The sequence below is a fragment of the Dactylosporangium sp. NPDC049525 genome, from assembly GCF_040676755.1.
Lineage (GTDB): Bacteria > Actinomycetota > Actinomycetes > Mycobacteriales > Micromonosporaceae > Dactylosporangium.
Window position 1 is genome coordinate 77,692 of sequence record NZ_JBFAPO010000014.1, and the last position, 57,671, is coordinate 135,362.

Annotated in this window: 33 protein-coding genes and 1 CRISPR repeat array (2 of these 34 only partly in view); of the genes, 20 read left to right on the forward strand and 13 right to left on the reverse strand. The window is 67.5% G+C overall.

Going from position 1 to position 57,671, the window contains the following annotated elements; genetic code table 11:
* The 4 genes from AB0K00_RS21660 to AB0K00_RS21675 form a co-directional block, all read right to left on the reverse strand.
* Positions 1–1,607 carry the 5' portion of a bacterial transcriptional activator domain-containing protein gene (locus tag AB0K00_RS21660; protein WP_363523261.1) on the reverse strand. It extends 862 nt beyond the left edge of the window, so the window shows 1,607 of its 2,469 coding nt (coding positions 1–1,607); its start codon is at positions 1,605–1,607; its stop codon lies off the left edge, out of view.
* 2,044 nt (positions 1,608–3,651) lie between these two features.
* A complete protein-coding gene (locus AB0K00_RS21665; RefSeq protein ID WP_363523263.1) occupies positions 3,652–3,891 on the reverse strand; it encodes a CPCC family cysteine-rich protein in 240 nt (79 codons plus the stop codon).
* 311 nt (positions 3,892–4,202) lie between these two features.
* On the reverse strand, positions 4,203–4,406 hold the full coding sequence (locus AB0K00_RS21670; RefSeq protein ID WP_363523265.1) for a hypothetical protein: 204 nt from the start codon (positions 4,404–4,406) through the stop codon (positions 4,203–4,205).
* Between the two features lie 753 nt (positions 4,407–5,159).
* The gene (locus tag AB0K00_RS21675; protein WP_363523267.1) at positions 5,160–5,420 is read right to left on the reverse strand and encodes a hypothetical protein; all 261 of its coding nucleotides are present in this window, start codon (positions 5,418–5,420) and stop codon (positions 5,160–5,162) included.
* A 1,419-nt stretch (positions 5,421–6,839) separates the two neighbouring features.
* Here AB0K00_RS21675 and AB0K00_RS21680 point away from each other — a divergent pair.
* From AB0K00_RS21680 to AB0K00_RS21695, 4 genes are all read left to right on the forward strand, one after another.
* Positions 6,840–11,489: an FG-GAP-like repeat-containing protein gene (locus AB0K00_RS21680; protein ID WP_363523268.1), complete on the forward strand. Its 4,650-nt coding sequence runs from the start codon at positions 6,840–6,842 to the stop codon at positions 11,487–11,489.
* 224 nt (positions 11,490–11,713) lie between these two features.
* Positions 11,714–18,562 carry a polymorphic toxin-type HINT domain-containing protein gene (locus AB0K00_RS21685; RefSeq protein ID WP_363523270.1) on the forward strand — a complete coding sequence of 2,283 codons (6,849 nt, stop codon included), beginning with the start codon at positions 11,714–11,716 and terminating at the stop codon, positions 18,560–18,562.
* Complete coding sequence (locus AB0K00_RS21690) at positions 18,550–19,224, forward strand: hypothetical protein (protein ID WP_363523272.1); 675 nt, start codon at positions 18,550–18,552, stop codon at positions 19,222–19,224. The genes AB0K00_RS21685 and AB0K00_RS21690 overlap by 13 nt, the downstream gene beginning before the upstream one ends.
* An 84-nt stretch (positions 19,225–19,308) precedes the next feature.
* Positions 19,309–19,929, forward strand: a complete 621-nt coding sequence (locus AB0K00_RS21695; protein ID WP_363523274.1) for a hypothetical protein — start codon at positions 19,309–19,311, stop codon at positions 19,927–19,929.
* A 712-nt stretch (positions 19,930–20,641) separates the two neighbouring features.
* Here AB0K00_RS21695 and AB0K00_RS21700 read toward each other — a convergent pair.
* Entirely contained in the window at positions 20,642–21,910 is a 1,269-nt protein-coding gene (locus AB0K00_RS21700; RefSeq protein WP_363523275.1) for a hypothetical protein, read from the reverse strand.
* 106 nt (positions 21,911–22,016) lie between these two features.
* On the opposite strand from AB0K00_RS21700, the gene AB0K00_RS21705 reads away from it, so the two are divergent.
* From AB0K00_RS21705 to AB0K00_RS21720, 4 genes are all read left to right on the forward strand, one after another.
* Entirely contained in the window at positions 22,017–22,538 is a 522-nt protein-coding gene (locus AB0K00_RS21705) for a hypothetical protein (protein ID WP_363523277.1), read from the forward strand.
* Positions 22,539–23,306: 768 nt separating this feature from the next.
* Positions 23,307–23,435 (forward strand): hypothetical protein, encoded by a 129-nt coding sequence (locus tag AB0K00_RS21710; protein ID WP_363523279.1) that lies wholly within the window; start codon positions 23,307–23,309, stop codon positions 23,433–23,435.
* 110 nt (positions 23,436–23,545) lie between these two features.
* The gene (locus AB0K00_RS21715) at positions 23,546–24,865 is read left to right on the forward strand and encodes a hypothetical protein (protein WP_363523281.1); all 1,320 of its coding nucleotides are present in this window, start codon (positions 23,546–23,548) and stop codon (positions 24,863–24,865) included.
* A 59-nt stretch (positions 24,866–24,924) separates the two neighbouring features.
* Complete coding sequence (locus AB0K00_RS21720) at positions 24,925–28,734, forward strand: hypothetical protein (protein ID WP_363523283.1); 3,810 nt, start codon at positions 24,925–24,927, stop codon at positions 28,732–28,734.
* A gap of 247 nt (positions 28,735–28,981) precedes the next feature.
* Here AB0K00_RS21720 and AB0K00_RS21725 read toward each other — a convergent pair whose 3' ends face one another.
* Complete coding sequence (locus AB0K00_RS21725) at positions 28,982–30,178, reverse strand: hypothetical protein (protein WP_363523285.1); 1,197 nt, start codon at positions 30,176–30,178, stop codon at positions 28,982–28,984.
* A 1,219-nt stretch (positions 30,179–31,397) separates the two neighbouring features.
* Between AB0K00_RS21725 and AB0K00_RS21730 the strand changes: the two genes are divergently transcribed.
* A complete protein-coding gene (locus tag AB0K00_RS21730) occupies positions 31,398–31,805 on the forward strand; it encodes a hypothetical protein (RefSeq protein WP_363523286.1) in 408 nt (135 codons plus the stop codon).
* 176 nt (positions 31,806–31,981) lie between these two features.
* Here the strand turns inward: AB0K00_RS21730 and cas2 are convergent, their stop codons facing one another.
* The 3 genes from cas2 to cas6 are packed head-to-tail and all read right to left on the reverse strand — an operon-like array spanning position 31,982 to position 34,705.
* A complete protein-coding gene (cas2, locus tag AB0K00_RS21735; RefSeq protein WP_363523288.1) occupies positions 31,982–32,281 on the reverse strand; it encodes a CRISPR-associated endonuclease Cas2 in 300 nt (99 codons plus the stop codon).
* Positions 32,278–34,131: a CRISPR-associated endonuclease Cas1 gene (gene cas1, locus AB0K00_RS21740; protein WP_363523290.1), complete on the reverse strand. Its 1,854-nt coding sequence runs from the start codon at positions 34,129–34,131 to the stop codon at positions 32,278–32,280. The genes cas2 and cas1 overlap by 4 nt, the downstream gene beginning before the upstream one ends.
* Positions 34,124–34,705, reverse strand: a complete 582-nt coding sequence (gene cas6 / locus AB0K00_RS21745; protein ID WP_363523292.1) for a CRISPR system precrRNA processing endoribonuclease RAMP protein Cas6 — start codon at positions 34,703–34,705, stop codon at positions 34,124–34,126. The genes cas1 and cas6 overlap by 8 nt, the downstream gene beginning before the upstream one ends.
* 512 nt (positions 34,706–35,217) lie before the next feature.
* Between cas6 and AB0K00_RS21750 the strand changes: the two genes are divergently transcribed.
* Genes AB0K00_RS21750 through cmr1 form a run of 8 tightly spaced genes read left to right on the forward strand, consistent with a single transcriptional unit; the run spans position 35,218 to position 44,057 of the window.
* Positions 35,218–37,053, forward strand: coding sequence for a type III-B CRISPR-associated protein Cas10/Cmr2 (locus AB0K00_RS21750; protein ID WP_363523294.1), 1,836 nt, complete (start codon positions 35,218–35,220; stop codon positions 37,051–37,053).
* On the forward strand, positions 37,050–38,165 hold the full coding sequence (locus AB0K00_RS21755) for a type III-B CRISPR module-associated Cmr3 family protein (protein WP_363523296.1): 1,116 nt from the start codon (positions 37,050–37,052) through the stop codon (positions 38,163–38,165). Before AB0K00_RS21750 ends, AB0K00_RS21755 begins: the two co-directional genes overlap by 4 nt.
* Positions 38,159–39,049: a type III-B CRISPR module RAMP protein Cmr4 gene (gene cmr4, locus AB0K00_RS21760; protein ID WP_363523298.1), complete on the forward strand. Its 891-nt coding sequence runs from the start codon at positions 38,159–38,161 to the stop codon at positions 39,047–39,049. Before AB0K00_RS21755 ends, cmr4 begins: the two co-directional genes overlap by 7 nt.
* A complete protein-coding gene (locus AB0K00_RS21765) occupies positions 39,046–39,543 on the forward strand; it encodes a type III-B CRISPR module-associated protein Cmr5 (protein WP_363523300.1) in 498 nt (165 codons plus the stop codon). The genes cmr4 and AB0K00_RS21765 overlap by 4 nt, the downstream gene beginning before the upstream one ends.
* Positions 39,536–40,339: a type III-B CRISPR module RAMP protein Cmr6 gene (gene cmr6, locus AB0K00_RS21770; protein ID WP_363523302.1), complete on the forward strand. Its 804-nt coding sequence runs from the start codon at positions 39,536–39,538 to the stop codon at positions 40,337–40,339. Before AB0K00_RS21765 ends, cmr6 begins: the two co-directional genes overlap by 8 nt.
* Positions 40,336–41,253: a hypothetical protein gene (locus AB0K00_RS21775; RefSeq protein ID WP_363523304.1), complete on the forward strand. Its 918-nt coding sequence runs from the start codon at positions 40,336–40,338 to the stop codon at positions 41,251–41,253. The genes cmr6 and AB0K00_RS21775 overlap by 4 nt, the downstream gene beginning before the upstream one ends.
* Before the next feature lies 1 nt (position 41,254).
* Positions 41,255–42,670, forward strand: a complete 1,416-nt coding sequence (locus tag AB0K00_RS21780; RefSeq protein WP_363523306.1) for a hypothetical protein — start codon at positions 41,255–41,257, stop codon at positions 42,668–42,670.
* A gap of 4 nt (positions 42,671–42,674) precedes the next feature.
* A complete protein-coding gene (gene cmr1 / locus AB0K00_RS21785) occupies positions 42,675–44,057 on the forward strand; it encodes a type III-B CRISPR module RAMP protein Cmr1 (protein WP_363523308.1) in 1,383 nt (460 codons plus the stop codon).
* Positions 44,058–44,788: 731 nt separating this feature from the next.
* Positions 44,789–45,261: a CRISPR direct-repeat array (repeat unit 36 nt; unit sequence GTTTCTATGCCCTGCGGGCTTTCAGTTCATCTGAAC).
* A 728-nt stretch (positions 45,262–45,989) separates the two neighbouring features.
* On the opposite strand, the gene AB0K00_RS21790 is transcribed toward cmr1, so the two are convergent.
* The 4 genes from AB0K00_RS21790 to AB0K00_RS21805 form a co-directional block, all read right to left on the reverse strand.
* Complete coding sequence (locus AB0K00_RS21790) at positions 45,990–47,174, reverse strand: hypothetical protein (protein WP_363523309.1); 1,185 nt, start codon at positions 47,172–47,174, stop codon at positions 45,990–45,992.
* 71 nt (positions 47,175–47,245) lie between these two features.
* Positions 47,246–48,196, reverse strand: coding sequence for a DNA methyltransferase (locus AB0K00_RS21795; protein ID WP_363523310.1), 951 nt, complete (start codon positions 48,194–48,196; stop codon positions 47,246–47,248).
* A gap of 392 nt (positions 48,197–48,588) precedes the next feature.
* Positions 48,589–49,860 carry an XRE family transcriptional regulator gene (locus AB0K00_RS21800; protein WP_363523311.1) on the reverse strand — a complete coding sequence of 424 codons (1,272 nt, stop codon included), beginning with the start codon at positions 49,858–49,860 and terminating at the stop codon, positions 48,589–48,591.
* Complete coding sequence (locus tag AB0K00_RS21805; RefSeq protein WP_363523312.1) at positions 49,847–50,638, reverse strand: hypothetical protein; 792 nt, start codon at positions 50,636–50,638, stop codon at positions 49,847–49,849. Before AB0K00_RS21805 ends, AB0K00_RS21800 begins: the two co-directional genes overlap by 14 nt.
* 246 nt (positions 50,639–50,884) lie before the next feature.
* Between AB0K00_RS21805 and AB0K00_RS21810 the strand changes: the two genes are divergently transcribed.
* The 3 genes in view from AB0K00_RS21810 to AB0K00_RS21820 are tightly spaced (at most 2 nt apart) and all read left to right on the forward strand, a layout consistent with a single transcriptional unit that may run on beyond the window.
* On the forward strand, positions 50,885–52,012 hold the full coding sequence (locus AB0K00_RS21810; RefSeq protein ID WP_363523313.1) for a hypothetical protein: 1,128 nt from the start codon (positions 50,885–50,887) through the stop codon (positions 52,010–52,012).
* Entirely contained in the window at positions 52,009–55,221 is a 3,213-nt protein-coding gene (locus AB0K00_RS21815; RefSeq protein WP_363523314.1) for a hypothetical protein, read from the forward strand. The genes AB0K00_RS21810 and AB0K00_RS21815 overlap by 4 nt, the downstream gene beginning before the upstream one ends.
* A 2-nt stretch (positions 55,222–55,223) precedes the next feature.
* Positions 55,224–57,671, forward strand: partial view of an RNaseH domain-containing protein gene (locus AB0K00_RS21820; RefSeq protein WP_363523315.1) — the 5' portion only. It continues 9 nt past the right edge of the window; 2,448 of the gene's 2,457 nt are visible here — the first part of the coding sequence; its start codon is at positions 55,224–55,226; its stop codon lies beyond the right edge, outside the window.

A 57,671-nucleotide genomic window follows, 5' to 3' on the forward strand; every position in this document is an offset into this window, starting at 1 on the left:
TGCGGCGCGTCAGGAGTTCCGCGTACCGGGCGGGCGCTCGAGGTGCCTGCTGACCAGGTACCGGGCACGGTGTGGTGCGTGTGTTGTCGTTCGGAGGGCTGCGTGGGACCCGCGACCGCAGCGTCGAGGTGCTCGACGACGGCCGTCACGATGCCGAGAGCGCCGGCCAACGTACGCGCGGTGGGTAGATTCAGCACGGGCAACCGGCCGACGACCGGCGCGGGCCCAGCCACCGCGTGCAATCGGCCGTCGCCGGCCACATGCCACGTGTGCACGCCCGCAGCGGCGCCAACCACCACCGTTCGGACCGTGACACCGTCACCCGCTGCCAGGTGCCTCGGCAAGACCGGCACGCTCGTCGTTGCCGCGTCGGCAAGGACAACGATCGTGGCCGCGTCCGACCCGCCTGATGCTGACGAGACCGGCCACCACGCGTGGTCGGCGACGACCCGGATTCGTCCCGAGGTGCCGGCCACGGCGTCAGCGCCGAGCAGTGGACTCCACAGGCCCTCCGACACCAGCACCTTCGCACTGGCCGCCTGCCCGATGGTGACGGCCAGCAGGAGCCCTCGGGCAGCGTCAACAGCACCCGGCCCGACCAGCGCGACGCCTGCGGCCGGAAGCACCGCCTCGACAGGCCACACCATCGCCGCGTCCGGTACCGGTCCGTCGACGTCCTCGTCGTCAGAGGCCATCGCAGCGCAGTCTGCGTCAGCCTCCACCGCCGCGCGCGTCAGCCGGGCGAAGCGGTCCACCACGGCGGGCAACGGCGCCAGATCCTCGTCATCGCGACGCCAACCGCCAGGAGACTGTGGCAGGTACTGGCGACGCCGTTGCGCCCACATGAGCGTCGCCGCCGCGGTGATGGCGGCGGTGACCGGCACGGGCAGCCATCCGCCCGGGACCTCCACACCCATGACCGTCAGCACAGAGCGAGACCCGAGGCGCTCGCCGGCAACCGGGACCCAGCCTCGTGCGTCACGGATGTCCTGCGCGGCCGGCGGCGTCGCCGCAACGCTCGACGTGCGCGCATGATGGTCCGCCGGACCTCCGGCCCCACCACCCCGAGCCGCGTCGACCGCCAGCACGACCCCACTGACCAGGGCGGTGACCGCGGCATGCAACGGCACCGGCAGCCGAGGCACCCGTCCGACGTGCCGGGCCGCGTCAACGGCGTCGAGCACGACCATCCCCAGCAGCGCCAGCCACAGCAGCCATCCCGCGCCGACGCCCGCCATCACGGCGCCGCCGTCGGACAGCGGATCCGCGACGAGCTGCCGCCAGTCCCACTGTGCCGTGCGCTGAACCACGACCAGCCCCGCCGGCAACCCAGCGAGCACGAGCAGCAACACGAGCCCGGACGCGATGTTGCGGAACAGCCGGGTGATCACCAGCCGCCGCCCGTACCGCCATGCGGTGAACTCGCGTCCGAATCCGACCTGCCGTGCGCCCAATGAGGTTGGCCCGCGTTGCTCGTGGGCGATTGCTCGGGCGTCGACGGCGGTGTGAGCAGCTTCGGCCGCAGCAGCAGCCACGCCGTGCGCGCCGCCCACCAACCAGCGACCGCGAGGCAGAACCCGACAGCGACCGTACCGGTGACCCGCCACACCAACGTACCGGCGACCAACAGCGCCAACGGCACCGCCAACAACAGGCGGTGCACGACCCGGCGGACGACGAGCAGGCCCACCGCCGCGCCGATGCACGCCCCGCCCAGCCGCCCGACCGGGCCGATGATCTCACCGCCGGTCGTCGGGAACTGCTGCTCCAACGGCCAGGCGAGCAGATTCAACATCCACGGGCTGCCACGCTCATCAAACGACACCAGGAACGCGCCAGCTCCGGCCAGCATCGTCACCGACGGCGGAAACCGCAGCCACGTCAACCACGACCCGTCCGGCGGCTCCGGACGACGCCACACCACCACCGCCAGGATCAACACGGCCACCGCAGCCGGGAGGACTGGGAACACCGACCACCGCAGCAACGGCCACAGATCCACATCGAACGAACCCGCCGCGACCATCGCGAACACCGCCGCCACCAGCAGCCCACCCACCGCACCACCCACCAACGCCAACGCCACCAGCCGATGCCGCACCCACCCGACCAGGGACGCACCACCTCCGTCCGCTCCTGCGCCACCACGCAACGCGGTCGTCACCACCAACCCGCCCACCACCGCGATCATCCCGAGCTGCGCCGCCACCGCGAGCCCTCCCCACGCAGCCAGCACCATCCCCCTGTCGAACACCTTCTCCCGCAGCCCATACCGCTCACCGCCAGCAACGAATTGCCAAAACAACGCCACCGACCACACCACCGGCACCATCGCCGCCATCAAGTCCAACCAACCAACCTCTGGCCCCGCATCCACCGCAGGCGCGGGCATCGGCGCCTGCACCGCCCCCAGCACCACCGCCAGCTCGGCCTCCGCCACCACCGCCGGCACCACGCCCGTCGCCCGCACCAACTCCTCAGCAACCCGCGGGCTGTCCGCTGCCGAGCCGACCGCACACACCAACCCGAGCGAACCCGGAGCCAACTCGGCACCGGCGACAGCACGAACAGCTACCTCACCCACCGACACCGCCGCTGCAGCACCACCACGACCGCCGAAGACGTCTGCCCTAGGACCAGCTACGCCAGCCGCAACCGTCACGGCATCCACACTGGACAGTCCCTCGAACCCGGCCTCGGTCCGGCGCAGCACCGTCGCGGTGCAGCCGTCCTGCCCGACCTGACACACCAGGACCGCGCCACCCGCTGGCAACTGGACACCACCAGCGAGCAGGTGCCACCCCACCGCCACCGCCGCGGTCATCACCTTCCCCACACCCAGCCCAGCGCGCTGACACGTGTCACGCAACGCCGCCGCACGCCGGGAACCCCACCCAGCAGGAACCGCAAGCGTCACCACATCGACACCGCCACCAACCGCCTCGCGAGCCGCCGACGCAACCTGGCCGAACAACACCACAGCCGCAGCATCATCCGACGGTGACTGGACGCCCCCACTGCCGCGCCCCGGACCATCAGCAGCAGCCCCACGTACCCGCGTCCGCGCCGACGCGACCAAGCTGACATCGACCAGCGCACTGGTGTCGAGCCAGCCGACCCCAGCCAACGGAAGCACCATCGCAGTGCCATCCGGCCAAGCAACCGCAGCCCGCAACCGAGACGGCCCGAAGTCCAGCCCCAGCCGGACCACTCCACCGATCGACACATTGGAATTCTTAGCTGCAATAGTCGACCGGGGGTGACCTGAACATCACGTAACGCCAAAGATGAGTAGCGTCGGCTCGGTCTTTGAGTACTGCCGTCGCGGTCAAAACCACCGGGGTCGCTTCGCTACGTTCGGGGCCATACCCGAATGGAGGGCAACCTCCGGTAGTGCAGTCCGGGACGTCCAGCTGTTTCCGTTACTCGCCTCTCGCCCCTGCGGCAACGCCGTGGGGCAGTTCCCCAAGCCGGGCCCTGGAGCGTGCTCTGGCCGCACCGCGGTCACTCACACCAGAGACCATCAGCGTCCGCTGGGCGAGGCCGCCGTCTGTGGCCTCCCCAGCCGCGCATCCTGCCCCGTCGCGCGGTCAGCGCCGCCGGCCCGGCCCCGGCCCGCCAGTGATCACCGTCATGGCTTGGAGTGCCGCGCTACGGTCGTTCGTCGTCGCGGGGTGGGCGCACCAGATGCTGGTAGCGAGGCGTGCTGGCGTTGTAGATGCTGAAGTTGAGCCGGGCATCGGCGAGGCTCAGGTCGCCGTTGGGGCTGTTGGCCATGGTGTCGGCAGGTGCTTCGCCGCGGCCGTCGTCGGTCCAGTAGCAGACCGGACAGGTACTGCAGCCGGTCCGGAATCCGCAGCACGCGCACCGGGGCAAGGTTGGTTGACCCACGCCGGCAAGCCTTCCACATTCCCTACGGCACCGACAGCAGCGCCAAGACGGCTCGGGGCCGATCCGCTCGCCGATTCAGGCTGCCCTCATCACGGGACGACCACAGTGATGCACGGCTACAGCTGCCAGACCGACGCGCGCATCGCCGTCACCGCGATCTACGCACTCAGCCACCACTTGCCACCGTTGCCGACCTGGGATCCGCACCCGCGTGAGCAGGCACGGTGGCGGGTGAGGGTCTACGTCCCTGAACCGGCGGGCATCTCGCGCAGCTGACCTCCCGAGCGGGGGCACGGCTACAAGCTGGGATCTCAGACGACGCCCTCGTCGAAGGCTTCCAGTTCCAGCGCCCGCTGTGCCGCCGCCCGCGCCATGCCGCCCAGGCGCGCGTACTCGGCGTTGTACGCCGTCCGCCAGGTCGTGTCGGCCCGCACTACCCGGTACAGCACCTGCCCACCGTCGACCTCGAACGACAGGTCACTTACTACGGGAACAACTGCCGCGCTCCACTCCATATGTGAATGGTGACCGCCTCACGCAAGCCCTATCGGGGTACGCCGCGCCTGCCTCGGCATGGTTTGAGAGCAATCCCGTGCGTCCTCAGCGGCCGATCATTCGCCCGCTCAGAGTCAAAACCGTGCACGGCTAGCAGTCTGCGCCGCCGCACAGATCGCGACGTACGGAGCGTGACGATTACTGGCGACGCCGCGCAGGGCCACATCGTGCGCGGCCGCCCTTGCCGAACACGACCGGCGGCTAGATGCGCGCAGCTGATCAAGCGGTCGGGGCCAGCTGCCCGCCCCGGCTCGAACCGTCCGCTGCGCTGCCAGCAAATTAGGTGACGTCGGAATTGGAACCGCCCGACTGGCTGCCGCGGTCATTCGGACGTCCGGCCGGGCATCACCTGACTGGCGTCTGGAACGCGACGGTATTCACGACGGAGTCAAGACGTGTTCTGGCCTCGGGCACAACCCGGTCGTCGGGGTCTGGATCGAATCTGTGACGCAGGGCCGCGAGTACATCGATCTGCTCCTGCGGATGTACGTGCCACCGCGATCGATGCCGGCCCCGCCTTCGGACGGAGCGGGCAGCAGCCGCAGGTCGCCGCCCCGGTCGGCAAGCCGGGCGCGCAGCTGCTCCAGCAAATCCGTTCATCGGCCATCGGCTCCGCCGATATCGATGGACGCATCGACAGCGCTCCGTCGCCCGCAATCAGCACGGCTGTTCCGAATCGGCGACCGCCACATTGGACTGACGGCGATGTCAGCTCAGGTCAGCCAGCGTTCCAGTTCTTGAGCTCGGTCCTCGGTTTGCTTCGCGATTGCTTCCATGACCTCGGCGGCAATATCATCGAGTTCCTCAGGCGAATACTCGCCGATGCGGAGCTTACGTTGAACCCACGCTCGGACAGCGCTCTCGGCAGTGAGGCCGGAACCACTCGTAGCCGCACCTATTGCGGAAGCAACGGCAGGTGCGGTCTTTCCTCCGAACCGTTGGAGAGCCAAGCGGAAGAGGTCGCCCATTGCCATCGGCAGGTATTATTCGGTGAATCGCTCGACCTCGCGAGCGTTTTCGCGAACACGTTACATATGGCCGTTATCGCACATCGGCTCCATCCAGCCGCACCGCGCCACGGGCACGCACCGGCAACCGCGCCCGGATCGACTTGACCACGGCGCGGAGCCGGGCGGCGACCGCCGCCGTGACCGCTTCAGGCACTCGGCTCCGCTCGGCCGACGCCTGCGCTGCCGCTCGGTCGGCGATACCGTCGATCGGGGTGAGTCACCTGGGGGCACGCCCGGATCGGGACGTCTCACGGCGGACGGCCGACGTCCCTGATGGCGTAGACGGATATCCGTGCTCGACGACGCGGTAGGTGTGCTCGACGGTGGGTGCCCTGCGGACCGTGATCCGAGTGCCGTTGCGCCCGCCCGGGAAGGACCTGAGCACCCGGCGACCTCTGTCGACCGGCCTGTCGTCACTCGCCTCGCTGTTCCGTCTGGACCGCGATGGGCTGTGGTTCGGCTGGTCGGCTTGAGCCGTGCCTGGAACGCGCCTCCCCATGAAGGGCCGATGGACGGGGATGCGAGCGGAGTTGCCCACCCAATATCCCATGCCGTGAGTGGCGGGAAGTTCAGGCCGTATTTGTCGAGGTCCTCCATACGCCGTCGGAGCCGCCGGTAGTGGAGTTCGTGTCGGGCCGCGGCGGGTGTTGAGCCAGCCGTCGTGGGGTGAAGCTGGTGCGCCCCACTTCATCCGTTCCGATAGGTGATGCAACATTGCATGCTGACCACGGAAAGCGAACGCTCAATTAAGGAACACTGCCATACGTCTGATGTGGTGATCGTCGATGCTATAGAAGTCCCCTGTGGTACGCGGAGCGTCCATTGGGCTGGTCCCGAGTGAACAGACCTATTTGAATACGCTGGCAGCGGTCGGGTAAAAGGTGTCGCCGGACACGCAGTTTCCTTCGTTCATTGGAGCGGTGGGATGTGATGCGGCGTGCGTCACTGCTCGGCGTTGTCGAACCCGGGCACCGCTGCAGAGGAACGGGCCTCACGCGGAATATTCATCTTTGCAAGACGGATCTTTGCCTCCATCACCCCAGCCATACAATGGCAATGGTCTAGTTTTACTGTATGGTGGTATTGAGACCTGTATCACATGGGGCATCGAGAATGTCCGTTCGGGCATGAACCGGACAACCCGGCAATCAGCAGCACTTGACGATCTTCCATTCGTAAATGAAGCTCTCTTCGTCGCGGGGGCGAGACGGACTCGCATTTGGCGCAGAGGCGGCTCGCATGCGGTGGTTTTCTGTCGGTAGTACGCGTCGGTTGTCCGTATTGGCGGTGGTGACGCTCCTGTGTGCCGGCATGTCGGCCGGCCGCGCGTCGGCCGCTCCACCTCCTGAGGTTCCGGACTCGGCACCGACTACGCCGACCGCCGTGACGCAGGAGCAGGCGTTGGCGAAGGCGCGGGCGACCGGCAAGGCGGTGCCCGTCGACGGCGCGACTACCCCGACGTCGACGGTGTCTGCGAACCCGGATGGTTCCCTCACGCTGACGTCGTCGGCGGCACCGGTCCGCAAGCGCGTCGGTCAGGAGTGGCTCGCCCTCGATCCGGTCCTTCGGCTGACGTCCGACGGCACGATCGTGCCGGGTGTGACCACCAGCTCAGTCGTACTGTCCGATGGCGGGACCGGTCCGCTTGCGGTCCTGGACAATGGCGGCCGGCGCATGAGCTTGCAAGCGCCGATGACACTGCCCCGGCCGACCCTGTCCGGTGCGACGGCAACGTACACCGATGTGCTGCCGGGCGTAGACCTGCAGGTCACTGTGGACGAGCAGGGCGGCTTCGGTCAGGTGTTCGTCGTGCGGAACGCGGCCGCAGCCGCAGCACTGGCGACGGTGCGGATCGGGCTGCAGACCGCTGGGCTCACCGTTCGTGCCGACACGGCGGGGAACCTGTCTGCAGTGGATCGCAGCGGCAATGCGGCCTTCACCGCGCCGACCCCGATGATGTGGGACTCAGCTGTCGCGAAGTCGGCGGCAAGCGGTGCGGCACCATCCGGCTCGGCCACCGCCCAGCCCGGGGTCTCAACGAGTGTGACCGCTGCTGCCAGTGCCTCACCGAGCGCGAGTGCCCAGCCCAAGACCCCGCCGAGCGCTCAGGCTACGGCACAGGCCAGCGCTCAGCCCGTTCCGCAGGACCAGGGCGGCGTCGATCCGTCAACGCGCCGCCCGGCGGTTTCCAACTCGCGCGGTCCTGGTAAGGCGGCGCGGATCGTGGCGCTCGGCGTGAAGGTCAGTGCCGCTGACATTGTCCTCACGCCGGACCCGGCGGTTCTCGCTGCGGCAGATCTCGTGTACCCGCTGTACTACGACCCGGTTTGGACGCCGGTCAATGTGTCAAAGTCGGCGTGGGCGACGGTCCCGAAGCAGTTCCATGGCTCGAACTACTACAACAAGACGCCTGACCCGACCGGTCACATGCAGGTCGGCAACTCCGGCAGCGGTGGCATCTGGTCCCACACGCTGATCAACTTCGGTATCCCGTCAGTGTTGAGCGGGGCGACGATCGCCAGTGCGAGCCTGACGATGACCGAGGTGTACTCGTTCTCCTGCGCCGCCAGCGAGATCGACGTGTTCGCCCCGGCGACGACGTTGACGAGCGCGAACGCGACCTGGGACTCGTGGTCGTCGGTGAACCTGGGCTCGAAGGTCGACGGCCCGGTCACCGCGCACGGCTACAGCAGCGGCTGCCCCGCGGCCAGCGTCGGATTCAACGTGCTGCCGGCGGTCAACAGTGCCGTGGCCGCGCACAAGGGCACGCAGACGTTCGTGTTCACCGCGGTCGACGAGGCCTCGAACACCAACGGGTACAAGGAGTTCGACGCGGGAACACCGCAGCTGAACATCACCTACAACCATCCGCCGGCCACACCGTCGGGTCTGACCACATCGCCGAGCACCGACTGCACCGCGACGACACCCACCGCTGTCGGTGACGGCAACGTCAGCCTCTACGCGCCCGTGTCGGACCCGAACGGCGGCACGCTCGGCGTCGCGTTCCAACTGTGGAAGGCCTCAACGCCCGGAACGTTTCTGGCATCGTCGGACCCGAACGTCCTGACGTATCCGTCTGGTAGCACGGCAGTGCTGGTGGTGCCGGAGACGGTACTCAAGGCGGCGGCCGGCACCCCCACGACAGCGACAACGTTCGCCTGGCACGTGCAGACCACCGACGGCATCGTCTCCAGCAGTTGGTCGGCGACATGCTCGTTCGTGTTCGACCCGACGCGTCCCGGAGCGCCGGTGCTGACGATGACCGGCAGCAGCACGATCGGCCAGCCAACCTCCATCGACATCACCGGCGACGCGGGTAGTTCGACCCCCGCCACCTACACGTACCAGATCAACGGGCTGCCACCGGTCACCGTCACGGCCACGAACGGCAACGCGACGGTCTCGGTGACGCCGACCCGGTTCACCAACACCGTCGCCGTCACGGCAGCCTCGGCCGGCGGGAACTTTGGTGATACCGCGACACTGACGTTCAACGCCGCCCCAGCGGCGACCCAGTCCGACCACGACTTCGACGGTGACGGCAACGCCGACCTCACGTCAGTCGGTGTCGGCGGCACGGGTCTGCCCGCAGGACTGTGGCTTGCCCGAGGCTCGTCGAGCAGCCCTCTACAGACGATCGCCGCCGACATCGGCGTCAACGGCACCGCGCCGTTTGCCGGTGCCGGCCCCGCCGCCTACAACGGCACTCAGGTCGTCTCGGGCCGGTTCACCGGCAGCGGCCTGCAGGACGTCTTCGTCTACTACCCGACCGGCGCCAACGCCGGCAACGCCGTCATCATCAACGGCAACGGCGACGGCAGCACCCTGCAGCCGGCGTACGCGGCGACCGTTGTATACGCAGGCGCGATCACCGACATGGCGGGCGGGTACCCGACGCAGTTGGTCAATGCCGGGAATGCCGCCGGGCACAACCTCGCCTACCCGGACCTGCTCGGGGTCAGCAGCGACGGCAGCAGTCTGAACTACTTTCCCAACACGAACTTCACCGGCGGGTACTTCATGACGTACGGGCTGAGCACCCTGACGCCGACCGGGGGTACGGACTGGGGGAACTGGACCCTGGCGACCAGCCAGACCGCGAGCGGTACGACGAATATGTTCCTGTGGAACAAGACCACTGGTGGGTTGTACTTCTGGACCGGAGTGACCGCTGACCCGGACACGGGGACACTGAGCTACACCGCGCACACCATTGCGGCGAGTGGCTGGAACACCGGGGCTGTGCTGTCACTGCAGGCGATGGATGTCAATCACGACGGCATCACCGATCTGCGCACCGTGGCGGGCATGACCGCGAAGACGTACGTCACGAGCAACGTCACCGGCACCAACGCGACGCTCACCGCGCAGAGCCCGCAGACGCTGTCCACTGCCACCCACCAGTGGACCCTCGCGACCGGCACGACCGGCGCCGCGACGACCGCACCGGACGCGATCGGCACCGCGACGCTGACCGGCGCAGGTGCCGCGGCCTGGCATACCGGGGACCTGTTCAGCCCCGACGTCATGCTCAACGTCGACGCCAACGGCGCACCGATCACCTCACCGAACGGTGCGCTGGTCTCCAACGGCCGGCTCATCGACACCACCGCGTCCTTCTCGATCTCCGCCTGGGCAAAGCCCGTCGCTGCCGGCGGCGTGGTGCTCTCCGAGGACGGCGCGCACACGTCGAGGTTCTTCCTGCGCCTGGAACCGACCGACAAAACGTGGCGGTTCGAGATGGCGACCGCGGACACCACCGGCTGGTCCTTCGACCAGGCCCGCGCCGTGCAACCGGCACAACTGGGCGTGTGGACGCACCTGGAGGCGGGTTTCGACGCCGCCACCGGCATCATGGCGCTGTACGTCAACGGCACCCTCGCCGCCACCGCCCACCACTACCCGATGGTCACCTGGCCCGTTACCGGCAACCTCGTCATCGGCGCCCAGCTCAACAGCGACACCAGGACCGGGTGGTATGCCGGCCAGATCGCCGACGTCCAGACATTCGCCGACAACCACCTCGTCAGCGGCGCGATGACCCCCCGCCCGGCGTTGCCGCCCGCCGCCGGCAACATCGTCGACCTCGACGGCGACCTGCTCCCCGACCTGCTGTACCTCGACAACTCCGGCGGCAGCATGTACATCAGCCTCGGCAGCACCAGCGGCGGAACGCTCAGCCGGCAGGTGTCCACCGGGGTGTCGTCCGGCTGGGGCACGGTCAGCCTCTTCACCCTCGCCGACTGGGACGGCGACGGGAAGGTCGACGTGCTGGGCAAGAACGGCGCCAACGACCTGCTGGTCTGGCGCAACACCAGCACTCCCGGGAGCTTCTCCCTCGCCGCGTACGTCGTGCTCGGCAACGACTGGTCCGCGGTGACACGTCTGGTCACCGGCGACTTCAACGGCGACAAGAAGATCGACATCGCCGGCTGGAGCACCGACGGCTACACCCTGTACATCATCCCGAATACCAGCAGCATCGGCAGCCCGAGCCGCGGCACCCGGGTCGCCGCCGACGTCGGCTGGACCACCATCACCAGCACCTGGGCCGCGGAACTCGACAACGACGGCATCACCGACCTCATCGGCCGCAACGCGACCGAAGGCTTCGCCTACCGGGTCACTTACACCGGCGGTACCTACCACATCGCCCCACGCGTGTCCCTGGGCACCGAGTGGGGCGGCTACGGCCGCATCATCACTGGCGACTTCAACGGTGACGGCCGCATCGACGTAGCTGCGTTCTCCACCCCCAACAACGACCAGCTCACCCTCATCCCGAATACCACCGTCGAGCATGTCCTGAGCCGTGGACCGTCCTACGACGTCGGCACCGGGTGGGCATCCGTCACCGCCGTCTTCACCAGCGACTACGACCTCGACGGCTACACCGACCTCATCGGCCGCGCCGGCGACATGCTCTACGCCTGGCGCAACGTCTCCGTCGGCAACGGCTTCCAGGTCGCCCCGCTCACCTCCCTCACCGGCGGCTGGACACCAGTCGGCGTCTTCGCCCAACGGCGCTGAAGTTCGATATGTCGCTCTTCTTGCAGTACGCCCGCTCTCGGCACTCGGACTTTGGACGGACGGTAGGTATGAGGACCCCTGATGGACGCCAGCGAGGCCGTAACCGGGCGGCTGTTGTCGCTGCGGTCCTGGTTGCATCGTTCCTGCAGCCCGTGCCAACGCCGGCCTGGGCGCTGCCGCCCCGACAAGCGCCAGCCATTCCCGCCGGTCCGGCGGTGCACAACGTGACCAAAGCTCCGACCAGTTTCGCGCCGCCCAAGGACACCTCCACGCCCTTCCACGCCACGGCCACCGCCTGGCCCGCCGTCGCCACGGCGGACGTTGCGATGACAGTGCCGGCAGGCGGTGCCAAACAGGTCCAGGCGGTGCAGGCCGGAGCCCTCCCGGTCACGGTCGCACCGGTCGTAGCGTCCGACGGTACTTACGCCGGGCCGCGCCAGGTGCAGGTCCGCGTCCACGACCAGCACGCGGCCGGTGCTGCCGGGGTCAACGGGGTGCTGCTGTCACTGACGCCGCAGCAGAACGGTCGAGGCGACGTCCGGGTCAGTCTCGACTACACCTCGTTCGCCCAGGCATACGGCGGCAACTACGGCAGCCGGCTACGACTGGTGCAACTGCCGGCATGTGCACTCACCTCGCCTCAGCTGGCGGAGTGCCGTGCAGCCACACCGTTGCGCTCGTCGAACGAACCGACGGCGAAACGGCTGGCCGCAACCGTGACGCTGACTGGCACATCTGCGACGCCCATGTCGCCGAGCCTGATGTCCGCCTCCGCCGCGGAGGGTATGCAGCCGATGGTGTTGGCGGCGTCAGCGAGCAGCGACCCAGGCCAGGAGGGCGGTGCGGCGGGCAACTACGCCGCGACCGGGTTGAAGCCGTCCGGCAGCTGGACCGCGGGGTCGAGCACGGGCGCGTTCACCTACAGCAACCCGATCGTCGTGCCGCCAGCAGTGTCCAAGCTGGTGCCGAGCCTAGCGCTGTCGTACAACTCCAGCGCCGTCGACGGACAGACGTCGGCGACGGGAGCGCAGTCCTCCTGGGTCGGTGACGGCTGGTCCACGCCCGACTCTTACATCGAGCAGACGTTCGTCTCCTGCGCCGACAAGCCGGAGGGTTCCCCACCGCCGGTCGTCACGTCGGACACGTGCTATGCAGGGCCGATCCTGACGATGTCGCTGGGCGGCTCCTCGAGCTCGCTGATCTGGGACGCCGCCAAGTCGGTGTGGAAGCCGCAGGACGACAACGGCGAGGTCATCACCCAGGTGACCAACTCGAACAACGGCACCGGCACCTACAACACCGACTACTGGACCGTCACCACCCGCGACGGCACGCAGTACTCCTTCGGCCGCAACCACCTCCCGGGCTGGGTGAGCGGCAAGGCCGCGACGAACTCCGTGGACTACGAACCGGTCTACTCCGCGCACCCGAAGGACGCCACGCACCTGGACCCGTGCTACAACGCGACCTATTCGCTGTCGGTGTGCACGATGGCGTACAAGTGGCATCTCGACTACGTCGTGGATGTGCACGGCAACGCCATGTCGTACTTCTACAAGCAGGACACCAACTACTACGGCCGGTACAACGGTACGACGAACACCGTCTACGTCCGCGACAGCTACCTGGATCACATCGACTACGGCTTCACCGACGGCAACGCCTATGCCACACCGCCGAACATGGTGATATTCAACCCCGGGCCGCGTTGCCTTTCCGGCAGTTGCGCGCTCACCACCGCCAACGCGGTGAACTGGCCCGACGTGCCGGTCGACCTGATCTGCGCCAGCGGCAGCTCCTGCGCCGCCAGGTCGCCGTCGATGTTCTCGACCTTGCGGCTGACCTCGATCGTCACCCAGCAGTACGTTGCCGCCAGCACGCAGTACAAACCGGTGGACACCTACGCACTCAGCCAGACGCTGCCCGCGCCGCACGACCTGACCTCGCCAGCGCTGTGGCTATCGTCGGTCACCCGGACCGGCTCGGCCCCCAACGCCTCGCCGAGCACCGCGATCACCCTGCCCGCGGTCACGTTCACTCCGACGCAGTCGATGCCGAACCGGGTCAGCTCCGCGGACTTCCCCGAGCTCGACCGGTTCCGGATCAGCAGCGTCACCACCGAGACCGGTGCGGTGATCACCGCCTCCTACACCCTGGTTAACCCGTGCACGGCCCCGGTGACCATCGACCCGGCCACCAACACCTCCTCGTGCTACCCGGTGTACTGGACGCCGCAGGGGTACGCCGATCCGTACCGGGACTGGTTCAACAAGTACGTCGTCGACAAGGTCACGGTCACCGACCCGACTGGCGGGGCGCCAGCGACCACCACGAGCTACCAGTTCTCCGGTGGGGCCGGGTGGCACTACGACGACAACGAGGTCGTGCAGCAGAAGTACCGCACCTACGGCCAGTTCCGTGGCTACGGCTCCGTCAAGACCTTCGTCGGCGACCTCACCAACGATCCGCGTACGCAGACGGAGAACACTTACTACCGCGGCATGTCGAACAACAACAACACCACGGCGGTGACCCTGACCGACTCCGCCGGTGGCCAGCACGACGATGCCAACGCCCTGGCCGGCAACGTCCTGGAGACCACCAGCTACCTCGGTGAGAACGGTGGCGTCGACTCCTCCACCATCACCTCGTACTGGATCTCCGCGGCGACCGCCACCCGCAGCCGCACCGGGCTGCAACCGCTGACCGCCAACTGGGTCGCACCCGTGGAGACGTTCACCCGGCAGGCACTGACGTCGACCGGCAGCACCGTCTGGCGATACACCGAGGAAGACACCACCTACGACGCGACCATCACGGACGCGAACTTCGGCCTCCCTACCGCGAGCTACAGCCACACGGTCCCGGCCGATGCGGCGTACGACAACTGCACCACCACTACCTACGCGGCAGCGAACACCACCAAGAACCTCGTGGGTCTGACTGCGCGCGTCGAGACCGACAGCGTCGCCTGCAATCACTTCACCCAGGGCACCCCGGCGTCGGTGCCTGCCTCCGTCAACGCCCTCACCGCGCCCGCGTCGGTGAGCCGACCGGCTCAGGTCGTCAGCGACACCCAGACGTTCTTCGACGACCAGACCAACTACACCACCACGTTCCCGCAGGCCGGCGTGCCCACCAAGGGCGACGTCACTATGGTGCGGCAGGCGATCGACGCCACCAACTACCAGACGAGGGCCCGGGGCGCGTTCGACAACTACGGCCGGCCGCTCACCGCCTGGGACGCCAACGACAACAAGACCACGACCACATACACGATGTCGGCCGGTCTGATGGTGGGCTCGACGACCACCAACGCCCTCAACCAGGCCGTCACGTCCACCTTCGACCCGGCCCGCGGTGCGACGCTGACCGTCACCGACCCGAACGCGGTGGTGACCACCCAGACCTTCGACGCGCTCGGCCGGGCCAGCGCCGTATGGACCAACTCCCGCTCCACCAGCCTGCCGGCGAACTACACCTTCAGCTACGTGGTGTCCAACACCGGCACCACCGCGGCCACGACCAACCAACTCCTCGAAGGCGGCGGCAGCGGCTATCTGCCGTCCGTGGTCATCTACGACGCGCAGTTGCGTACGCGCCAGACCCAGACCAGCGCCGCGTTCGGCACCGGCCGCGTCATCACCGACACCTTCTACGACTCCCGCGGCTGGACCCGGGCGACCTACAACAACTGGTGGGACCCGGCGAACATCCCCGGCACCGCCATCGCCTCGGCCACCGACCTGAACGTCATGGTCACCGACCAGGACCAGTACACCTATGACGGGCTGGGCCGGGTCGTCGTCGGCACCAAGCTCAACAAGGGCGTCGTCGTCTCCAGCACCACTACGGTCCGCAACGGCGACCAGACCACCGTCATCCCACCCACCGGCGGCGTCGTCCAGCGGACCATCACCGACAAGGCCGGCCGCAACGTCGAGATCGACCAGTACGCCGCCGCGCCGACCCTGCACACCCCGGCTAACCCGTTCACCGGCATCTGGACGGTCACCGGCGGCACTACCAACGCGGTCACGTACGGCTATGACAACCGCAACCACCAGAACAGCACCAAGGACGCTGCGGGCAACACGTGGACGTCGACCTTCAACCTCCTCGGCCAGCGCGTCAGCAGCACCGACCCCGACGCCGGGTCGCAGAGCATGGCGTACGACAAGAACAGCAACCTGACGCAGATCACCGACGGACGCACGAAGACGATCTCGTACACCTACGACGCGCTCAACCGGAAGACCTTCCAGTACAACGCGCCGTCCGCCGGCCAGACCGCAGCGAACAAGACGGCTGCCTGGTACTACGACAACTCCAACAGTGTCGCCGGTGTCACGCACGCGATCGGCAAGCTCACGACGTCCATCGGCTACGTGAACGGCGTCGCGTACATCACCTCGCAGGAGAAGGACTTCAACGTCTTCGGCGAGTCGACGGGTCTCACCGTCTCCGTCTCCAGCAGCGAAGGCGTGCTCGGCGGCGACTACGTCTACGGCCACGTCTACACGACCAACCTCGGCCTGCCGCTCAAGGACATCTACCCGGGGCGCAACGGTCTGCCCGCCGAGACCGTGCTGCACACCTACACCGCCGGAGGTCTGCCGAACGGGCTCGGCGGGCTGACCGGTTACGCCGTCAGCACCACGTACGACGCGTGGGGCCGGCCCACCCAGGGAGTCCTCGGCGCCAGCCCGAACCTGTCGTACCTCACCAACACCTACGACGAGCACTCCGGCAGGATCACCAACCAGCTGATCAGCAGGCAGGCCGGTACACCGGCCAACATCGACAACGAGGCCTACACCTACGACCTGGCCGGCAACCTCACCAGGCAGGCCAGCACCCGGCTCGGCGCCAGCACGCCCACGGAAACCCAGTGCTTCACCTACGACAACCTCGACCGGCTTACGAACGCGTGGACCGCCACTGACAACTGCGCCACCACGCCGACCCCGACGGACCGCAGCATGGTCGGCGACAGTCTCGGCACGTCCAGCAGCTACTGGACCGCCTGGACCGTCGACACCATCGGCCGTCGCGCCCACCAGACGCAGTACGGCGCCGTGGCAGCCGGTGACATCGACACGGACTACACCTACGTCGCCAGCCAGCCGCACACGCTGAGGGGTACCACGACCACCGGCGCCACGACCGGGAGCACCTCCTACGGTTACGACCTGGCCGGTAATACCGTCGCCCGCAACGCCGCCCAGGGAAACCAGACCCTGATCTGGAACGACGCCGGAAAACTGACCGACGTCACCGGCGGGACCGCCGGGGCGAGCAAGTATGTGTACGGCCCGGACGGCGACCTGCTCCTGCAAAAGGACCCCGGCTCGACCGTCCTGTACCTGCCGGGGCAGCAGCTGACCCTGGACACCGCGACGGGCATCGTCAGTGGCACCCGCTACTATGCGCTCCCCGGCGGTGGTACGGCGGTCCGCACCGGCACCACCAGCACCGCGGTCACGTTCCAGTTCAGCGACATGCACGGCACCCCGACCGTCTACCTCAACTACACCGCGCAGACCCCATCCTGGCGTCAGAGCACGCCGTACGGCGGCCCACGCGGCACGGCCGCCGCAGCACCCGACAACCACGGCTTCCTCAACCGGCCGACCGACGTGTCCACCGGATTGATCGCTGTCGGGGCACGTCACTACGACCCCGTCATCGGGAGCTTCGTGAGCGTCGACGAGGCGCTGGACACCTCCGATCCGCAACAGCTCGGCGGGTATGCGTACGCCTCGAACAACCCGATCACGCACAGCGACCCGACCGGTCTGTGGACCGACCACGCGGCCGAGGACAGTCCCGCCTACCACCCGAACTGCAACGACAACCCGAAGCACAAGTCGTGCTACGTCGGCTGGTACACCGCGACGACCGTGACCGGGTGCGGAAAGTCCGTCAGCTGCAAGCCGAAGGCCAAAACGCACATCTGCCTCGTCGGATTCCCGTGCAGTGCCGACAACAAGTCACCGCTGCACAACCCCGCGGGCGGGCTCTGCTGCCATCCAGCCGCATCGACCATCGACTGCTCCGCGGACAAGCTCGCCTGCGCGATCGACGCGGGCATGCAGTTCCTGGTGCTGTTCGAGGTCGTCATCTTCGTCCCGATCGACATCGCCCTGCTCATCGCCCCACCGGCCGAGGCGGCTGCGGACTACGCCGAGGTCGCGGTCATCGCAGGGGAGGAGGAGGCAGCCGCAGCGGCCCGCGCCCGGGCTCGGGCCGCCGCGGCGGCAAGGGCCTCGAGGTGCTCGTCGTTCACACCCGACACGCCCGTGCTGATGGCGGACGGCACATCGAAGCCCATTGTGGAGATCGCCGTCGGTGACGTCGTCGCCGCTGGGGAGCCGAGCACCGGCGAGCACCCGTCCCGCAGCGTCACCCAGCTGCACGAGAACCGGGACACCGACCTCGCGGACCTGACCGTCCTCGACTCCGGCGGTGTAGTCGCCGTCGTGCACACCACGCAGAACCACCCGTTCTGGAGCGACACGCGGCACGACTGGGTGGACGCGGGCGAACTACAGCCGGGTGAGGCGCTGCTCACAGATGACGATGCCGCCGAGCTCGTCGTCGCGGTCGCCAATTTCACGGGCACCGCCACGATGTACAACCTCACAGTCGACATCAGCCACACCTATTACGTCCTGGCCGGATCCGCGTTCGTGCTGGTGCACAACGCGCCCATCGGCAAATGCCCGGTAGACCCTACAATCGACCACGGCATGCTGGCTAAGATGCAGATGATCGACGATAAGCTGGCTGAAGGTTACGTCGACATCATCGAGGAAGTGTCATTTGTTACCATCGACGGTACGCCTTTCAGGGCGGACTTCGTTGCCAGGAAGCCAGGCGGGAGATGGGAAGCGTTCGAATCCAAAGGCAACGCTGGCAAGTACACTGATAATCAGGAAATTGGCTATCCCCAGCTCGACTACTTTGGTGCGGAGATCCGCACGGATAAAGTTCCAGGTCTCAAGCCGGGTGATTTCATTCAGATGGACGTTACTTCGGAACGGCGATGGTGCCCAGTATGCAGGCCTTGAGGGATGAAGTGGTGGACCGCATAGGAGCGGCATTCGTCGAGCGTGGCTGGCAGTTGTGGGATGAGGCCGGCCGGGAAACGCCGACGTTGACGTTGAGCCGGCCCAACGACGTCATCCACAGCATCGCACTGACGTCGCTGCCGCTCTCCTTCGGCGGAGTCCGGTTCAGCCCGTCGTTGGAGGTTGCCCATGTGGACGTGAGCCGGCTTGCTGCTGCCTTCGCTGGCCGGTCTTGGAGCGGCGCAGGAGATACGTCCTTGTTCGGCACGACCCTGGCGACGTTGGTCAGAGCGGGAGGGGACCTCAAACAGTCCGCTGTGGGATGGACGATCGAGTCCCGGTCCGACGTCGAACCAGCTGTCGACGCCATGTTCGGGAACATCAAAATTCACGGCATGGCGTATCTGAACAGGTTCCGGGATCTGGAGGACCTGATCTCATGGATGCGCGCCGACAAGGGATACCAGATACTTGTCGGCAACTTGGCTGTTGCCCTGGCGGTATCGGGAGCGAGCGAGGAAGCGGCACAGACGTTGCATGACTACGTGGCGTTCGTCGCTCGGATGCCGCCTGGGGTGTTGCGTGACCGGACGCGTTCATTCGTTGAGGCCTTCGCGGCGCATTTCGGGTACGGCGCGGATGCCGCCGGGCCAGCTGCGTAGGATCGCCGCGTGTCATACGACCTTGCCGTCTGGGAGGGTGACCCGCCCTCCAACGACTTCACGGCGCGCGCGGAGTTCAACCGCTTGTACGACCTCTACATGGGGTCGGACAGTCCCGTGGCACCGGTGACCCGGGTCGCCGCATACGTGGACGCGTTGCTGGACAGATACCCGGATCTCGGCGCCGATGTCGGGCGTGACAGTCCCTGGGCGGCCGGGCCCCTCATCAACGAGGCGCGGGGACCGCTGATCTACTTCGGGATGGTGTGGAGCCGCTGCGAGGAGACGTCGGAGTTCGCTGCCCGGTTGGCGGAAGAACACGGCTTGATCTGCTACGACCCACAGTGGAACCAGCTGCGGACGCCGTTTCGCGAGTCGTGGAGCTTCGAGCTGACCTCCGAGCACGGGCGTCCGTTCCGGGACCCGGACGCCGACCTGGTCCGCAGAGTTCTGGTGCATCTGTCGCCGGGTAACCGATACGCGGTGCTCACCAGAGCCGACGAATGGTCTGTCAAGGTCACCTTAGGCGAACAGGCCGGCACGCGAGCGGGCTGGTACGCAGTCGAACGGCGCGACGGCGCACCCGATCAGCATTTCACCACCGACTTCACACACATCGAGGACGTGGTGCGGGCCTTCGTCGGGTTCCTGGAAGGCGACCCAATGATCACCACTCATCTACCGTGGCGTCCGCACACCGCATGACCGGTGCCCTGTGATACCACCAGCTGCCCTGCACCGTACCCAAACACGGCGCACAGGCGGCTATCTTGCTGTGCGACCATCGCATACGACGCACCCCTGCAGGTGTCGGTACAGCCGTACATGTGGGTACGTCACATCACGGCGTGCCACGAGGCGCCGCACCATCAACCCGTCACCGGGCCCACGCTCGACGTGGCAAGGGACGACGCGTTCCGCAGCGCCGCCCGGCAGAGGGGACAGCCGCTCGGCGGCCGGTCACGCCGGCGAAGGCGTCATGATCGGTACATCGAACGCCGCGAACGCCTCGATCAAGGCCAGGACCATGCAACGCGTTCGTGCTGGTAGCACCGGTTGGTAAGGAACCTTAGGATCTGGAGCGCGACTCAAGCCCAGCAGTCGATCACGGTTCATGTATACAGCCCGAAGATGCGCTGTTCAGACGCCTTGCCGGAACGGTAGGTTTCAGGCGAACCGAAAGCCCGCAGGGCATAGAAACAAACTGAGTGTGCTGTAGATCTTGGCCGACTCAGCGTCGGGTTCAGGTGACCCGACAAGCTGCTGGGACAAAGGATGCGCCGAATGACTTCTCGGCGCGCCGGCGGAGCTCAGGTCCACAGAGCAGCAATGCCGGTGGTCGCCGGGCAAGCGATACGCTGCGGCGCACCATAACGCCACCGGGACGCCTCCTATGGTGTATGCGAGGCAACCGCCGTCAGGTATCGGCGTTGAGATGGTGCGCGTGCTTCGTGAGAGCGGCGAGTTCTTCGCGAGTGTCCCACACCTCGTGGATCGCCCACTCGCCCGAGGTGTCCGGCACCCAGAGGGTGGCAGCCACAGGCGCCTGTTCAGTGGCGTCCTGCCAATAGCGCTCCGCTTCCTGGATTGCCAGATGAGGCCGACCGAGGCTGATATGGCAGCACATCTTGTTGTAGATGTTGACGATGCGTGGCGTGTAGGCGAGACGGCTTGCTTTCTCCAGATGCTCCAGGGCGACCTTCGGGTTCTGCGGGAGCAGGCAGAAGCCAAGGTTATTGAGCGCGTCGGCATTTTCGGGCTGTTCGCGGCACACAAATTCGAACAGGGCGGCTGCCTCTTGACGTCGGCCTTCTCGCAGGAACGACCTGGCATGCCTCTGAACCTGGGCCGTCAGGCGGTTCGCGGCCTCACTCCGTGAAGGCTCGTGGACGGCACGCTGCGCAATCTCCAAGGCAATTTCGGTCAGCACGATCGTGCGTTCCTGCATTAGAAGTACGCGGCAGGGAGGCGTTCCCATGCCCTGTATCCATCGGTACTCCAGATGTAGCGATTCCGTGGACCATTGTCCGAAAAACGTTGTGGAGAATCGGTCGACGATCCATCTGTATTCGGCGTGGAGGCTCATGTCCATGCCGTAGGCATCGGCCAGTGCCGTCTGCAACTCCAGAGGTGTTGGTGCGTCTAGGGAAAGGATGCGTTCGATGTTTGCCGTGAAGATCCACTGGGCGACAAGGCCCAGAGCGGAGGATGCATCATTGAGCGCATTCCCGATGGCGTGCTTGATCATTTCCTCGAAGTCGGCAGGCGTGTGGAGCGCCTGGCTGAATGCCTCCCCGCGGCTACCTTCAAGGCCGAACGCGTGACGCCAGCCACTGAGGTCGGCTCGCCCGGGCCTTCCTGGCTCTGACCCGAGCAGCTCACCGATGATCAGCTCGCCTAGCGGCGGAGCTAGCACCTCCGGCAAGAGCCCATATCGAATGAGGGAGTCGGCATCGAGGCCCCGGTCCGTAAGCTCCTCCATCACCGACCGCAGGAACGTCAAGCGTTGCCCCGCATCCGGACATGCCTGGGAGACGGGACCGCCCCCGTCGCCCTGTGGGCCTTCCTGCAGTACGGCGCGCAGAGCGGTCACAAGACTTACCAGGCGCCATTGGTCCAGTGCTTTGCCTGATTCGGACATCCAGATCTTGCGGGCATCAAACGCGTGCCCTGGCTCGCTGGACATGCCGCTCCCTGAAGCGATGGGCCACTGTCGGGGTGGCCGTGATGGTGAAGGGCTAGCGAAATCGTAAGATCCTGTATAGTATCGTATGCATCAGGAGGCCACAACCATGGATACGATCTTCCAGAGCAGTGATCTAGCAGGGAACCGTCGCGTGGAGTTCCTGCAGGCCGCCCGGTCTGGCCGCGCCCGCCTGCGCGACAAGGACGGCACCAGTCTTGTGATGTTGCCTGAGAGTGATCTCGAATGGCTTGAAGTGATGGCGAAGTGGTCGACCGCGCAGCTTCGGCTCACTGAACTACTGCGGCGAGGTGTAGTGCCAACGGTTAGTGACCTGGGAGAACTCGCATGGCTGCGAACGTTCGACCTCGAAGACCTTCAGTTGTTCGTGGATGAGTTGCACGAGGTTCTCGTTACTGCTCATGCTGACCGTAGTACCGACAGCTTGGATGCTTGCGTCCAAGCATGGCGGACCACTGCGCGTCAGCTCGAAGACCCTCTACGCCGTAAGGTTCTCCTGGGCTCGCATGATGCGGAGGCATTCACCGAAGTATCGCGGCCGGACGGCGTCTTCATCGATCCCGTTGAAGGGTCAGATGCTGGGAGTGTAAGCGATGGTCGAGACAATTGACTGGCAGTGCCTACGATCCCTTACAGCCGGCGAAGCGGCCACTGGCGAAGCCGAACATGGCGCCGCTGTACAGGGTGCTGGTCCACAAGAGTTTCAAGAGCCATTACGACGACCTGATCCAGCGCGTCGGAATCCAACAGGCGCAGCAGTTCTGGGATCATCTGGCCGTGACCCCAGGCGAACCATCCGGGATAGCAAACATCACGATCCTCAAGGGTAAGGCTGGCAACCCTAGGGGTCCTCGTTGGTCCAGAACGCATCATTACGAGCTAACCAGCAAGGCACGAGCCGATTACCAATACAACAATGCGTACACTGCGGCTGCCGGCGGGGACGAGCACAGAGTGGTCGCAATCCTGACTATAAGCTTCGGAAGTCACTAGCCAGGTCACCGGTATGAATCTGTCGCCAAAACTAGGTCACGCAATGGGAACCTCGTAGCAGATGCGTCGCTGGGAGCCCTTCCCGGTGGCGCATCTGCTTTTTCAAGACGATACGTCCTAATACTCCAGCCGCACTTCTGGGTCCAGTGTATACACGAGTAGCTGAACTCAGTGCGCTGGCCAGATTGCCCTGCATCTGAGCGATTTGTGGCGAAGGTGATTGTGCCGGATGCCGCGCTACATGAACCATCGACGTTTGTTTTGATCCCTCGGTCGCAGTCAAATTCTCGGCAGCGATCTTCCTGCTGCTCCAACACTGCGATCGGCTCGCCCAGCCGTCGATGGGCGACAGCATCATAAGCGGCATTCTGGTGTAGATGCTTGAATGCTTGGGTTGGTTAACCTCGTCGACCTCGTGCTGCTGTCGTTCGTCGCGGTCACTGCGTTCCACGCTCACTGGGACCTGCAAGTGATCGTCTATCCCCCCGATCTCGCCCACGTCGAACTGTGTTAGCCCGCCTGCGCTCCGCGCGATACGTGAGGCGACACGTTACGCAGCGTTCGGAGATGTGCGCGGAGCCGTTATGGTTCGGAGTGCCGTGGCGCGCGTTCGAAGGAGGCCCAATGTTCGGCCAGACCCGTCTGTCGGACGTGTTCGGCATCCGGCCAAATGTGAACCCGCGCTCCTACGTCGACCGGGGCGGGCTCGACGAGAAGCTGCGGTATTTGCTGGGGGCCGGTCGGCACGTCGTCGTCCACGGCGACTCCAAGCAGGGCAAGTCGTGGCTCCGGGCCCGGCTGCTCAACACCGACGACGTCATCGTCGTGCAATGCCAGCCCGGCACCGACCCAGAGCAGATCATCCGGCAGGCGCTCGGCGCACTGAACATCCGCTGCGAGATTAAGCGCAAGACAGTCGGCACTTACGAGGGCACGATGGAATTCTCCGGCTCAGGCGACCTCGGCGTGAAGATCCTGACCAAGCTCGGTATCGCCGCCAAAATCGCTGGCAAAGCCGCGCGACAGAACGAACTTGAGTCGCAACCGCTGGGCCAGACGCCGGCCGACCTCGGCTGGGTCTCCCGGGTACTGCTCGCGTCCGAGAAGACGCTCGTGGTCGAGGACTTCCACTACGTGTCAGAGGAGAACCGGCGCGAGGCTGCCTACCTATTCAAGGCGCTCGGAGACTACGGCGTGTTCCCCGTGGTCATCGGCGTCTGGCCCACCGACCATCTGCTTGCCTATTACAACGGCGACCTCGAGGGCCGAGTCGAGGACATCCATCTGACTTGGAGTGATGCCGATCTCGACCAGGTGCTCAAGGTTGGCAACCGGGAGCTCGCCATCTCGATGACCGAGTCGCTGCGCCGAACGCTGGTGCTCGACGCGTACAACAACGTCGGGCTATTGCAGCGACTGGCTGAGAGCCTCTGTCGGGAGGAGGGCATTTTCGGTAAACGCTCGGACGCGCCCTTCCTGACGCCGGGCGCGAGCCTGGACCGGGCCCGGCTCGCCGTTGCTGAGTCGATGGGTGGACGCTTTGAGCTGTTCATCGACAGCTTCGTGCGCGGACTGCGCCGGCTCAACCAAGGACTCGAGATCTACAAGCATGTGCTGCGGGCGGTCTCCGAAGCGGACGACGCCGACCTGCGTCCCGGGCTCGCGCAGGCCGATCTGCTGGACCGGGTCAACAGCACGGCCCCGGCGCCGATCCGCTCCGCCGACCTCACCCAGGCGCTACACCGCATCGACCGACTGCAGAGCAAGATCGGCGTCAAGCCCGTGGTGCTCATGTACAACAGGGCCAGCCGGCGACTGTTTGTGGTCGACCAGTCGTTCCTGTTCTATCGCCGCTTCAGCGGAACCGAGTGGCCCTGGCTCGCCACCGACTTCGACCCGACCAACGACCTGGCGGCCAACGACCCGCTGGACCTCGAGTCATGACCTACCCACGACCGGATGCTCTCGGCGAGCCCCGCCTCCGCGCCGCCCCGGAGGTCCGCATGGCCATGCGCGCGGACCGGCGCGGTCCCGCCGTCCTCGACCTCGGCGAGGTGCTGGGCAGGAAGGACGAGGTGACAAAGGCACTCCGGACGCTTGAGTCGTCGCCGCGACCCCTGGGGGTGGTCGGCGAGCCCGGAGCAGGCAAGTCCACGCTCGCAGGGCTGATCGCTCGGAGGTGGGCCGAGGCACATCCGGGCGGCCGTCTCGTGGTGGTCGACGACCTTGACGAGCGCTGGCAGCTCCATGACGTCATCCGGGAGCTGCTGGTCGCCTTCGGGGTCGCATTCGACTCGCTGCCGCCGACGCTCGACGAGCAAATCAAGCATTTGCGAGCCGTCACGACGCCGGACGACATTATCGTCCTTGACGTCGCCGGCCGCACCGACGCCGTCGAGGAAGCGGCGACCCACCTCGCCGGCGCCCGCTGCGTCATTGCGGCTGAGCGCCTGCGGCGGGTCCGATCGATGGTGCAGGCGAGTCGGCTCCACCCGGACGACGGCCGGAAGATGCTGGCCCGGTTTGGGCCCATGGAGGTCGCTGACAAGGTGCTGGCGCGGTGCGCGGGCGTTCCCCTGGCCCTGCACTTGGCGGCGCGAGGCTTGACGCACACCGACTTGAGCAATCATCGGGAACCGGTGCAGTTCGGGCTGGACATCGCGCTGCAGCGGGTCGGCACCGACACCGGCCGTTCCCAGGCGACGCTGCTGGAGCAGCTCCGGCTCCTGGCCGACGTCGGCGGCTCTGCCGATCCGGCCATCGCGGCCGCCGTATGGGGCCTAGACGGGGCGCCGATGCGGGACTGCCTTGCCGCATGGGAGGCGGCCGGGGTGCTAGATCACGCGGCCTCCGGTGAGTTGGTTCTGCGTCCGGCGGTCGCACAGGCCGCGGGCGCGAGATTCCGTGCACCGGCCGGGGAGGAGCACCTAGCCTCGCTAGTTGCCCTCGTCGGCCGGCGAGCCAGTAGCGACGGAGCGACGCCAGCCGACCTTGTCTGGCTCGACCGGCACTGGCCGCTAGTCCGCGAGGCGGCGCGCCGGTTCGCCCACATCGCAACTAGCGGTGTCCTCGCGCCCATCGAGCACCTCCGCCGTTGCGCGGAGATCCTCAACCGGTGGGAGGACCTGCGCACCCTTGACGAGATTGCCCACGCCGCCGCACAGCGCCGCGGCGACCGGTCCGCCCAGGCCAGGGCACTCGGCCAGCTGGCGATGGACCATTTCCGGCGGGGCGCGATCGACGAGGCTGACGCCACGGCGGCGGAGGCAGTGCTGCAGGCCCGCGCCGTTGGCGATCCTGTCCTGCTGGCTGGCCAGCTCATCGTGGCTGCGAAGCTCAGCCTGGCTCAGCGCCGCTTCGACCGCGCCATCTCGGGGCTCGAAGAGTCTGTTCGCCTCGCCCGCAGCGGCGGCGACGCCGACGTCGAGATCGATGGGCTACTGGCCGCCGCCGAGTGTTATAGGCATGTTCGCAACGTTGATGACGCCATCGGCGCGCTGAGCCGGGTCCGCCACCTGCTTGAGGGCCAGCCATCCGTGGGAGAGGACCCCGGCCCGTGGGCCCGCCTGACCCGCGCCTACCTTGACCTCGACCGGCCTGAGGAGGCCGTCGCGACTCTGGCCCCGCTGGTCCGGGGCTCTGAGGGGGGAGACTCCGATACCGCCGTCGCCCTTGAGTTGATCGGCGAGTCACTTCGGCGGGCCGGCGAGCCTGCCCTGGCTGCGCAAGCACTGACCCGCGCGGTCGACGCGTACCGGGCGAGCGACGACCCGGCCGGCGAGGGCCGCTCGTTGGTCGGTCTTGCGCGGCTCACCCAAGACGAGAATCCAGGCCGTGCGGTGGCCCACCTGCACCGGGCGCTAGCCCTGGCCAAGCGGACGGGGGACCTCCGACACCAGGTTCGCATTCGGTACGAGCTGGGCATCGCCTACGCGGCCGCTGGCGATGAGCAGAATGCCCTCGACGCTCTCGACGCGGCCATCGGCACGGCCCAGCAGCTGGGCGACCTCCGGACGGTGGCCGACGCGCTGGCTGGCCGGGGCCGGCTCCTGGCTCGTGTCGGAGCGCTCAGCGCAGCCAGCAAGAGCCTTGAGGAGGCCCACCAGCTGCTCGAGTCGCTCGGTGCCGGCTCCCAAGTCGCTGCAGTCGGCCGCGACTTGGCCGACCTGCTCATTGCCGCCGGCTCCGCCGAAGCGGCGATCGACCTGCTAGAACGGGTGGTGGCCGGGTCGCGGGATGCACACGACCAGCCGAACGAGCTGCTCGGCCTAGGGCTGCTGGCCAAGGTGTACGACATCGCCGGTCGGTCCGACGACGCCGACTGGGCACGGTCGCGGGTCCGTCACCTCGCGATGGCCATGGGCCACTGGCGGGACGCGACCGAGGCGGTACTGGAGGCCGTTCCTCGCGCCCTGGCACAGGACGGCGACAGCGCGGCGGTCGGCCGTGACTTGCTCACCCTAGTCGAACAGCTGAAGGACGGGGAAGCGGGCAATGCGTCGCTGCTACGACTGCACTGGCAGGCGGCCGTAGCCGCACTCCGTACCCGTGACCGGCGTGGCGCCCGGATCCGTCTTGACCAACTTATTGCCCTAGCGGACGCCGCCGACCATGACCGGCCAGGCACCGCCGAGGTGCGCGACGTATTGATCGCGGCGCATCAGGCCCGAGCCGACCTCTCGGCCGCGGCCGGTGAGGCGGGTGCAGCAATGCGGGACCTTGAGCTGGCCCTTGCCGTCGCCCGGCGAGCGGACGGCGCGCGGCCAGAGGATCTAGACGTAAGAATCAGCCTGTACCGGCTGCTCGGCGAACAGGCAGTACAGATCGGTGATCTGCGTGCGGCCGAGAACTACCTCCGAAGCGCTCTCGACATTGGTCAGCGCCGACTCGCGCACGCCGGCGCCGATCCCGCTGTGCTCCGCGAGATCGAGATCGTGCACACCCATCTCGGCGATGTTGCGGTAACCGAGGGCCGGCTAAACGAAGCCCGTATGGCGTTTGATCGGGTGATCGACCTCAATCTCAAGAGGGGCGTAGACGACCTGCAGGCGCACCGGGCGTTGACTTACGTGCTGACACGGCTCGGCGATGTCGCGCGTCTGGGCGGGGACGCGACCGAGGCGACCCGGGCCTATCGGCGGGCGCTGTCGTACGCGAAGCAGGCCGTAGCCGGTGATCCATGGGACCCGGCCGTGCAACGCGCCGTCATCGCCGTGCAGCTGAGGCTCGGCGACCTCGCCTCGAGCCTAGGGGATCGGCAGGAGGCCGTTAGCCGTTTCAACGACAGCCTGGCAACAGCGGAGCGACTGGCGGCTCGATCGGGCGAGGAAATCTTGCAGGAGGACCTGGCGGCTTCGCATCAACGCCTGGCGGAGACCTACAGGGCTATTGGCGACCTCGAATCGGCCCGTCGTCACTATGAGTCGGCGCTGGCGGTTAGCGAGCGACTTGCGGCAGCCCAGCCCGATGATGTGTCGGTCGCCCGGCAGCTCTCCATCGCCCACGACGGCCTCGGCGGACTCTTCGGCCAACTTGGCGAAGTCAATGCCGCACAGGAGCATTTGACGCGCAGCCTCGACATCGCCGAACGGATCGCCGCAGCACAGCCAGATAGCCTCCTGCTGCGACGCGACCTAGCCATCTCGTATGCAAACCTCGGACAAGCGCTCGCTCTGAGCGGTAACGAGGAGGAGGCGCGAGCACACCGCAGCCGCGCCCTGGACATCGCTCGGCAACTCAGCGAGCAGCACCCGGCAAGTGAGGACTACCGGACGCTGGCGTCAGCCTTCGAGCGCCTAGACGGTGGCGTGTGAGGCTTGGGTATGTTCTGCCGATCATGTAGGTCGGGATGGTATCGATGTATGGTGGCTCGTCGTGACGGATTGACGGGAAGCGGCGTGGGCGGTGATCGCGCCGTTGTACCAGCGCCTGGGAGGCGTTCTGGCAGGTGGAGGGATCATCACCGTCGCTGAGACCATCTGGCGATCGGTCGCAGCAGCCCAGTGTCTGGCACTCGGCGCAGACAGCCAGCGGCGCACCATAACGCCACCATGGTCCTGGTTATGGTGTGTCGGTTTGGATGGGTCGGCCGTCGGTTGCGCTCAACGTGGGTGATTCGGCGGTATCAACAGCGAAGCCGAAGAACGTGAGTAGGAAGTCGGGCAGCAGTTGCGCCAGCACCTGATAATCACTGTCGGGCAGGATCGTTCGAAGCCGTTGGAACCCGACGTGCATGCCCAAGAGCGTCACAGCTGTTTCTGCGCGTTCGGGTGTGCCGAACTGTCGGTCGCGTAGGGCGAGGCAGAGCATCAACCGGTGCAGTCCGAATGCTGTGCCGAGCATCCATCGAAGCGTTGACCCGTCGGCGGTCTGGGTCTGGAGCTCAGCCTCGACTGCGTTGCACTCGTCGTGGGCCCAGGTTTGCAGGCGTGCTGCAGCCTGCCAGCTTGCCAGCAGTAACGGCAGTGGGGCGTCGTCGACGAGCTGTCGGTACAGGTTGCGTAGGTCTCCGTTCGGGATGAGCGCGATGCCGTCGGCGTCGTACAGGTCGGTCGCATCGGGGATCGATGGTTCGGAAAACTCGAGCATGGACGCCATCGGATTGGCGGCGCCAGCTGGTATCAGCGCCCGGACGTGAGGCGCGATCGCTGGTCCGACGAGTTCGGGCGCGCCCGCCAGAACGGCCGCCACGGTATAGGCGGCAACGTCTCGCCTCGTTACCGGCTCATCGTTACCGATGCTGCGGTCGTAGGTGGCCAACTCGGCAGATGACCACGGGACGCCGGCCGCAGTGATCATCGCGTCGATCTGGCGGATCCGTTGTGGTAGCAAGGCTTTGACGCTCTGGTCGGTGCTTCGCTCGGCAACGGCCCATGCCCATTCGCTGAGGTCGGCGCCGTCGCTCGGCTTCGGGAGATCGCGTTCAACGGGGAGCTCGCCTCGTTTCACGACGTTGCGCCATGCCGAGCGGATCGTCTGCTCCGACAGTGGCAATCCGTGAGCGAACGCCTCGAGCGCGAGATGCCAGGGCCGAGCCCCTTGGCGGCCGTGTTGTGCCAGCCATACCACACTCGCGACTGCGTCAGCCGGTGCCATGGAAACGCTGCCGCGTCCACGCCCGAGCGAAGATCGCACATTGCGCTGCAACAGGCCGGCGGACCGCCAGCGCTCCAACTGGGTCGGAGTCGCGGTGACACCCTGCGCTTGCACCGCAGCGAGTAGCGCTGCGTCGGCCGAGCTGATACTTCCTCGCGGCATCGGTCGACGGTACCGCCTCATGGTTGGAACCCCGCGACTTCCTCCGGGCGTGGCGCCTGAGCGGCTGGTTCGATTGCCACGCCGTCGATGACGGCCGGTGAGTTGGGGGAGGTCCCATGAAGTCTGAACTGGTGATGGCGATCTGTGGTTGGCTGACCTCTCGGGCACTGGGCGCGACTGGACTTTGGGACTTTCTCAAAGCACGAGTTCGTGCACGGAGCGAGCATCGGCGGTTCGCATGGGCGGCGAGGATGGTGGACCGACACGGACCTGCTGTCGGCCCATTGTTGATCAACCTTGCGCGTGACCTCCGTAACGATCTTGGGGATGCGGAGCCACCATCGAAATGCAGTCGCGGTACTGCGGCCTCCCGAGCTAGCAAGCAGGTGGAGCCAGCAACGGTTCCGCTCCGCCGGCGTGCCGGCCGTCAGAGGTCCGGCCGATCCGATTGATCTGCCAGGAAGCGGTGAACACCGTGGTGTCGAGGTTGGCGTCGCTCAAGCGTGTCACGACGCTTGAGTGCCTGCCGCGGGTCTCACCGTGGCGGAGTTTGCGGTGCGGTCTGGCCTGGAGCGCGCACACGGACGTGTCCGCCTACCTGATATTTGACGAGGACGAGGGACAGTTCCTGACACCACGGTCCTCCGTTCGTCCATTTGGTAGGTGACCCTCCCGAAGACCTTCTCCACTACGACGACCAGCGTGAGAAGGAGCGCTATTCCGAGGCGTACCTCCAGGTACGCGCACGACGTGCGGCCCCGTCTGCGGTCTGCTTGATGATCGGTACATCGAACGGCGGAAACGCGCCGATCAAGGCGAGGTCCATGCAACGACATTCGTGCTGGTGGCGTCGGGTGGTAAGGAAGCTTTGTGGTTTGGAACATCATCCGAACCCGACCGTGGATCACGGTCCGTGTAAACGGCCGAAGAAGCCCTGGTCGGAAGGCCCGCCAGAACGATAGGGTTCAACCGAACCGAAAGCCCGCAGGGCATAGAAACGGGTGGGCATCCACCTCGACATAGATCTTGGTGGCGTTCAGGCGAACCGGAAGCCCCCAGGGCATGGATGCGTCGGACTGTTGCTCCGCGCCTCGGCAGAGCCAGGTCATGGCAGCGGCACTGGCGGTCGCCGGGCCGGGCGCCGCGTCGGCGCACCATAACGCCACCATGACGTCCCTTATGGTGTACGTTCCGGCCGGCGTGGCCCACAGCCGGTCAGATGGTGATCTGCGTCGATGCGGTATCGAGCCAGAGCGAGGGCCGCGCCGTCATCCAAAGCCGGTTCGGGACTGCACACCGGGGTCCGAAGGGCACGCCGCTCCTGCTCGCGGAACGCGCGCCCGTTGCGAGGATCGGGTTCCGGGTCGACCTGCCGATGGCGACGCAACTGCTCATCGACGGCGTCGCCGCCGCGTGCGAAAATGCCCTGCGGGCTTTCGGTTCGGCGGAATACGCCTACATGGTGTTCATCGCCGAGGGCCGCAACTTCGTGTTTTCTATGCCCTGCGGGCTTTCGGTTCGGCGGAACTTTCTTGGCCGTGCCCTTGATCGTGCTCCTGGCCGGAGGTTTCTATGCCCTGCGGGCTTTCGGTTCGGCGGAACCCTACCGTTCTGGCATAGCTGTTGACCAGGGCGTTCGGAGGCCGGTTGCATGGACCGTGATCCAACTGGTGTGCAAGCCTCGTGCTGTATGTCACATTCTTCTTCCGGCAGCGTCGCTAGCTGGGCAAACGGGTTGCACGGACCTCGCCGGGGTGGTTTCGGTGTCTGCTGTACCGATCATGAGGTTGGGTCGGTGGTGGGTTAGACGAGCCAGAAGTCTGCGCGTTCTGCCAGGGTGCGGTTGCCGATGATCAGTGCCTGGTCGGCCATGCTGCCGGGGAGGGCGTAGATGCGGACCTGGTCGTCCATCTGGTCGATGAGTCCGGCGACCTGGTCGCGGAGGGCGGTGACGTCGGTCGTGGTGGCGAGTTCGACTTCGAAGACGCTGAGTTGAACGTGGGTGCCGATGCCGGAAAGGAGACGGTAGAGGTCGTCGCGGCGGTCGTCGTCGGCGATGTCGTAGACGACGACGCAGACCTGCCGACCTCGGGGTGTGGTCATCGCCAGGTCATCGGCTGGTAGTGGTCTTCGGTACCGAGGAAGACCTTGGCGATGGTTCGGGCTTGCAGGTGCAGGCCGACCCGGTAGGAGACTGTCCGGGCGGCGGTGATGTGCCGGAACAGGGTGAGCATCCGTCGTTCGTAGCCGGTGATGAAGGTTCGTCGGCCTTCGTAGGTGAGCCTGCAGGTGCCGGCGGTCTCGTCGGTGACGAAGTCGGCGGGGGTGATCTGACCGGTGGCGGTGAGTCGCACGATCATGGTGTCGACGATCATCGGGCGGCATTCCTCCATCAGGTCGAGGGCCAGGCTGGGCCGGCCGGCGCGGTCGGCGTGCAGGGCGCCGGCGTAGGGGTCGAGGCCGGCGAGTTCGCAGGCGGCGATGGCTTCGTTGACGAGCAGGGTGTATCCGAAGGAGAGCATGGCGTTGACCGGGTCGGGTGGAGGTCGGCGCTGTCTGGCGGGGAACGGCCAGTTGTCGCCGAGGATCGCGGCGAGTCCGGTGAAGTAGTCGCGGGTGGTCCGGCCTTCGCTGCCGCGGAGTTGGTCGAGGGTCTGCATCTGTGGCAGTTCGGTGCGTGCCTCGCCGAGCCGGTCGGCGATCCCGGCAAGGTCGGCTCGGCCGCGGGCCGCGGCGCGCCGCAGGTGCGCCTGCATGTTGTTGATCTTTCCGGTGACGATGTCGCGGGCGAGACGGAGTGTGGCGCCGGGTTCGGCGGTGTGGCGGTACTGGGCGCGGCGGAGGGTGACGTCACCGTCGTAGGTGTGGTGCAGGCGGCTGCAGAAGGCGCCGTCGTCGTGGAGCCAGGTTACGTCGATCGCGCGGCGGCTCGCCGCTTCGATCATGCCGCTAGTCATCCCGACCCGGCCGACGCAGACGATCTGCCGGACACGATGCAGGCCGACGCCGAGGAGTTTCTCCCCGCCCTTGTCGACTTGGAGACGTTCGCCGCGGCGGCGGATCAGGGCGTCCTCGGTGGTGACGTAGACGGTGGCTTCGAGGGGGTGCTCGAACCGGTCGGTGGGGGTGCGGGTACCGGCGGTCACCGTATGGCCGACGAACGCGACGCCGGTGTCGAATGATGCGACGCTGGTCTTGGCGGGGTTGAGCTGTAGTTGCAGGTCGGTGAGGATGCCGGCGGCGGCTTCGAGGGCGGCGGCCGCGTCGAGGCGGGTAGCCGCGGGGATGGCGAGGTCATCGGCGTAACGGACGGGTGTCCAGCCTCGGATGAGCATCGCGCGGTCGAACGTGTCGAGGTACAGGTTGCACAGCAGCGGTGAGAGTGCGGAGCCTTGATGGAGGCCGTGGCCTGGTGGGTCGCCGCGTTGCCCGGCGACGGGCCGGCAGATCAGCAGCCGGGTGACCTCGCACAACTCCGGGTCGGGGACGCAGCGACGCAGTTGTTGTAGTAGCGGCCAACGGGGGATGGTGTCGAAACAGTCGGTGATGTCGCCGCGGGCGACCCAGTGCTGGCCGGCGTCGCGGGCGGTGGTCAGTGCGTCGACGGCAGTGCGGGCGCCGAGGCCGCGGCGGTAGGCATGGGCGCAGGGTTGCAGCAGCGGGTCGATGACCGGGTCGAGGATGTTGAGGACGGCACGTTCGACGATCCGGTCCGCGACGGTGCCGATGCGGAGCTGCCGGACGCCGCCGCTGGTCTTGGGAATGTCGACCAGGTGGACCGGGCCGGGTCGCCAGGTGCCGGCACGGACCTGGTCGGCGAGGTCGGCGAGCCGGTCCAGGACGCCCTTCTCGAAGGCGTGGACCGCTGGGCTCGGATCGTCGGTGTCGGCGACCTCCTGCCAGGCGTCCAGAAGGTTCCGGTGACGGGCGACCGCGGCGAGCAATTCACCCATCCGCTTGCCTCGCTGCCGTGGTGCGGGTGAGGGTGACAGTGACCGCGCCCAGGCCGTGGCTGGTCTGGCTGCCGACGCCGCACAGCCCGGCGAAGCCACTCAACGCCGTGAACGCCGTCCGGGCATGGTCGTCACGGTCGGCGCCGGCGAGCACGTACGTGGCCCGGCCCACGAACCCGGGCCGCTTGCCGTCGCCGAGGTCGGCGACGACGGTGCGGATGTCGTGCTCGGCGAGCGCGACCCGGGCGCTGATCTCGGTCAGCACCGTATCGGGCAGACGCAGGGCCGCGGGGGCATGGGTGTTCCAGCGACGGGCCAGGCCGCGGTAGATGATGACCGGCTCGGGTAGCGGCAGGTACCGCTTCGGTCCACGCGTGCCGTCGGGGTACTGTGCGGTGGGGACGCTGAGCGTGGCCGGTGACCGGTGCTCCATCCGCACCGCGGTGGCGGCGCCGCCTTGCAGGAGTTCCCCGAACGTGACGCTCCGGTCCTCGATGCCGACCACCTGGTACCGGTGGTCGCCGAGCTTGACGTCGGCCGGCGGAGCCGGCAGCAGACGGGCATCGTCCAGCATTCGGAGCCCGATCCGTAGCCCGCCGTCGACCTCGTGCAGCGCGACGCTCCACCTCTTGGGGGTGGTGCTGACGTGCTCACCTGCGCGTTCACCGGCCAACGCACACGCAAGCCGATGCACCTGATTCCAGGCGGGGACCGTAGCTTGCCGGCCGGACTTGGTGGCGGTGAGGGTCAGGACCCGTTCGGCGGGCACGTCAGTGCCTCGTACCGGTGGAGCGGTCCATGGACACCTCGATCAAGACGTTGAATGACGTCGATCATTGCAGCGGTGGTCCGCGATATGGAACCTCCGTTGGTCCGATGCCCGGCTAGCCGTCGTGGCGAGGACCGCCACCGGAACGGCGATCGCGTTCCGGTGACTTCCCATGCATTCGTACACAATGGTGAGTCGCTCGTTTGGAGTGGTCGGCGTGTTGTTTCGTGAAGTGACCTTGACCTATCAGAGGATTCGCCGGAATCAGGCCATCCGAAAGGCCCTCTTGTGCATGTTCGGGCGTCCCGGTAGGAACGATGACTGTGGCTGTCCCGGGTGTGGAAACCGTCGACCGGGACCTTGTGGTGGTGACGATCCCGGGGGTGCAGCGGTTTGTTGGTGAGGCGCGTTCCACGGCCGATGTCGCCACGGCCAGCAGGATCGTTTCGGAGTTGACCGGCGCGATGCTTTTGGAGGTGTCGGCGCCTGCGGAGGTGGTACTGCCGGCGGCTGGCCGCGACGGGATCGACGCTGTCGGGGGCACCGGGCTGCCGAATCGGGTGGTGGTGTTGACGGCGTCCGGTCAGGGGCGCGAGCTCGCCCGCCGGATGGCCGAGCGGGTGTCCCGGTGGTGGGCGGACCGGGTCGCGGCACTCTGGCAGGGCATGAGGGTTGACCTGCCGGACGTGGTGGGTTGTCCGGATGTGCAGTGGGTTGTCGTCGCGGCGCGGCCGGGTGGTTATCGGGAGCAGTGGCGACGCGCCGCGGAAGCCCTGGCCGCGCGGAAACGCACCCGGACGTTCGCCGCGTACGATTCGCCGTCGGTGCGGCGGCTGTGTTCGTTGAGCGGGCGGTGGCCGGCGGTGGAGCAGGTGCCGCGGGGTGTGCGACGTCGGCGTGGTGAGGCGCTCTCGGTTCCGGCGGTGGTGAAGCGGGCCGATCGCAGCGAGCGGTTCCCGTCGACGGCGTCGGTGGCGACCGGCCCATTCCGGCGTGACCTCGCCCGTCTGGCGGGTACGGACGGTGCGGTGCGGGCGGCGGTGGTGGAGTTGCGCGCCGCGGTGGACACGGTTGGTGCGGCGGGTGTGCGGTTCGGTTCGGGTCGGCTCCCCGGGCTGCCCGCGTCGGGTGGTGGGGAGGCGGCGTGGGTCGCCGAGGTGGAGGGTGCGTGTCTGCTGCCGGAGACCTGGTCGGTGCGGGCTTTGACGGCGGAGCAGGACCTCACGCCGGCTGACTCGTCCGGGTTCGCCGCGGCGGTCGGTGTCTGCGGGGCGCGGTTGGCGGAGCTGCTGAAGTTGGCGGGCCTGGGTGTCCCGGCGTCGTATCTTGCGGTCGTGGTGCAGGACGCCGACTCGATGGGCCGGCGGTTGGCGGATGAGACCGGTGGCCATGCCGATCTTCGTGGTTGGCACGGTGCTGTGTCCGCGGCGCTGGTGCGGGCGGCCGATGCGCAGCGGTCCTGTCTGGAGCGGGGCCCGGATGCCGGTGGGGACGGTGAGGAGCCGTTGGGCCGGTTGGTGTATGCCGGTGGTGACGACGCGCTGGGATTCGTGCCGGCGAGGACCGCGATCGCGGCGGCCGGGTCGCTCAATGCAGCATTCCGCGACGGGGTGGCCGGCACGGTGGAGCGGCCCGGGGTGGTGGCGGACGCGACCGCGAGCACCGCGGTGGTGTTCTGTCACGTGTCCGCGCCGCTGCAGTCGGTCCTCGCCGCGGCCCGTGAACTGTTAGAGGAGACGAAGACGGTGTGTCGTCCGGGTTTCGGGGTGGCGGTCTGGCGTCGTGGCGGGGAGCGGGTCCGTGCGGTCCGGCCGTGGCAGGTGGGGCCGAGCATGCCCGCCGGCACCGGGGCGCCCGCAGCGTTGACGGTGCTGGTCGATGCGATGCGGGGTGGGTTGTCGGGGCGGCTGGTCGCGGACCTGGAACGTGACGGTGAGGCGATCGCCTCGCTGAGCGGCGCCGGGCGTGCCGGTGAGCTTCGCCGGCTGGTCCGCCGGCACACCACCGCGGCGGCTGCCGTCGACGTCGACCGTGTGGTGGACGCGGTGCTCGCGCTCGCCGACACGGACCAGGTCGGGGCCGGCGGGGCGGTGCTGACGTCGGCGGCGCGGTGGGCGGCGGTCGCCCGGTTCGTCGCGGCGGAGGGCCGGTGACCGGGACCGGTCCGGCCGGCACCGCCGAAAGGGTGTCGACCCCTCGACGCTGGTTGGTGTTCGAGCCCGTCGACACGGTCGCGGTCCGCGACGGTCGGGCGTTCGACGCCGGCAGCAACTCGGTGGCGCGGGTGGTCCTGCCGCATCCCGGCGCGGTGGGGGGTGCGGTCGGCGCCGCGTACGGTGCCCGGCCTGGCGCTGGGGCGGACCGGGCCGAGCACGGTCGTAGCGTGCCCGCGGCGTTGCACGGCCCGGTGGTGGTGCAGCGGTTGGACACCGGCCGGTGGCGGGCACGGTTCCCGCAGCCGCGGGTGATGGTCCGTGACGGCGAGGTCTGGCATCGGCTCGCGCCGCCCGGTGACCGGGACTGGGACGGGGTGTCCAGCGACCTCGACGGTGCCGCGTTGCTGCCCGGGCCGGTGGGCGAGACCGGCGGCTGGGTCGACGGCGCCGCGCTCGGCCGGTTCCTGACCGACCCCCACGCCGTGGCACGGGCCGGTGCGGCACCCTGGGTGACCGAGCGCAGGGTCGGGCTGGCCCGCAACGACGACCGTACCGCCCGCGACGGCATGCTCTACTCCGCTGAGCATCTGCGGCCGGCCGTCGGTGGCCGGGTCCACGGCGCGGGGTTCGCGGTCGGCTGCGTCGACCCGCCGGACCGTGCGCCGGCAGACATGGTGTTCCTGGGCGGTGAGGGCCGCCGGGCGCAAGTCCACGACTGGACCTCGGCCGGTGCCAGCGGGCCGCTGCCTGACCCGCCGGTGGACTTCGGCGACGGCCGAGTCCTGCTGTACCTGGCGACACCGGCGTTGTTCACCGGCGGGTGGCGGCCCGCCGACGCCGACCTGCGCGGCGGTCGGCTGGTCGCCGCGGCTGTCGGCGCGCCGCAGGAGATTGCCCTGGGTCGCCCGGACCGGCGCACGGGCGCGTTGACCGCCCGCCGGCTGTTGTGGGCGGCGCCGGCGGGCAGTGTGTACTTCCTCGACTTCGGTAGGGACGTCGCGGCGGCGATGCTGGCCGCCGCGGCCTGGCACGGCAGTGCGTTCACCCCGCAGCACGGCGGGGCATTGGCGACAGCGGGCTTCGGGCTCGCGTTGATCGGGAGGTGGTAGTCATCCGGACCCTGTTGTTCCTGTACGCGGAGTCGCCGGTGCACGCCGGGGGGGACACCAGTGTGGGTGGGCTGGACCTGCCGATGCAGCGGGAGACCGGAACGGGGCTTCCGGTGATCTGGGGGCAGAGCCTCAAAGGCGCGCTGCGGGCCCACGCCCGCAGCACCTGGGGTCCGACGGATCCGCGGATCGTCGCACTCTTCGGCGACCCACCCCCGTCAGGCCCGGACACGGCCGAGGTGAAGCCCGGCACCCTGTCCGTCGGCGACGCGCAGCTGGCCGCGTTTCCGGTGCCGACCCTGCGAGAGACGTTCGCCTGGGCGACGAGCCCGCTTGCGCTGGGGCGGCTGCGTCGCCGCGCGGGTCTCGTCGAGCTCGCCGGTGCCGCGCCGTCGGTGAGCCCTACGGCCACCGACGACACGGCCCTGGCCGCCAGCGACAGCTGGATCGGCGACCGCACCGTCCTGGGGCCGTACGTACTGCCCTGCGAGACCGACGACGCCGCAACACAATGGGCGCGCTGGCTCGCCGCGACCGCATTGCCGGACGGCGGCGACTTCGACTACTTCCGTGCCAAGGTCCGCCGCGACCTGATCGTGGTCGGCGATGGGGTCCTCACCGCGCTGAGCCGCGAATGCGCCGAACTGACCCCCCGGATCCAACTGCACGAGGACCGCAAGGCGGTCCGGCACGGCCCGTTCCACTCCGAGTATCTGCCGGCCGAAACGATCCTGGCGGCCCTGATCGAAGCCCCGGACGGCGGGACGGCGCTGAACGACCTGAGCAGTCTCCTGGCCGGGCGGGTGCTGCGGGTCGGTGGCGACGAGAGCATCGGCAAGGGACTGCTGTGGTGCCGGTTGACCGGGCCGGGAGACTCCCCGTGAGCCCCCGGCGGTTCGACCTGACCGCCGCCGCCGACGCCGAACGGGCGCTGGCCGCGATCGCCGGCGGCAAGCCGGTCCCTGGTGAGATCCTCACCAGGCTCAAAGGTCTGCCGGCGCTGCTGCGGGCCAGCGGCGTGCCGGCCGTGCTCGCCTTCTTCGGGGCCAAGGCCGGACCGGCGACATCCGCACCGATATCCGCCCAGGCATCCGGGTCGGATCCCGGAGCGCAGCAACTCGCCTCGGCCTATCGCAAGGTCCGGCACGCGCTCGTGGAGCAGCTCACCGTCGAACTGGGCTGGGCGCAACCACCGACCGACATCTACGGACAGTTGGCCGCGCTCCCCGCCGCCGATCTGGCCCGCGCCTACCGTAGGCTGGAGGCATACGCCGGGTGGCTGCGCCGACTGGCCGAAGCCACCGAACAGGCACAGACCGAACAGGCGCAGACCGAACAACCCACCGCACCCGCTCCAACAGGGCCGACCGGTGGCTGAGGTACTCGGACCGCTCGGCCGGGCGGTCACCATCACCGGGCTGCAGCAAGGCATGCCCGGCGCCAACGCGCTGCTGGTGCTCAACCGGTGCGCGGTACGCGGCGACGACCAGCGGCTGGACGAGTCCGCACAGCTGGCCTGGGCCGTCCGAACCGGACTCGGCCACGCCGCACCACTCGCCGACGCGGCACACCGGCGCCGGCACGCCGCCGCCCGGTCCCTCGCCGGGCAGCACGACCGGCAGCCGGCAGCGCTGCAGGTCCGGCACCTGGCGCTACGACCACAGACCGCGCTGCTGACCGGCACCGGAGAGGCGGGCATCCGCAACGTCGGGCTCGCGTTGCACGGCACCTACGGATGGCCGGTCCTGCGTGGCAGCACCCTCAAAGGCGTGACACACGCCTACGCGCGCGACGTGAAGCAGATGCCGCGCCCACTACGACAGGAGATCTTCGGTACCAGACCGGATGCCGCCGACCACGAACCGGGCACGGTCACATTCCTCGACGCAGTCTGGCACGGCACCGACTGCGCGGTCGCCGTCCACGTGCTCACCCCGCATTTCGGCGGCTACTACGCCGACCGCAGCGGCACCGTGCCACCCGCCGAGTACAACAACCCGGTGCCGGTGTCCTACCTGGCGGTGACCGCCGCGACCTTCCTCGCCACCCTGATCGGTCCCGCAGACGCCGTGGACAAGGCCCAGGAACTGCTGACGGCCGCGGTCGACGACCTCGGGGTCGGCGCGAAGACCGCCGCCGGCTACGGCTACCTGGACGCCGAGGAGACGACATGACCGTGTACGTGCTGCCCTGCGGCGTGTCGATCCTGGACGGACTCGCACGCGGCCGCGCCGGCACCGCAGACGCGACCGCCGTCGTCGCCGACGTGGTGGCCTTGGCCGGCCGGGTCCATCACCGGACGCTGACGGCCACCGAGGTGGCACCACACTGGCGGGCGGAACTGGCGACAGCGCTGGACGACGCCGACCTCGCCGACTGGCGACCCGAGGTGTCCGCCGAGACATCCACCCTGGCCCGACGCGGCACGATCGACCTGGCCCGGCTGCTGAGCGCGGGGCACCGGGTGGCGGTGCTGGCCTCCGACACCTCCCGAGGACTGGCCGCCGCGCTACTGGTCGCCTCCCGGCTGGCCGGCGGTGACCTGTCCCGGCTGCGGTACGCCGCCACGGACGAGGCCCTGCCCGCGTTCCCGCCGTGCACCGTCACCGTCGTGCGCGTCGCCGGCCTCGCCCCGGACACCCGTGACGGCCTGATCCAGGGTGCCGCCGGACTCGGCGCGGCCCTACGCGCCGCCGGCACCGCCGCGACCGGCGAGGAACTCGAGGTCCACCTGACCGGCGGGTTCAAGGCCAGCCTCCTGCACCTGCTGTCGATGACCGAACTGCTGCACTCGGCCGGCGGCACCACGGTCACCGCGTGGTACCTCCACGACGACACCGACAACCCGGACCAGGCCCGAACCGTGCAGATCGGGCTCCGCAGATTCAGCGCCCGCTACCTCCAGCGACTCGGCGAGGAACTGTCCAACGTCGCGGCCGGTCGGGAGCCGCCGAGCTGGGACGACTTCACCCTGCGCGAGGCGGCGTGGACCCACGTGGCCGGCAGACCGACCCTGAACGGCTTCGGCGCCGGCTACCTGGCCGTGCTCGGCACCACCACCCCGGACCGCAGCGACGAAGGCGGCTGACATGCCCGACGCCTGGCAGACACTCGCCGTCGACGCCGTCACCCTCAACAACGCCACCGCACGGGAACCCGCCGACGCCCGGGCCGCCGACGAACTGCTGACCTCCACCGTGTTCCGCGACATCGCCGCCGGCCGCGCCGGCGAGCGGGTCGGTGCACTGGAACGTCACCTCACCGAACCGCAACCGGCCGGCCGGGACCTGTTCCTGCTGTTCGCCTACCACCCCGACACCGTGCTCCGCGACGTCGTGCCCCAGATCCGGGTGGAGTCCACCTGGGCGGTCACGGTGTGCCTGTATGAGGCGTGGTGGCGGCTCGCGGCCACCGGCCGGCTGAGCACCGTCGAACCCCGCGGACAGCAGGCCGCAGCCGGTTACCTCGCCCGCACCCGCTGGCTGCTCTACACCTGGCCGTTCCACGCCGGACCCGGCGACAGCGGCCTGACCGCCGAGGACCTCATCGCACTTGACGGCTCACGGGCAACACTCGTCACCCGGGCCCGCCAGGCCCGCGAGGACTGGCTGACGGTCCTCGACACGGTCGAGGACCACTCCCTCCTACTCGCCGACATCACCCCGGAGAACGACATCCGGCGGCTGCTCTCCCACCCGATCAACGTGCCGGCGCTGAACGCCCCACGCGCCCCGGCCGTCGGCGACCCGGTCGACAAAGCGGTCTGGCGTCACACCGTCCGGCTGCACCTGCTGCCCCGCTTCGCGGTCGGCGCCGCCTGGCAGTTGGCCTGGCGGCTCACCGGCGGACTGGGCCGCGGCGCGCTGGTAACCGCAGCGTTGGCCTTCCTCACCGCGCTGACGCTGCTGGGCCTCGGTCTGGGACGGCACTGGCCACACGACACCGCCTGGATGCTCACCATAGCCACCCTGGCCGCAGGCGTGGGCTACACCGCCGTCACCGTCGCCGGGATCAGCGAACGCGCCGCGTCCTGGCCCTGGCTGCTGCGCCAACCGGCCAGCGCAATGCTTGGCGTCGTCGCGCTGCTCGCGTTGCAACCGGACTGGTGGCAGGCCAGCCAACCACGCACCGCCGTGATCGCAGCCGGAATCCTGGTCGCGCTCGCAACCGGATACCTCACGATCGAGGCCGGCAACCACGGCGTGTCCCGCGGCTGGCCGCTGCTACGCCGGGTCACGGCCGTCGCCGGGCTCGGCGCGATCCACGCGGTGCTGATCAGCACGATCGCGCTGCGCTGGCTCGCCCCGGCCCTGTCCGAGGGCGGAGCCGACATGACCTGCCTGTGGTCACCGCACGGCTGCCCGGCCCCCACCCTCCCGCCCGGCCCCGTGTTCGCGCTCGCCGCGGCCTGGTGCTTCGCGGCCGGCGTGTTCAGCCAGATCCTGTGGGACGACCAACCGTACACAGCCCCGCTGGCCCACCTCGGCTGGCGAAAGGGAAGGTGACCTTATGCCGCGCTGGACGCCGCTGCACCTCCACCTCGTCACCCCCGCTTTCGTTGGCCAACCACCCACCCCCGGCCCGCAGATGTTCCCCGTCTCCAGCATCCGCGGTGTGCTGCGCTACTGGCTACGCGCCCTGGCCGGCGCCCACATCGGCGACAACCTCAGCACCCTCGCCCGCGCCGAGACCGCGGTCCTCGGCGCCGCCAACGACACCGGCCAGCCCTCACCGATCCTGCTCCGACCCGCCAAAGCCGTCACATACCAGGCCCCGAGCGCCGCCCACACGTGGCTCCCCGGCACCACAGCGTCCGCACCAACCGGCTACCTGCTCGGCCAAGGGCTCTACGACGCCCGAACCAGACAACTCCTCCGTCCGTTCCTCGCACCCGACACCGACATACCACTACGCGTGAAGAACCTCGCCGGCGATGAACAATGGACCCTGTTCCTCGCCGCGCTGTGGGCACTACGCACCTTCGGCGGCATCGGCGCCCGCTCCCGCCGCGGCTTCGGCACCATCACCCTGCCCGACAGTCACACCCTGCACCGCGCACCACAATGGATCACCAGAGACGACGACCAGGACCTGCCCCAGGTACTCCACGACGTCGGTGAAGCACTCACCGCACTCGCCATCACCGCCGATCCCGGACCGGACCCCGCACAACGGCCCCGCTATCCCCACTTCGACCTCGGCGACCCCCCGGACTGGTACGGCACCGTCGACGACCAGCTCAACGCGAACACCCCCGGCACCGCCCTGGCCGAGACCGGCTGGGCACTGCGGTCCTTCCGGCTCGCCACCACATCGGACCGCGACGACGACCACGACGACACCGACCGCCCCCGACCAGGCGAAGGACCCCGCAACAGCGTCGACTACCGCGAGATCACGAAGCCCTACCTCAACACCGGCCGCCCCGGCCACACCATTCCGATCAACGCCGCGCTCGGCCTACCGATCAACTACAGCGATCCCGCACCCGGCGGGGGGACCGCCCAGCGCCGCTCAGCGGTGATCGAGCCCCTACCCCCAACACAATCAAACCCCAACGCCCAGGCAACCATGGCGCCGCGCCCCGGGCCGCCGAACCCTGCAGCAATGGCCGCGGCACGAGCACACCGCCCGGCACCCCCCACTGCGGCGCTCCGCCGCGCCTCACCCCTCTGGCTTCGGGTCCACCACAGCGGAAACCGGTGGAAGATCCGTTCCCTCGCCCTCTACGCCGAATGGCTCCCAGCCGGCGCGAGCCTCCGCATCCGCGACACCACCAGCGAGGACCTGCGAACGCACACCCGCCACCCATCCACGGGCGTGCCCATCCCCACCCAAGACACAGTCGACGACACCCTGGCCGCCTGGTTTCGATGGATCGGCCGTCCATGACAAACGGTATGAGGCCTGCGGCCGCCGTCACATCGCATCACCGCCAACTGATATCGGGCCGGCAACATGGCAGCTCAACACCCTTCCGAGCCGACTCCACAACAGCGCATTTTGGGTTCGATCCATGATCGGTACATCGGACACCAAGCGGACGCTGATCATGGGCAGGTCCGTGTAACGACATTTCTCCTGGTCAACGCGAGTGTTGAGGAAATAATGTGACGGAGCGCATGTTCGGATCTGGCAACTTGATCACGGTCTATGCAAACGACCTGCAGACGCCCTGGTCAGCAGGCCGGCCAGAACGATAGGGTTCACTCGCAGCGAAAGCCCGCAGGGCATAGAAACCCAGGCCACCACTGGATGTGGATATCCTTGCCGGTTGTTCACGCGCAGCGAGAGCCCGCAGGGCATAGAAACGGCGACGATGGTGTAGCTGACCCATTTGCGAGCCACGGTGTCCATACGTGGATCTGCCCAGACAGAGGCCGCCCTCGTGGCCGGCGGCGACGATACCGCTTCTTGCTGCAGCGCTCGGGCTGCGACCAATGGATTGTGGGCGAACATGAACGGCGTCGTCGGCCACGGGCTGCCCGCGGACGCCACGACGGATAGCCGGCGAAGATCTTTCAAGCGACCGGCCATGCCCTCGCATTTATGGGTGAGAAAGGACCGTGCCCGCGCGGCCGTCGCGGAGTAGGTGGTCTTCCCGGGCGTCGGGCCGGGACGCACATTCTATGCCCAGCGGGCTTTCAGTTCGTCCTAACGCGTTCGAGTTCACGCTGAGCCCGGCGGCGCAGCTGAAGTTTCTATGCCCTGCAGGCTTTCAGTTCATCTGAACAGGGCAAGCAGGAGACGATCTTCGACGTCAACGACCGTTTCTATGCCCTGCGGGCTTTCAGTTCATCTGAACGGCTCGCGGAAGCAGTAGCTGACCCCGGAAGCTCCCTGTTTCTATGCCCTGCGGGCTTTCAGTTCATCTGAACTACTATGCAGCAGACGCCTACAGTGACTTTGCGCTGTACGTTTCTATGCCCTGCGGGCTTTCAGTTCATCTGAACATACATTAAAGTGGAGCATGGGTACATGTTAGTGTTTCTATGCCCTGCGGGCTTTCAGTTCATCTGAACCCGGCCCTCGAGGCCGCTGGCGTGACCTACTTCAACCCGTTTCTATGCCCTGCGGGCTTTCAGTTCATCTGAACTCTACCGTTGTGGCGAGGCGTCTGACCAGCACTTCTGTAGGTCGTTTACACGGACCGTGATCCACTGCTCGGTTCAGACCGTGTCCCGCACCACAATACTTCCTCAGCACCCGTGTCTACCAGCGCGAGCGTCGTTGCACGGACCTGCCCTTGATCGACGCGTGTCCGGTGTTCGATGTACCGATCTTGGAAACCGTCGTCGTTGGTCAAAGGGCTACCGCCGGCACGTTCCTCCGGGATCCGGTCGCCGATGACATCGTTCGAACGGCGGTGTTGGCGATGGCGGAGAGTCCATCGAGGTCTCGAGCGGCGGCGCGACGCAGGGCGGCCGGCATGTTGGCCTCGGCTGTGGTGATGGCGGCAGTGAGGCCGATGCATGTCGACTTGCGCTTGCAGTAACTCGTCGTGCTTGACATATGAACCCTTATCACACCACGCGCTGAAGTCCCCGCCTCCGGATGATCATCCGTCCCTGTCCTGGCCCAGGTCCGAGAAACATGGACAGCCAGGGCCCGGCACAGGTTCCCGAACTGCCGCTCACCCGGCTGGCTCAGTTGATATACCACCGGACCACCAATAGGCGGAGCAGCAGCACTGGTAGCGGCTACGCCCTCGGTGAGCGACCAACCGGGCATGCGTGGGCCCCAAGAGGTGGGTTGCCGCCCCTGCCGTGCCCGGCGACCCCGACGGGGCGCTGTGCGCACCGCGGATCGTCGGTGAAAAGTTGATCAGAAGAGGGAATCGTGGCCCCCTCTGCGCTCGACGAGGGGCCAGTACCTTGAGGTCCGTTCTTCGATGGTCTGCATGATGCGGTCGGCCGGACCGCCGGTGGAAAGCATCATCTTCGGGGCGACATCGAGGGCATAGTGGGAGAATGACTTGGAATCAGTGGCAATGACCTTCCACAGCGCTATTTTGTTTGGCTGCGGGTCGGGAGCGTCAACCAGTTCGATGACATAAATCCAGGCAGGTGGGAATTCGGATTCCGTGACCTCGGGATCTGACTCACGCAGTTGCCAGGTACCGTCCGGTCGGGCGTCGAGCGTCGGCCGTCCAAGATGGGCCTGCCACGATTCCCAGACCGGCTTGGGAAGGATTAGAATACATCCTGCGGATTGCCCGTGGAGGCCGATCTGAAATTTGAACATCATTTGATAGAACGTTCGCTTGAAGATGTTGGACAGATTGGGTGTCTCAATTCCCTTCCCTGCCACCGTCGGGTCTCGCGCGACTTCGGCATGAAAGTCGACGCCCTCCGTCTTCAAAGTCTCCAGTAAGCCATATGTGGCATGGCCATAGCTGCCATGAAAATCGGCAGTCTGGATTTCGACGATGCCGTAGCGCCCGAACTTGATCCCGGGGCCATCGGTGACCAGCTCGACGAGCGTGATGTCGAAGCTGAAGCTGAGAGAATCCGCCCCTCGACCCAGGTCGATTTCGCCGCCGAACTTTTCGTGGAAGAATACTACTGTTGGGGTGCCGGAAAGGATGTTCGCATGGAGTTGCTGGCGTTCCTGCGCGTCGCCGATCGCTGTCGCGGGAACCAATGCGATGTCCGCGGATGGATCGTGTCCGAACAACCGCTTGGCAGCGTCTGCCAGCAGGGGGCGGTCGAGTACTCGGTGGGGGCACACCGGCCAGTCCCGTCGCCCAGCAGGGGTGTTGGTGTTGATCGTGCAGACGCCCCGGGAGGCATCCGCGGGCTTCGTGCACTCGCGCTCGATGCCAGTCATCGTCGAGAGGAAGGGGCAGGTACGCCCCTGCTGCGTACGCAGGACGGCGGGTCCGCTGGCAACGCGGGGGAACAGCCGGTGCCCAAACCACTCAGCGACATAGTTGCCACGGAAGGGCTTGAGCTTCCGTGGCGTCGCTGCCTCGTCACTGCGGTCTTGTTCGATGCTCGGCTCAGTCACGCCCTACAGTGTGCCCGGCACCTCTGACAAGAAAGTCGTGAAGGCGTCGACCTTGCAGACTTCGGCACGCCTCAATCCAGGAGTTGACCCTGAACCATACTCGTGTTGGACCTCGCAGCCTGGGAGAACTCGTCGGTGAGCTCGAAGCCCAACGCCCGCCGGCCCGATGCGACGGCCACGCTGAGGGCGCGCCCCGTGCCGCAGAACGGGTCAACGACCAGGCCGCCCGGCGGGCACGAACTGATGATCCGGGGCCGGATCAGCTCAGGTGGGAACGTTGCAGAGTGTCCGTCTGACCCCGCTCGGACGTTGACCGTCACCACGTCGCGCGCGCCGTCCTCCACGGCAGTGACGTCGTAGTAGTAGCTGGCACGCCCTTCCTTCGGTCTCTTTACGAAGTGGAAGAAGTGCTCGTGCGCCAGGCGGAGACGGTCCTTCTCCGGGCGTGGGGGCACGTTCGGTTTGTGCCAGATGAGGTCGTTTCGGAGGATCCAGCGGTGTTGCTGCATGGCGATCGCGAAGCGTGCAGGCACCATGAGAAGCTGCTTCTCCTGACGGTGTCCGCCCATTGGAGTTTTCCTGCGCATGCGAGGATTGCCGCCCATGCCTTGCCTGCCGTCCATGCGGATGCTGGACCAGCGGGCAAAGTAGGTGTCGCCGATGTTCACCCACATGCTGCCGCCGGGCTTAAGCGCGGAAGCCCCACGTTGGAATACCTCGACGAGATGGTCCACGAACCATTCGGGCAGAGGTTCCATACCAAGGAGGCCGCCGTGCAGGCGGTACCAGTCGTAACTGGGCGTATCCGAGGAGTGGTTGCCTTCAGCTACCCACTCCGCCAGGATCTCTTCGTTGTGGTCTTGACCGTAGGTCCTCAGCCCCCAGTAGGGCGGCGAGGTGATGATCAAGTCGACCGACTCGTTGGGCAGTTTGGCGAGCAGGTCGTAGGCGTCACCCTGCCATACCTCTGCGACGACGTCGCGGGGCGGCTGGGGCGCGTTGGCGACTAGCTCAGCGGTCATGTCCGGCATTCTAGGGCCGCTCACCCTGTACCTCCCCTCGCCAGGCCTCCGGTGTGGCGAATCTTCGCCGAACGCGGGACCCTGGCTCGCCGGATGCGGCTCCGGTTCGTAGTCCCCGCATCACGATTGGTCATATGGCGGCTGGTTCGTTGTAGTGCCTGGAAGTGGCCGGAGGCGGGGTTCGGCACGCCGGCACATCGAAAAGAACTCATGATTGTAACTTTGCACCACCCAGGTTTCGGTTTGTCTGCGATGCGATTCCGTCCTCACGCGATCTGACCCCATGCGTAATTTCGAGTCAAGTCGCACGCACATTGAACTCTCCGATAACCGGGAGACTCATGTAGTCGCTGCAACAACCGTCGGTCGCAGCGGCACGACTGTACGCAATTTCACCGTGTGCGTGAATGCGGGTCCAGGTCTGACGAAATCGAACGCAGATGCCGCGGTAAGGCCGCATCGGACCGAGGCGGGGCGCTGTCCACTCGGCCGCCGGAAACGAGGTTCAACGTGGGGCGTTGATCTGGGGTACCGAGCAGTTGGCGAACGCGGGGTAGCGGCCACCGCAGTTCGCCGGCCAGTTCGGGCATGGTAAGGCCGTGGTCGCTTGCCAGCTCGAGTGCTTTGCGGAGCAGGCTGGGCTGTTCGCCGGGGAACCCTTCGATCGGTTCCGGTTCCGGTTTCATCTGGTTGAGGCGTTGGTATGCGCGTTGGGCGGTGGTGTCGGTGTAGAGGCCGATTTCTCGGCAGCGGTAGATCAGGCTGCTGATGGAGACTCCCCAGGTTCGCTGTAGGTCGGCGAGTGCAGGGAAGTTGACGCGTATTGGCAGCTGCGGTACGACGGTGTCGCGTGGGGTGAGGAACTCGGCGGCGAACGCGTTTGCGTCGCGCTCGTGGCCAGGGTCTCCAGGGATTGCGTCCGCGTGCAGGACCAGGTGGCCGAGTTCGTGTGCTGTGGTGAACCGGTGTCGATAGACGTCGGCGGTGCGGTCACGGCTGATCACGATGAACGGCCGAGGTAGGCGTGAGGTGGAGAACGCGTCGACGGTGCGAAAGTCGCCGTCGGCTGGGGCGTGGACCACGACGATGCCGTGGATCTCAAGTGTTCTGACCAGATGCGGGACCGGGCCGGTACCCAGGGCCCACAGGTGCCGCAAGCCGCGAGCCGCCTCGACCGGGTCGGTCGACAGGCTGGCGCCGGGAGTGATCTCCCCGCCGGCGAAACCTGGTAGGTCGACATGCGGGAGTTCGACCCGGCGTTCGAGGGCGTAGATGAGCTCCCACACTTGTTCGGTGAAGGAGACTGCTTTAGCGCGTTGATAGGCACGTGTCTCGCGCAGGTGCCGGAAGTGGGCGGCGGATGCGTCGAGCCTGGCGTAGGGCCTGCCGATCTGGAAGAACGCCACTGGGTAGCCGAGACGATCGGCGAGTGCCGTGAGGATCTCCGGACCGGGCCGTGTGCCGGCCTCGTACTGTCCGACTGCGGCTGCGCTGACACCGGCCTGTTCGGCGAGTTCTTTCTTCGTCAGTCCGGCGAGTTGGCGGGCCTGCGTGAGCCGAGCCGGGTCGAACGAGCGGGCGATGGTAACGGCGGACCCGGCCGGCAGCACCTCCTTGGCATCGGCTACGGAGAAGAGGTCGTCGGGTTCGTCAGTCCTGGACATCGCCGCGCTGCTGATCCGGCTGATTGCCCGGCGGGATAAGCCCTGCCCGCTCGGCCGCTGTACGCGGCTTGACCAGCGGAGCACCCATTTCCGCTTGGTCGAACCGGTGCGTGGGCGTCTCGGCGCGCACGCTGGTGACGACCCGCAGTCCGGGAATGGGGGTAGCGGACGGCAGGGGCAATGGCTGTGCGGTGACCCACTGCGCCGTGGCGTCGGTGCTCACGCTGACTTGACCCCATCCGATGTTAAGCAGTCCCTGCCGCTCGTGGGCGGCGTAGTAGACGATCACGATACCGGTCGGCTGGATACCGCGCAGGAGGTCAGGTGCTGTGTCGATGACGTCGCTGCCGAGGTCGAACCCGTCCAGGACGGGCTGCGTATGCGAAGGTTCGGGTCCGAACTGTCGGGCCAGCTCAAGCGTCGTCTTGTTGATCTTCCTCAGCGCTTGCGGGCTGTCATAGGCAGTGGCGAGGTCCTTGGCGTACTCGACGGGCAGGATCACGACGTTGTTGACCAGCACGACGTGGTAGCTCTTCCCGAACGGGCGCACCACGTGCGCGTCGGGGATCTCTCCCAGGTGAGTGGCCAGTTCTTCGTAGCGGGCGGGCCAGCCGCCACCGAAGGCATGGCGGGAGGACAGGCCGACGACGTCGTGGCCGTCCATCTGCCGTCTCACCGCGGCGTGGATCGCCGCCGGGATCGAGGTCATCAGCGCGGTGGCGAGTTCGGTGCCGAACATCGATGCCGCCCACGCGGCCGGCCTGGTCTGACGTCCCATCGGGTCACCTCCACGCTTTACCCCTATGCAGAACCCTAGCACTCGTGCTTTAGTTTTTCGCAGAAGTACGGCACTTCGGTGTCGTGGGGGTTACTGTCAGCACCACGCTGACGGAGTCGCGGTCACCGATCGCACAACATGTCCGGCTGCGCCGCTGCGGTAGACGGCAGCGTGCAGCGCCGGACTGGGGGGTTATGCATGGTACTGGGCATACAGCGGTTCGGTCGCGACGCGACCGTGACCGCGGTGACGCACGCCGCGAACGTTTGGACGTCAGCGGATCCGATCGGGCAGCGGTGGCGGCGGGTCGCGGAGCTGCACGGCCTGGTCGGCATCGCTCATCTCATCCGGGGCGAGCCGATGCCGTCACTGGTGCAGTTCGTTGACGGGCTGACCGGACCGCTCGCACCGTTGTTGCCCGCGGCAGTGCGCCAAGCCTGCGACGACGTCCTGCTCATCGAGCAAGACCAACTGTCCCCGGCGGCGGCCGACCTGTTGATGGAGAACCTGGCACCGTCACTCGCACCGCACGACGTCGCCGGATGGTCGATCCCCCAGCTGGGTGCGGAGAAGGTGCAGGGCTGGCTGTACGGGCAGCTGCTCGACACCGGTAGCGAGGACGGCTACCGCCGGGCCCGCGAGACCGTCATCGGCAACGCTGCCGGTGTGATGCACGTCGTGCTCGACGCGATCAAAGCCGCCGGGCTTCCCAGGGACGGGCTGGTGGAGCAGATCCCGGCCTGGGCCTGGGTCTTCCACGAGGGTGAGCGCTACTGGTTCGGCTGTCCGGTGTGTCGCTATCCGATGAAGGCCCAGCTCGGCCGGGTCACATGCCTGTACCCGCCGCACGACAAGGCCATCGGCGGACCTGTCACCGTGCGCACCCCGAAGAGACGTCCGCCCAATGTCGGCGCGTGGAATCAACAGCGGGTCGCCGACCTGGGCGGCATCGGCGTCATCCAGGCGGCCACCGTGGAGGGGCATGTGTGCCTGGTCCGGCCGGCGTGGCGGTACTCCGTAATTCCCGGTTGCGAGGAGATCCGGTTGTACAAGCTGCTGACCGCGATGCCGGACGTGTCGGTGACGCTCTGGCCCTATACCGACCGCTACGACCTGCATGTGGAGGCGGGTGGTCGGCGGGCGCCGTGGCGGGTGGACGTGAAGGACTACGCCGACCCGGCGAGGCTCGTCACGGAACTACTCAAGAAGGATGCCGTGCGGGACACGTCCGTCGTGATCGTCGTGCCCGACTACCGAAGCAGCCAGGTGGGTGTGCTCAACGAGCGGCTGCGCCAGCAGCTCGGCACTCGACGGACCGTTGCGATGACCTCGGCCGTATTCCTCAAGACGGTGGCGAAGGCGGTAGGCGCGTGACCGGCCGACCCCGACACCACAGCGCGCCGGCACAGCATCTGACCGGCCCGTCGCTTCGTCTCGCGCTCGGCCTCGCCGAGTGCCTGCTGCCGACCACCACGTACGACGGTATCCCCGCCGTCGACCCGCGTGATGCCCGGTTCATCCTGTCCGGGCAGTTGGGTGTCTGGGACCGGTGGCGTGACGGGCTGTCCCCGGAGCATCGGCACATGATCGACCGGCTGCTGGCGCTTCGCCCACGCCGTTTGGCGACCGAAGGCGGCTTCCGGGTGAGCCTCGAGGTCCATCTCCGCAACGGTCGCTCACCCCGCTACGATCCGCTCGGAGACCTGCTGCAGGTCACCGACGGCATCCCGGTTGCGCAGCTCCTGACCACTGCCCTGGCCGATCTCGAAGCTGCCGCGTCCCCGCCGGCAGCACCGCCGGTGGCACAGCCAGGCCGGACCTACAATTCCTCGGTCTTCCTCACCGGAGCCGGCCGTGAAGAGTACCGGCGCAACACCTACCAGATTCCCGAGGTTCCACCGGCCGCAGCACAACCGTCGCCGATCCCGGTCATCGACACGCCGGCCCCGCAGCAGCTCGTCCTCGACATGATCCAGCTGCGCGACACCGCGCGACGGATCGACGAGGCCCGCGCAGGGGCGTCGTTCAGCCTCTTCGAGGCGCTGCAGTCGTTCACCACCGAGCTGCGCGGCCCCGACGGGCAGCCTCTGCAGCGGCTGGAGCTGGTGGCAGGTCCCCTCACGCTTGCGGTCGCGCCGACCGGCTCGGGCAAGAGCATCCTGATGCGGGTCGCCGCCACCCACCTGGCCGAGCAGGGCCACATACCGGTGCTGTTGACCCCCGACATCGAAAGCACCCTAGCCCTCGTCGCCGACATCCGCAGCGACCTGGCCGCGCTGCATCTGGACCTACCCGTCACCGCGTTGATGTCGTCACGTCGTCTGATCGACGTCGCAGTTCGCCGCAGCGACGACGCTCCCGGCGACATCGGCCGTGCCCGCTGGACCTGGGAAGAGATCGGATACTCATGCCTACTGCCCGCCGATGACGGCGCGGCCTGGCAACCCGGGCAGGAACCCTGCACCGACCTGCAGGAACCGGGTGAGGAAGGGCGGCACCGCTGCCCGATGATCGGGGTCTGCCAGAAGTGGGCACCGTGGCGGCAGGCCGCCGGCCCGGCCCGCATCATCGTCACCAACCACGCCTACTTCCAGCAGGGCTCCCTACCGGCGCCGGTCATGGTCAACGGCCAGACCAACGGTCGTATCAGCGCCCAGGAACTCCTGCTGCGCCGCGCGAGCATCATCATGATCGACGAAATCGACGCCTTCCAAGCCCATGCGGTCAGCCGGTCCGGCCGCACGCTCGTGCTGGCCCGGCGTGATACCCAGCGGCTCCTGCTCGCCAAACTCGACGAACAGCGCCAGGAGCAGGTCTTCTCCCGCAACGTGCCCCGTGACCTCGAGCTGGACTTCCAGCGTGTGATCCACCGGCTGGAGTTCCTCTCCGAACGCTACCTGGCCGCGGTCGTCAACGAGTTCATCGACCCTCGCGACCCGCTCGGTCCACGTCAGGCACGCCTGCACCTGCCCCGCCGCTGGGACAACCTGCTCGCGTGCCGGCTCTGCGGCCTCGACGAGCTGGAGGAACGCCCCAGCGACGAACAGCTCGACCATTTCAGCAGCCTGTTCACCGTTGTCGACCCCGCAACCCTGCCCGACGGGTGGACGGCGCTGCGCCAACAGTTGCGGCTGGTCGTGTCCGACCATCCCGACGCCGACCGGATCGACCAACGCCGGCAGGACGTCATCGACGCGCTGGGCAAACTGCCCGACGTTACCGTCGCCGACCCGCTGCAGACGGCGCACCTGCTGCTGCGCCGGGCGTTCCTCGGCGAACTGCAACAAGGTCTGGCCGAGCTGGAGCGGCTCCTGCCGCTCATGCGTGACAGCGGGATGCGGCTCGCTGACGACGTCGAAGCCGCACTCGACCGGGGCTCCGCATGGCAGGCCACGCCCGAAGGCCCGATCGGGCGGGCGGTCTTCGGGTTCGCTGTCACCGGAGACCAGAACGATCCGAGCGAACGGCAGCTCAACGCCGAAATCATCTCCGGCGACCCGCACGCCTACACCGCCGAACTGGGTATGACGACCGCGCCCGCCCTGACCGGGGCGCCGCGCATCGTGCTGGGCATGTCCGCAACGGCCTACCTCCCCGGCGCGCCCACCATCCACGTACATACCGACGTCGCCTGCTACTACCCCGACGATGCCACCGCCGGTACAGGCAAACTGGCAGTCAGTAACGCCGCCGTCAACGACGCCACCAACCGCGGCATCACGGTCTCCGGCGCCGCCCGCAACCGCAAAGCGCAACTGCTCGCCGACATCGGCGCCGCGCTCTGGGAGCAGATGCTCGAGCCCCGGCTCACCAACCTCCGACAGCACCCGCAGCGCCGCGACCGGGCCCGGGTCCTGCTCGTCACGAACTCCTACGAGCAGGGCGTTGAGCTGTGCCGAGGCCTGATCCGTGGCGGCGCCCACCGTGCCCGCATCGCTGTCGCCGTGCCCACGGACGGGCCACGTGACCTGCAGATCCCCGACGATGTGCTGGCGCTGCCCGCCACCCGGCTCAGCACCTTCCCCGACACCGGCCGCGACGTGCTCATCTCCCCGTTCGCCCGGGTCGCCCGCGGACTCAACATCGTCGTGGGGCGTCGCTCAGCGCTCGACTCGATCTGGGTCTGCGTCCGCCCGATCAAACTCATCGACGAACCGGCCGCGCTCGTCGCACACTCCGGCGCCCACGCCCGCCGCAACCGCCACCCCGCCGTCGACCCACGCCGCGAACTCGATGCCCGCCACGACCTCGCCGGCAAACACCTCGAAAAGATCAACCGCTCGAACCCGGCATTCGGCCGGCTACCCGCCGACGTCCGCACGGCCATCTTCGCCGACGTCCTCGCCGACCTGATCCAACTCGCCGGCCGAGCCCGCCGCGGTGGCACCGACACCACGCTCTACCTCGTCGACAACGCCTTCCACCGCGGCGGCGCCGCCCCCGGCAGCGACTTCGTCTCCCTCGTACGCGCGCTACACCGCCACTGGCAGGACACCGTCGCACTCGACCAGGTCAAAGCCATCTATGGCACCACGCTGGACGCATTCCTCGACTTCGCCGGACTAACCGACAGGACCCGCTAGCCATGCGAACCCTCGCCTTCCCCTACACCGACGCCATGGCGCGCCCCGTCTGCTGCTACACGTTCACCAGCGACCTCAACGACAGCTGGCAGGACCTCACCCGTCGGTACACCCGCGAACCCAAACAGTTGCCCTACCGGGACCTCACCCTCGCCCTGCGCTACGTGTCCCGCGACTACGCCACCATCCGCAAAGACCCCGGCAGCGCCGGCTCGCTGCTGCTGACCCGCAAGAAACTCGACCCAGACATTCTCAGCCGGCTGTTCGCCGCGTTTGAACGCGCGCTCGCCGCCCGCTACGGCAAGCCGTTCGACGACATCCTCGCCACCCAACTGCGCGATCTGCGCCCACGGACCGTGAAGATCGCCAACCATCTGCAAGCCGGCGGGAATGCACCCGCCTGGGTCTACGACGTCGCCACCTGGCACGCGATCGAACTGCTCAAGGGCAAGTTCAAACTCCCCAACGGCGAGCACATCGTGTTGAGGCCGGACACTGACGGCAACCTCGTAGCCTTCGACCACCCGCTGCCCGAACAGCATCCCCGAGGCGAACAGGGCATCCACTACATCAGCTGCACCCCGATGACCCTCCCCGGCTACCCCGGGATCCTGCTCAACCTCGACGCACACATCAGCGCCACCACCGGCTGGCCCGGCAATGCCCGCAGTCTGTGGATCGCTCCGGACGACGCCGGCCTGCTCCTCACCTCGAGCCAGACCTACGACCGCGTCCGCAACATCAACCTCGTCACCGGCATGCTGCCCGAACTCACCGACTCCTTCGCCATCGACGGAGTACCCACCGAGTTCACCGCCGCCGACCTGCGCGACGCGAAACCTCGCATCCGAGCACGGCACGCCACCACACCCGACCGCCACCCGATCGCCGCAGGACCTGGACGCAAGTTCCTGGAAACGCTGCTCGAACACGCCACCGCCCGGCTCGGCACCGAATCCCTGACGCTCGACGATTCGAAGATCCGCAACCTCGACGCGCCCTCAGCGACCGGCAACGACCCCGCCGACACCCTCAGCACGGCCATACTCGCCGCCGCGCATCCGTTGCAACTGTCGGTCGTCTACACCGACGACATCCAACGAGCCAGAGCCGCCACCGCCATCACCGACCTCCTCGACATCGCCTCCGGAACCCTCACCACCAGCACTGCAACCCTGCTCAACGGCTCGCTCACCGTCACGTTCACGAGCGCCCCGGCAGCCGCCCTGATCGACCCGGGACCGGCAGACCGCCGCACCGACCTCATCGCAGATATCTGTCAGCACGTCGCACCCGACGCGCGCCACATCGCCCTGCTCGACACCAGCAGGCAGCAAGCGGCGAAAGGACCCGACACCGACGATCCCAAGCACCAGATCCGACAAGCACTCGCCGCGCGAGGCACCGTCAGCCAATTCCTCGACACCGCCTCCGCCCCAGCACCCGACAAGACCGACCACCCGGCTCGAGCCGCCCTCCGCGACCTGCTTCGGGCAGCCGGCCTCACCGCCACCACACCCACACGTGCGTTTGCCAAGCCCTTCACCGCACACCAGCCGTGCATCGTCGTCGGCATCTCCAGCCACGAACGGCAACGCCCCGCCCGGCGGACGGTCAGCCTGGCCGCACTCGTCACCGACGGCAGCACCGCCCCCTGGCAACTGCTCGGCTACCACCCCGACGCACACGGATGGAACGAACTGCCCAACGCCATCGCCGCCCACCACGCGACCGTCCTGACCCGATTCGACCACCGCGACGCCGAGGCCCGCGCCAGCCACGCCCGCGACTACGCCGAACGGGCACTGCACCAACTCCGCGCCCGCTTCGACGACCTGCCCATCGTCATCTACCTGGACACCTCCGAACGGTTCCCCGTCTGGCCCGGCCTGCCCAACAACAACCTCGCATCCACCGAGCCAGGACGCCTTCCCCACCTGGCCCTGCCCAACCGACACAACATCGCAGTCATCCGCGTCGGCACCTCAACCGGCCGGAAACTCCCTCAACCCGTACGAGACCTCGTCGCACGACAAGGCACCGACCCGGCCCTGGTCCCCGGCAGCACCAAGCTGTACCACCTGCCCGGCAGCACCGCAGACGTCTACTACCTCGTCAATCGATCCCGCAGTGACCAGGCCAAAGACTTCGGCGTACGGCCTGGCCACCGCATGACCAGGTTCGAAGTGACCTCGGACGAAAACGCCCTGAGAACCCCATGGCATGCCATGACCTGCACCGAATTCGTCGTGCTCGAACACGGAAGCTTCAGCCGCGAACAGCTCGCTGCGCTCAGCGCCCGCCTGTGCGGCCACCCACTCTCCTGGGACGGTCGAACCTCCCTACCTGCCCCGGTCCATCTTGCCGTCCAAATCCTCAACGACCACCCCGACCGCAATATCAACTCAAGCGCCATGTCCGGCCCCCACGCGCAGACTTCGCGACCTCGG

What these genes read in the sequence shown, in the direction of transcription:
- AB0K00_RS21800 (WP_363523311.1), bottom strand. Translation starts at nt 49,860, where the DNA reads ATGTCCAGGACTGACGAACCCGACGACCTCTTCTCCGTAGCCGATGCC.
- AB0K00_RS21750 (WP_363523294.1), top strand. Translation starts at nt 35,218, where the DNA reads ATGACTGTGGCTGTCCCGGGTGTGGAAACCGTCGACCGGGACCTTGTG.
- AB0K00_RS21805 (WP_363523312.1), bottom strand. Translation starts at nt 50,638, where the DNA reads ATGGGACGTCAGACCAGGCCGGCCGCGTGGGCGGCATCGATGTTCGGC.
- AB0K00_RS21715 (WP_363523281.1), top strand. Translation starts at nt 23,546, where the DNA reads ATGTTCGGCCAGACCCGTCTGTCGGACGTGTTCGGCATCCGGCCAAAT.
- cas2 (WP_363523288.1), bottom strand. Translation starts at nt 32,281, where the DNA reads ATGACCACACCCCGAGGTCGGCAGGTCTGCGTCGTCGTCTACGACATC.
- AB0K00_RS21720 (WP_363523283.1), top strand. Translation starts at nt 24,925, where the DNA reads ATGGCCATGCGCGCGGACCGGCGCGGTCCCGCCGTCCTCGACCTCGGC.
- AB0K00_RS21705 (WP_363523277.1), top strand. Translation starts at nt 22,017, where the DNA reads ATGGATACGATCTTCCAGAGCAGTGATCTAGCAGGGAACCGTCGCGTG.
- AB0K00_RS21670 (WP_363523265.1), bottom strand. Translation starts at nt 4,406, where the DNA reads ATGGAGTGGAGCGCGGCAGTTGTTCCCGTAGTAAGTGACCTGTCGTTC.
- AB0K00_RS21675 (WP_363523267.1), bottom strand. Translation starts at nt 5,420, where the DNA reads ATGGCAATGGGCGACCTCTTCCGCTTGGCTCTCCAACGGTTCGGAGGA.
- AB0K00_RS21710 (WP_363523279.1), top strand. Translation starts at nt 23,307, where the DNA reads ATGCTTGGGTTGGTTAACCTCGTCGACCTCGTGCTGCTGTCGTTCGTC.
- cas1 (WP_363523290.1), bottom strand. Translation starts at nt 34,131, where the DNA reads ATGGGTGAATTGCTCGCCGCGGTCGCCCGTCACCGGAACCTTCTGGAC.
- AB0K00_RS21730 (WP_363523286.1), top strand. Translation starts at nt 31,398, where the DNA reads ATGGTGATCTGCGTCGATGCGGTATCGAGCCAGAGCGAGGGCCGCGCC.
- AB0K00_RS21780 (WP_363523306.1), top strand. Translation starts at nt 41,255, where the DNA reads ATGCCCGACGCCTGGCAGACACTCGCCGTCGACGCCGTCACCCTCAAC.
- cas6 (WP_363523292.1), bottom strand. Translation starts at nt 34,705, where the DNA reads ATGCTGGACGATGCCCGTCTGCTGCCGGCTCCGCCGGCCGACGTCAAG.
- AB0K00_RS21725 (WP_363523285.1), bottom strand. Translation starts at nt 30,178, where the DNA reads ATGCCGCGAGGAAGTATCAGCTCGGCCGACGCAGCGCTACTCGCTGCG.
- AB0K00_RS21700 (WP_363523275.1), bottom strand. Translation starts at nt 21,910, where the DNA reads ATGTCCAGCGAGCCAGGGCACGCGTTTGATGCCCGCAAGATCTGGATG.
- AB0K00_RS21795 (WP_363523310.1), bottom strand. Translation starts at nt 48,196, where the DNA reads ATGACCGCTGAGCTAGTCGCCAACGCGCCCCAGCCGCCCCGCGACGTC.
- AB0K00_RS21690 (WP_363523272.1), top strand. Translation starts at nt 18,550, where the DNA reads ATGCAGGCCTTGAGGGATGAAGTGGTGGACCGCATAGGAGCGGCATTC.
- cmr1 (WP_363523308.1), top strand. Translation starts at nt 42,675, where the DNA reads ATGCCGCGCTGGACGCCGCTGCACCTCCACCTCGTCACCCCCGCTTTC.
- AB0K00_RS21775 (WP_363523304.1), top strand. Translation starts at nt 40,336, where the DNA reads ATGACCGTGTACGTGCTGCCCTGCGGCGTGTCGATCCTGGACGGACTC.